Annotated in this window: 44 protein-coding genes, 7 pseudogenes and 1 riboswitch (1 of these 52 running past the window's edge); of the genes and pseudogenes, 29 read left to right on the forward strand and 22 right to left on the reverse strand. The window is 71.3% G+C overall.

Annotated features, from left to right (window positions below; genetic code table 11):
* Positions 1-443 carry the final stretch of a galactokinase gene (gene galK, locus AC4IHM_RS19645; RefSeq protein WP_490868317.1) on the forward strand. 721 nt of this gene lie to the left of the window's left edge, so 443 of the gene's 1164 nt are visible here — the last part of the coding sequence; the start codon falls outside the window, past its left edge; the stop codon is at positions 441-443.
* Positions 444-474: 31 nt separating this feature from the next.
* On the opposite strand, the gene AC4IHM_RS19650 is transcribed toward galK, so the two are convergent.
* Entirely contained in the window at positions 475-930 is a 456-nt protein-coding gene (locus AC4IHM_RS19650) for a GNAT family N-acetyltransferase (protein WP_490868318.1), read from the reverse strand.
* A 302-nt stretch (positions 931-1232) separates the two neighbouring features.
* Here AC4IHM_RS19650 and AC4IHM_RS19655 point away from each other — a divergent pair, with 302 nt between their 5' ends.
* A complete protein-coding gene (locus AC4IHM_RS19655; RefSeq protein ID WP_490868319.1) occupies positions 1233-2006 on the forward strand; it encodes a response regulator transcription factor in 774 nt (257 codons plus the stop codon).
* Here AC4IHM_RS19655 and tamR read toward each other — a convergent pair.
* Positions 1965-2462: a MarR family transcriptional regulator TamR gene (tamR, locus tag AC4IHM_RS19660; protein ID WP_490868320.1), complete on the reverse strand. Its 498-nt coding sequence runs from the start codon at positions 2460-2462 to the stop codon at positions 1965-1967. The genes AC4IHM_RS19655 and tamR overlap by 42 nt on opposite strands.
* Before the next feature lie 119 nt (positions 2463-2581).
* On the opposite strand from tamR, the pseudogene AC4IHM_RS19665 reads away from it, so the two are divergent.
* Positions 2582-3500: pseudogene (locus tag AC4IHM_RS19665) on the forward strand (trans-aconitate 2-methyltransferase).
* Positions 3501-3536: 36 nt separating this feature from the next.
* Here the strand turns inward: AC4IHM_RS19665 and AC4IHM_RS19670 are convergent.
* A complete protein-coding gene (locus AC4IHM_RS19670; RefSeq protein ID WP_490868321.1) occupies positions 3537-4211 on the reverse strand; it encodes a TetR/AcrR family transcriptional regulator in 675 nt (224 codons plus the stop codon).
* Positions 4208-5230 carry an acyl-CoA desaturase gene (locus tag AC4IHM_RS19675; protein WP_490868322.1) on the reverse strand — a complete coding sequence of 341 codons (1023 nt, stop codon included), beginning with the start codon at positions 5228-5230 and terminating at the stop codon, positions 4208-4210. Before AC4IHM_RS19675 ends, AC4IHM_RS19670 begins: the two co-directional genes overlap by 4 nt.
* A gap of 291 nt (positions 5231-5521) precedes the next feature.
* On the opposite strand from AC4IHM_RS19675, the gene ppc reads away from it, so the two are divergent.
* Positions 5522-8263 (forward strand): phosphoenolpyruvate carboxylase, encoded by a 2742-nt coding sequence (gene ppc / locus AC4IHM_RS19680; RefSeq protein WP_490868323.1) that lies wholly within the window; start codon positions 5522-5524, stop codon positions 8261-8263.
* Between the two features lie 73 nt (positions 8264-8336).
* On the opposite strand, the gene AC4IHM_RS19685 is transcribed toward ppc, so the two are convergent.
* The 5 genes from AC4IHM_RS19685 to glmU form a co-directional block, all read right to left on the reverse strand.
* Entirely contained in the window at positions 8337-8846 is a 510-nt protein-coding gene (locus tag AC4IHM_RS19685) for a hypothetical protein (RefSeq protein WP_490868324.1), read from the reverse strand.
* A gap of 52 nt (positions 8847-8898) precedes the next feature.
* Entirely contained in the window at positions 8899-9495 is a 597-nt protein-coding gene (gene pth / locus AC4IHM_RS19690; protein WP_490868325.1) for an aminoacyl-tRNA hydrolase, read from the reverse strand.
* Positions 9496-9598: 103 nt separating this feature from the next.
* A complete protein-coding gene (locus AC4IHM_RS19695) occupies positions 9599-10189 on the reverse strand; it encodes a 50S ribosomal protein L25/general stress protein Ctc (protein ID WP_490868326.1) in 591 nt (196 codons plus the stop codon).
* Positions 10190-10394: 205 nt separating this feature from the next.
* On the reverse strand, positions 10395-11369 hold the full coding sequence (locus tag AC4IHM_RS19700) for a ribose-phosphate diphosphokinase (protein ID WP_490868327.1): 975 nt from the start codon (positions 11367-11369) through the stop codon (positions 10395-10397).
* Positions 11370-11502: 133 nt separating this feature from the next.
* On the reverse strand, positions 11503-12951 hold the full coding sequence (gene glmU / locus AC4IHM_RS19705; protein ID WP_490868328.1) for a bifunctional UDP-N-acetylglucosamine diphosphorylase/glucosamine-1-phosphate N-acetyltransferase GlmU: 1449 nt from the start codon (positions 12949-12951) through the stop codon (positions 11503-11505).
* Between the two features lie 398 nt (positions 12952-13349).
* Here glmU and AC4IHM_RS19710 point away from each other — a divergent pair, with 398 nt between their 5' ends.
* Positions 13350-14657 (forward strand): sensor histidine kinase, encoded by a 1308-nt coding sequence (locus AC4IHM_RS19710; RefSeq protein WP_490868329.1) that lies wholly within the window; start codon positions 13350-13352, stop codon positions 14655-14657.
* On the opposite strand, the gene AC4IHM_RS19715 is transcribed toward AC4IHM_RS19710, so the two are convergent.
* Together AC4IHM_RS19715 and AC4IHM_RS19720 are read right to left on the reverse strand one after the other, a co-directional pair.
* Positions 14658-15152, reverse strand: coding sequence for an SUKH-3 domain-containing protein (locus AC4IHM_RS19715; protein ID WP_490868330.1), 495 nt, complete (start codon positions 15150-15152; stop codon positions 14658-14660). It abuts the gene before it with no gap.
* A gap of 121 nt (positions 15153-15273) precedes the next feature.
* A complete protein-coding gene (locus AC4IHM_RS19720) occupies positions 15274-15804 on the reverse strand; it encodes a YwqJ-related putative deaminase (RefSeq protein WP_490868331.1) in 531 nt (176 codons plus the stop codon).
* A gap of 282 nt (positions 15805-16086) precedes the next feature.
* Between AC4IHM_RS19720 and AC4IHM_RS19725 the strand changes: the two genes are divergently transcribed.
* The 6 genes and pseudogenes from AC4IHM_RS19725 (at position 16087) to mfd (ending at position 28187) form a co-directional block, all read left to right on the forward strand.
* Positions 16087-17112: an SMI1/KNR4 family protein gene (locus tag AC4IHM_RS19725; RefSeq protein WP_490868332.1), complete on the forward strand. Its 1026-nt coding sequence runs from the start codon at positions 16087-16089 to the stop codon at positions 17110-17112.
* Positions 17113-17119: 7 nt separating this feature from the next.
* Positions 17120-19610, forward strand: a pseudogene (locus AC4IHM_RS19730) (SUKH-4 family immunity protein).
* A gap of 179 nt (positions 19611-19789) precedes the next feature.
* Positions 19790-20680, forward strand: a complete 891-nt coding sequence (locus AC4IHM_RS19735; protein WP_490868333.1) for a cellulose-binding protein — start codon at positions 19790-19792, stop codon at positions 20678-20680.
* A 374-nt stretch (positions 20681-21054) separates the two neighbouring features.
* Positions 21055-21843: an ABC transporter ATP-binding protein gene (locus AC4IHM_RS19740; RefSeq protein ID WP_490868334.1), complete on the forward strand. Its 789-nt coding sequence runs from the start codon at positions 21055-21057 to the stop codon at positions 21841-21843.
* Positions 21840-24407 carry an ABC transporter permease gene (locus AC4IHM_RS19745; RefSeq protein WP_490868335.1) on the forward strand — a complete coding sequence of 856 codons (2568 nt, stop codon included), beginning with the start codon at positions 21840-21842 and terminating at the stop codon, positions 24405-24407. The genes AC4IHM_RS19740 and AC4IHM_RS19745 overlap by 4 nt, the downstream gene beginning before the upstream one ends.
* Positions 24408-24653: 246 nt before the next feature.
* The gene (mfd, locus tag AC4IHM_RS19750) at positions 24654-28187 is read left to right on the forward strand and encodes a transcription-repair coupling factor (protein ID WP_490868336.1); all 3534 of its coding nucleotides are present in this window, start codon (positions 24654-24656) and stop codon (positions 28185-28187) included.
* Between the two features lie 71 nt (positions 28188-28258).
* Here mfd and AC4IHM_RS19755 read toward each other — a convergent pair whose 3' ends face one another.
* Complete coding sequence (locus AC4IHM_RS19755; RefSeq protein ID WP_490868337.1) at positions 28259-28456, reverse strand: antitoxin; 198 nt, start codon at positions 28454-28456, stop codon at positions 28259-28261.
* A gap of 133 nt (positions 28457-28589) precedes the next feature.
* Between AC4IHM_RS19755 and AC4IHM_RS19760 the strand changes: the two are divergent.
* Both AC4IHM_RS19760 and AC4IHM_RS19765 read left to right on the forward strand, forming a co-directional pair.
* Positions 28590-28943 (forward strand): annotated as a pseudogene (locus AC4IHM_RS19760) (HNH endonuclease); the annotation flags it as partial.
* Positions 28944-29073: 130 nt separating this feature from the next.
* Positions 29074-29799 carry an HNH endonuclease family protein gene (locus tag AC4IHM_RS19765; protein WP_490868338.1) on the forward strand — a complete coding sequence of 242 codons (726 nt, stop codon included), beginning with the start codon at positions 29074-29076 and terminating at the stop codon, positions 29797-29799.
* A 17-nt stretch (positions 29800-29816) separates the two neighbouring features.
* Here the strand turns inward: AC4IHM_RS19765 and AC4IHM_RS19770 are convergent, their stop codons facing one another.
* Together AC4IHM_RS19770 and AC4IHM_RS19775 are read right to left on the reverse strand one after the other, a co-directional pair.
* Positions 29817-31031, reverse strand: a complete 1215-nt coding sequence (locus tag AC4IHM_RS19770) for an MFS transporter (RefSeq protein ID WP_490868339.1) — start codon at positions 31029-31031, stop codon at positions 29817-29819.
* Between the two features lie 14 nt (positions 31032-31045).
* Entirely contained in the window at positions 31046-31813 is a 768-nt protein-coding gene (locus AC4IHM_RS19775; RefSeq protein WP_490870876.1) for an SDR family NAD(P)-dependent oxidoreductase, read from the reverse strand.
* 56 nt (positions 31814-31869) lie between these two features.
* Between AC4IHM_RS19775 and AC4IHM_RS19780 the strand changes: the two genes are divergently transcribed.
* Positions 31870-32874, forward strand: a complete 1005-nt coding sequence (locus tag AC4IHM_RS19780; protein ID WP_490868340.1) for an ArsR/SmtB family transcription factor — start codon at positions 31870-31872, stop codon at positions 32872-32874.
* Positions 32875-32952: 78 nt separating this feature from the next.
* Here AC4IHM_RS19780 and AC4IHM_RS19785 read toward each other — a convergent pair whose 3' ends face one another.
* From AC4IHM_RS19785 to AC4IHM_RS19800, 4 genes are read right to left on the reverse strand one after another with little or no spacing between them, the layout of a single operon-like run.
* Positions 32953-33552, reverse strand: coding sequence for a DUF6262 family protein (locus AC4IHM_RS19785; RefSeq protein ID WP_490868341.1), 600 nt, complete (start codon positions 33550-33552; stop codon positions 32953-32955).
* On the reverse strand, positions 33549-33806 hold the full coding sequence (locus tag AC4IHM_RS19790; RefSeq protein ID WP_490868342.1) for a hypothetical protein: 258 nt from the start codon (positions 33804-33806) through the stop codon (positions 33549-33551). The genes AC4IHM_RS19785 and AC4IHM_RS19790 overlap by 4 nt, the downstream gene beginning before the upstream one ends.
* A gap of 34 nt (positions 33807-33840) precedes the next feature.
* A complete protein-coding gene (locus AC4IHM_RS19795) occupies positions 33841-35757 on the reverse strand; it encodes a hypothetical protein (RefSeq protein ID WP_490868343.1) in 1917 nt (638 codons plus the stop codon).
* Positions 35754-36875, reverse strand: coding sequence for a tyrosine-type recombinase/integrase (locus AC4IHM_RS19800; RefSeq protein ID WP_490868344.1), 1122 nt, complete (start codon positions 36873-36875; stop codon positions 35754-35756). Before AC4IHM_RS19800 ends, AC4IHM_RS19795 begins: the two co-directional genes overlap by 4 nt.
* A 123-nt stretch (positions 36876-36998) precedes the next feature.
* On the opposite strand from AC4IHM_RS19800, the pseudogene AC4IHM_RS19805 reads away from it, so the two are divergent.
* The 12 genes and pseudogenes from AC4IHM_RS19805 to AC4IHM_RS19860 all read left to right on the forward strand — a co-directional run.
* Positions 36999-37421: pseudogene (locus tag AC4IHM_RS19805) on the forward strand (HNH endonuclease family protein); the annotation flags it as partial.
* A gap of 288 nt (positions 37422-37709) precedes the next feature.
* Positions 37710-38339, forward strand: a complete 630-nt coding sequence (locus AC4IHM_RS19810) for a hypothetical protein (protein WP_490868345.1) — start codon at positions 37710-37712, stop codon at positions 38337-38339.
* Between the two features lie 44 nt (positions 38340-38383).
* Positions 38384-39868, forward strand: coding sequence for a serine/threonine protein kinase PkaE (gene pkaE / locus AC4IHM_RS19815; protein WP_490870877.1), 1485 nt, complete (start codon positions 38384-38386; stop codon positions 39866-39868).
* A gap of 145 nt (positions 39869-40013) precedes the next feature.
* A pseudogene (locus AC4IHM_RS19820) lies at positions 40014-40647 on the forward strand (SurA N-terminal domain-containing protein).
* A 49-nt stretch (positions 40648-40696) separates the two neighbouring features.
* On the forward strand, positions 40697-41713 hold the full coding sequence (locus AC4IHM_RS19825; RefSeq protein WP_490868346.1) for a nucleoside triphosphate pyrophosphohydrolase: 1017 nt from the start codon (positions 40697-40699) through the stop codon (positions 41711-41713).
* 85 nt (positions 41714-41798) lie between these two features.
* The gene (locus tag AC4IHM_RS19830) at positions 41799-43106 is read left to right on the forward strand and encodes a cytochrome P450 family protein (RefSeq protein ID WP_490868347.1); all 1308 of its coding nucleotides are present in this window, start codon (positions 41799-41801) and stop codon (positions 43104-43106) included.
* 142 nt (positions 43107-43248) lie between these two features.
* Positions 43249-44205: a transglycosylase family protein gene (locus AC4IHM_RS19835; RefSeq protein WP_490868348.1), complete on the forward strand. Its 957-nt coding sequence runs from the start codon at positions 43249-43251 to the stop codon at positions 44203-44205.
* Between the two features lie 183 nt (positions 44206-44388).
* A riboswitch (cyclic di-AMP (ydaO/yuaA leader) is annotated at positions 44389-44555 on the forward strand.
* A gap of 3 nt (positions 44556-44558) precedes the next feature.
* A complete protein-coding gene (locus tag AC4IHM_RS19840; RefSeq protein WP_490868349.1) occupies positions 44559-45320 on the forward strand; it encodes a transglycosylase family protein in 762 nt (253 codons plus the stop codon).
* Between the two features lie 267 nt (positions 45321-45587).
* Positions 45588-46869 (forward strand): annotated as a pseudogene (eno, locus tag AC4IHM_RS19845) (phosphopyruvate hydratase).
* Between the two features lie 190 nt (positions 46870-47059).
* On the forward strand, positions 47060-47539 hold the full coding sequence (locus AC4IHM_RS19850; RefSeq protein ID WP_490868350.1) for an FtsB family cell division protein: 480 nt from the start codon (positions 47060-47062) through the stop codon (positions 47537-47539).
* Between the two features lie 47 nt (positions 47540-47586).
* A complete protein-coding gene (locus tag AC4IHM_RS19855) occupies positions 47587-48132 on the forward strand; it encodes a DUF501 domain-containing protein (protein ID WP_490870878.1) in 546 nt (181 codons plus the stop codon).
* A complete protein-coding gene (locus tag AC4IHM_RS19860) occupies positions 48129-49070 on the forward strand; it encodes a Ppx/GppA phosphatase family protein (protein ID WP_490868351.1) in 942 nt (313 codons plus the stop codon). Before AC4IHM_RS19855 ends, AC4IHM_RS19860 begins: the two co-directional genes overlap by 4 nt.
* Positions 49071-49170: 100 nt before the next feature.
* On the opposite strand, the pseudogene AC4IHM_RS19865 reads toward AC4IHM_RS19860, so the two are convergent.
* Positions 49171-50125, reverse strand: a pseudogene (locus tag AC4IHM_RS19865) (radical SAM protein); the annotation flags it as partial.
* Positions 50126-50301: 176 nt separating this feature from the next.
* Positions 50302-50622 carry a divalent-cation tolerance protein CutA gene (gene cutA / locus AC4IHM_RS19870; protein WP_490868352.1) on the reverse strand — a complete coding sequence of 107 codons (321 nt, stop codon included), beginning with the start codon at positions 50620-50622 and terminating at the stop codon, positions 50302-50304.
* 64 nt (positions 50623-50686) lie between these two features.
* Between cutA and AC4IHM_RS19875 the strand changes: the two genes are divergently transcribed.
* The 3 genes from AC4IHM_RS19875 (at position 50687) to AC4IHM_RS19885 (ending at position 54194) form a co-directional block, all read left to right on the forward strand.
* Positions 50687-50836, forward strand: a complete 150-nt coding sequence (locus tag AC4IHM_RS19875) for a hypothetical protein (RefSeq protein ID WP_490868353.1) — start codon at positions 50687-50689, stop codon at positions 50834-50836.
* 378 nt (positions 50837-51214) lie between these two features.
* The gene (locus tag AC4IHM_RS19880) at positions 51215-52636 is read left to right on the forward strand and encodes an NAD(P)/FAD-dependent oxidoreductase (protein WP_490868354.1); all 1422 of its coding nucleotides are present in this window, start codon (positions 51215-51217) and stop codon (positions 52634-52636) included.
* Between the two features lie 256 nt (positions 52637-52892).
* A complete protein-coding gene (locus tag AC4IHM_RS19885) occupies positions 52893-54194 on the forward strand; it encodes a class I SAM-dependent methyltransferase (protein WP_490868355.1) in 1302 nt (433 codons plus the stop codon).
* A 78-nt stretch (positions 54195-54272) separates the two neighbouring features.
* On the opposite strand, the gene AC4IHM_RS19890 is transcribed toward AC4IHM_RS19885, so the two are convergent.
* Together AC4IHM_RS19890 and AC4IHM_RS19895 are read right to left on the reverse strand one after the other, a co-directional pair.
* Positions 54273-56798: an ABC transporter permease gene (locus AC4IHM_RS19890; protein ID WP_490868356.1), complete on the reverse strand. Its 2526-nt coding sequence runs from the start codon at positions 56796-56798 to the stop codon at positions 54273-54275.
* A gap of 79 nt (positions 56799-56877) precedes the next feature.
* Complete coding sequence (locus tag AC4IHM_RS19895; RefSeq protein ID WP_490868357.1) at positions 56878-57648, reverse strand: ABC transporter ATP-binding protein; 771 nt, start codon at positions 57646-57648, stop codon at positions 56878-56880.
* Between the last annotated feature and the right edge of the window lie 23 nt (positions 57649-57671).

Consider the following 57671-nt stretch of genomic DNA (forward strand, 5'->3'; position numbering starts at 1 on the left):
TGGGCGTGGACGCCCTGCGGGACGTGCCCTACGCGGACCTCGACGCGGCGCTGGAACGCCTCGCCGACGACGAGGAGGTGCTGCGCCTCGTCCGGCACGTGGTCACGGAGGACGAGCGGGTCGAGCGGGTGGTGGGGCTCCTGGAGTCCGGCGACACCCGCGCCATCGGGCCGGTCCTGGTCGAGGGCCACGCCTCGCTGCGCGACGACTTCCGCATCTCCTGCCCGGAACTCGACCTGGTCGTCGACACCGCCCTGGCCTCCGGCGCCCTCGGCGCCCGCATGACCGGCGGCGGCTTCGGCGGCTCGGCGATCGTCCTGGCGGAGACCGCCGGCGTGGACGCCGTCACCAAGGCGGTCGAAGAGGCCTTCACGGCAGCGGGCTTCAGGTCCCCGCGCGTCTTCGGGGCGGTGCCCTCGGCGGGGGCGCGGCGGGTGGTCTGACCTGCCGGGGTCCTGCACGCCGGGCCGCGTCTCACCCCAGTCGCTTGGTCAGGGTGTACTCCGTGACGCCCGGCGGGTAGTCGGGGATCACGGACATCACGGTGTAGCCGTGCTTCGTGTAGAAGTGGGGGGCCTGGAAGTCCCAGGTCTCCACGCGGGAGGCCGTGCAGGCGTGTTCGTCGGCGGCGGTTCGCTCCGCCCGGGTCAGCAGGGCCGAGCCCAGGCCCAGGCCTCTGCACCCGTCGTCCACCCACAGGTACGTCACGTGCAGCCAGGTCGCCCAGGTGTGGCCGACCAGGCCGCCGGCCAGGGCGCCGGTCTCGGTCAGGGCCCAGACGTGCAGCGGGAATTCGCGTTCGTGAGGGGTTCCGCGCAGGGAACGCAGGACGGAGGAGGCCGCCGTGTTCGTCTCCCGCAGGCGGGTGCGCAGCAGATTGCGCCGAGCCTTGTCCACTTCTGTCACGAGACGAAACATGCGGCTCACCATAAGCGCGCCGGGCTGTCAGTTCTGCAAATAACCTTCCGCTCCCGGCGCCCGCCCGTACTCTGATGAGCAGCACCGGTGGGGGCCGGTGCCGTTCGGGGGGCGAGCAGCCGGGTACGGCGGCCGGGGCGGGGGTAGCAGTTACTGCACGGCGGCCGTGCGGCTGCGGCGACCCGTCCCCGGAGCAACGAGCACACAGTTGGACACGGGGGCCTCGGGCGTCGTACCTGTGCCGGTGCCGTCTTCCGAGGACGGCCAGACGATGGGTACCCCTGCTCCACCAGGAGCTTGGGGGAGGGGGTTTCGTGGTTCGTATCCGAGTCCTGGTCGTCGACGACCATCGCATCTTCGCCGAGTCGCTCGCCGCCGCCCTGGCGGCCGAGCCCGACGTGAACGTCTCCGCGGCCGGCAGCGGTCCGGCCGCACTGCGCTGCCTGGAGCGGGCCGCGGCCGAGGGGCGGCGCTTCGACGTGCTGCTCGTCGACGCCGACCTGGGCGGCCACGTGCCCGGCACGCGCCCGGCCGTGCCCGTGCGGGACGCCAACGAGGACGGGCTGGTGGACGGGATCTCGCTGGTCGCCGGGGTGCGTTCGGGACAGCCCGGCGTACGGATCGTCGTCCTCGCAGAGAAGGACGACCCCCGGCGGGCGGCCCTCGCGCTGGGCGCCGGCGCCTGCGGCTGGGTGGCCAAGGACTGCTCGCTGTCCCGGCTGCTCAGCGTCATCCGGGGCGTCCTGCGCGACGAGACGCATCTGCCGCCCGCCCTGCTCACCGGCGTCCTGCGCGAACTGACCGCCGCCCGCAAGCACCGCACCGAGAGCGAGCAGCTGGTGGAGTCGCTGACCCCGCGCGAGCGGGAGGTGCTGCGCTGCATGGTCGCCGGGCTCGGGCGCAAGGCGGTCGCCGAGCGGCTGTATCTGTCCCCGCACACCGTGCGGACCCATATGCAGAACGTCCTGGGCAAGCTGGGCGTCCACTCCACCCTCGCCGCCGTCGCACTGGCCCGGCGGGCCGGGGTGGGGCCCGCCGACCTGTCCTCAGCCGGGGACGTTGTCGAACGGGGCGGTCAGCTGGCGTAGCAGCGCCGCCAGTTCGCCGCGCTGGGCGCTGGAGAGTTCGGCCAGGATCGCGCGCTCCTGGGCCAGCAGGCCCGCCAGGGACTGGTCGGCGCGGTCGCGGCCCTCGTTCGTGAGCCGGACCAGCACGCCGCGCCGGTCGCTGGGGTCGGGCAGGCGTTCCACCAGGCCCTTCTTGGTCAGCCGGTCGATCCGGTTGGTCATCGTGCCCGAGGTGACCAGGGTCTGGGTGAGGAGCTGTCCGGGCGAGAGCTGGTACGGGTCGCCCGCGCGGCGCAGTGCCGTCAGCACGTCGAACTCCCAGGGCTCCAGCTGGTGTTCGAAGAAGGCCAGCCGACGTGCGCGGTCCAGGTGCCTGGCCAGCCTGCTGACCCGGCTCAGCACCTCGAGCGGTTCCACGTCGAGGTCCGGGCGCTCCCGGCGCCACGCTGCGACCAGTCGATCGACCTCGTCCTCCATGACGATCAGTGTAGTGGTTGTGTCGACGTGAAGTCTCTTGATGTTGACTGTCTTGACGTCAAGATACCTTGGGGGTGACGCTGGGTACCCGTCCCGCACGGCCGCCCCCTGGAGGTTCCATGCCCGCCACCGCCCCCACCTGGGACCCCGCCCAGTACCTCCGTCACGCCGGCCACCGCGCCCGCCCCTTCACCGACCTCCTCGCCCGGGTCCCGGACCTGCCCTCGCGGCCGCCGCGCATCGCCGACCTCGGCTGCGGCCCCGGCAACGTCACGGTCCTGCTCGCCGAGCGCTGGCCCGCCGCCCGGATCACCGGTTACGACAACTCGCCCCGGATGCTCGAACGGGCCCGGGTGCACGCAGGACCCACCCCCGGCGGCGGCCACCTCGACTTCGTCCCGGCCGACGTTCCGCACCTGGACCCCCGCCGAGCCGTACGACCTCGTCGTCAGCAACGCCACCCTCCAGTGGGTCCCCGGCCACGCCGAGCGCCTCGCCGACTGGATCGCCGGGCTCGCCCCCGGCGGCACCCTCGCCTTCCAGGTGCCCGGCAACTTCGCCGCCCCCAGCCACCGGCTGATGCGCGAACTCGCCCACTCCCGGCGCTGGCGGGACCGCCTCGCCGGCGTCCTGCGCCACGACGACGCCGTCCTCACCCCCGAGGCCTACCTCGCCCGCCTCACGGACGCGGGCTGTGCCGCCGACGTGTGGGAGACGACGTACGTCCATCTGCTGACCGGCGAGGACGCCGTGCTGGACTGGGTGAAGGGGACGGGACTGCGGCCCGTGCTCACCGCGCTCGACGACGACCCCGAGGCCCGCGACGCCTTCGTCGAGGAGTACCGAACCGCCCTGCGCACGGCCTATCCGCCCGGGACGCACGGCACGCCGTTCCCCTTCCGCCGCATCTTCGCCGTGGCCCGGAAGCCCGGGGGCCGGGGAGCCCGGGGTGTCGGGGAAGCCGGAGGAGCCCAGGGAGCCCGGGGAGCCGGAGGAGCCGGGACGGGCGGGGATGCCGGGAAGGCGGGGTGCCGGTGATCACCGCTGTCGATCACGTGCGGCCCGCCGCCCCCGCTAGCTCTTGCGGTGGCCGATCAGCCGCGGCTTCGGCTCCAGGCCGTCCAGGCCGTGCCATGCCAGGTTCACCAGGTGCGCCGCCACCTCCGCCTTCTTCGGGCGGCGTACGTCCAGCCACCACTGGCCGGTCAGCGCCACCATGCCGACCAGCGCCTGCGCGTACAGCGGGGCCAGCTTGGCGTCGAAGCCGCGGTTCTTGAACTCGCGGCCCAGGATGTCCTCCACCTGGGTGGCGATGTCGGAGATGAGCGAGGCGAAGGTGCCCGTCGACTGCGGGATGGGGGAGTCGCGGACCAGGATGCGGAAGCCGTCCGTGTACTCCTCGATGTAGTCGAGGAGCGCGAAGGCGGCCTGCTCGCACAGCTCGCGCGGATGGCCGGCGGTCAGCGAACTGGTCACCATGTCGAGCAGCCGCCGCATCTCGCGGTCCACGACCACCGCGTACAGCCCCTCCTTGCCGCCGAAGTGCTCGTAGACCACCGGCTTGGAGACCCCGGCCTTCGCCGCGATCTCCTCCACCGAGGTGCCCTCGAAGCCCTTCTCCGCGAAGAGGGTGCGACCGATCTCCAGCAGCTGCTGGCGGCGCTCGGCACCGGTCATCCGGGTGCGACGCGCACGGCGCGGCTTTTCATTGCTGGGAGTACTGGAGTCGGTCGCCACAGCGACCATCATGCCGCCTCTGCGGCTTCCTTCCGGCGGCGGGCGCCGCCTTGGTCCGTGTTGCGGCGGGAATCGATACGCGAGCGTGACGGCCAGCGCACGTCGTACGCCCACCCCAACTGCTCGAACCAGCGGATCAGACGGGCCGAGGAATCGAGCTGGCCGCGCTCCACCCCGTGCCGCGCCGAGGTCGGATCGGCGTGGTGGAGGTTGTGCCAGGACTCACCGCAGGACAGGACCGCCAGCCACCACACGTTCCCCGAGCGGTCCCGCGACTTGAAGGGGCGCTTGCCCACCGCGTGGCAGATCGAGTTGATCGACCACGTCACGTGATGCAGCAACGCCACCCGAACGAGTGAACCCCAGAAGAACGCGGTGAACGCTCCCCACCAGGACATCGTGACCAGGCCGCCGATCAGCGCCGGCAGGGCCAGGGACAGCAGCGTCCACAGGACGAACTGCCGGGAGACGGCGCGCAGTGCCGGGTCCTTGATCAGGTCCGGCGCGTACTTGTCCTGCGGGGTCTGCTCCTCGTCGAACATCCATGCGATGTGGGCCCACCACAGGCCCTTCAGCAGGGCCGGCACCGTCTCGCCGTACCGCCACGGCGAGTGCGGGTCGCCCTCGTCGTCGGAGAACTTGTGGTGCCTGCGGTGGTCGGCCACCCAGCGCACCAGCGGCCCCTCGACCGCCATCGAGCCCGCGATCGCCAGCGCGATCTTCAGTGGCCGCTTCGCCTTGAAGGAGCCGTGGGTGAAGTGGCGGTGGAAGCCGATGGTGATGCCGTGGCAGCCCAGGAAGTAGAAGAAGACCAGCAGGCCCAGATCCAGCCAGCTCACACCCCACCCCCACGCCAGCGGAACCGCCGCCGCCAGTGCCAGGAAGGGGACGGTGATGAACAGCAGGAGGGTGATCTGCTCGATCGACCGCTTCTGCTCGCCGCCCAGCGTGGCGGAGGGCGCGGAGATGTCGTCGGAGATGTCGTCGGAGGGCTTCGGAGCGTCTGGAATCACATCGGAACTCGTGGTCATGCGCGTCCCCTGGGGGGTCGAGGGTCGTGTCCGGTGCCGGGCCGCGGGAGCCGTGCACAGTTTCCTACGCTTCCGTAACCTACGGCGACGTAAGTATGGCAGCGCGTTGCCGCGCGGCAGGAGCCCGAAGGCCTGCGCGTCCGGGCCGACACCTATCCTGGAGTCGGTCGGACAGCGCGGTCCGCTCTGATTTCTTCCCGGACGTCCGGCCCGGTAAGCGGCGCCCGCCGCGCGAGACGGCCGTACGGGTTCCCTCCCGGACGAGCTTCAACACTGCAAGGAGCCGCACCTGTGAGCAGTGCCGACGACCAGACTGTGTCCACGGCGACCACGAACACCGATCTGCGGGCCGACATCCGCCGGCTGGGCGATCTCCTCGGGGAGACCCTCGTCCGCCAGGAGGGTCCCGAGCTGCTCGAACTCGTCGAGAAGGTACGCCGACTCACCCGAGAGGACGGCGAGGCGGCCGCGGAACTGCTGCGCGGCACCGAGCTGCCGACCGCGGTCAAGCTGGTCCGCGCCTTCTCCACCTACTTCCATCTCGCCAACGTCACCGAACAGGTCCACCGCGGGCGCGAACTGGGCGCCAGGCGCGCCGCCGAGGGCGGACTGCTCGCCCGTACGGCCGACCGCCTGAAGGACGCCGACCCCGAGCACCTGCGCGAGACGGTCCGCAACCTCAATGTGCGCCCCGTCTTCACCGCGCACCCCACCGAGGCAGCCCGCCGCTCCGTCCTCAACAAGCTGCGCCGCATCGCCGCCCTCCTGGACACCCCGGTCATCGTCTCCGACCGGCGCCGCCTCGACACCCGGCTGGCCGAGAACATCGACCTCGTCTGGCAGACCGACGAACTGCGCGTCGTGCGCCCCGAGCCCGCCGACGAGGCCCGCAACGCCATCTACTACCTGGACGAGCTGCACGCGGGCGCCGTCGGTGACGTCCTGGAGGACCTGACGGCCGAGCTGGAGCGGGCCGGCGTCAAGCTCCCCGACGACACCCGCCCGCTCACCTTCGGCACCTGGATCGGCGGCGACCGCGACGGCAACCCCAATGTCACCCCCCAGGTGACCTGGGACGTCCTCATCCTCCAGCACGAGCACGGCATCAACGACGCCCTGGAGATGATCGACGAGCTGCGCGGCTTCCTCTCCAACTCCATCCGCTACACCGGCGCCACCGAGGAACTGCTCACCTCCCTCCAGGCCGACCTCGACCGGCTCCCGGAGATCAGCCCCCGCTACAAGCGCCTCAACGCCGAGGAGCCCTACCGGCTCAAGGCCACCTGCATCCGGCAGAAGCTGGAGAACACCAAGCAGCGGCTCGCCAGGGGCATCCCCCACGAGGAGGGCCGCGACTACCTCGGCACCGCCGAACTCATCGGCGACCTGCGCATCGTCCAGACCTCCCTGCGCGAGCACCGCGGCGGCCTCTTCGCCGACGGCCGCCTCGCCCGCACCATCCGCACGCTGGCCGCCTTCGGCCTCCAGCTCGCCACCATGGACGTCCGCGAGCACGCCGACGCCCACCACCACGCGCTCGGCCAGCTCTTCGACCGGCTCGGCGAGGAGTCCTGGCGCTACGCCGACATGCCCCGCGAGTACCGCGCCAAGCTGCTCGCCAAGGAGCTGCGCTCGCGCCGCCCCCTCGCACCGTCCCCGGCGCCCGTGGACGCGGCCGGCGAGAAGACCCTCGGCGTGTTCCAGACCGTCAGGCGCGCCCTGGAGGTCTTCGGTCCCGAGGTCATCGAGTCGTACATCATCTCGATGTGCCAGGGCGCGGACAACGTCTTCGCCGCCGCCGTACTCGCCCGCGAGGCCGGCCTGATCGACCTGCACGCCGGCTGGGCGAAGATCGGCATCGTGCCGCTGCTGGAGACGACGGACGAGCTGAAGGCCGCCGACACCATCCTGGAGGACCTGCTCGCCGACCCCTCCTACCGGCGGCTTGTCGCCCTGCGAGGCGACGTCCAGGAGGTCATGCTCGGCTACTCCGACTCGTCCAAGTTCGGCGGCATCACCACGTCGCAGTGGGAGATCCACCGCGCCCAGCGCCGCCTGCGCAACGTCGCCCACCGCTACGGGGTGCGGCTGCGCCTCTTCCACGGCCGCGGCGGCACCGTCGGGCGCGGCGGCGGCCCCACCCACGACGCGATCCTCGCCCAGCCCTGGGGCACCCTGGAGGGCGAGATCAAGGTCACCGAACAGGGCGAGGTCATCTCCGACAAGTATCTGATCCCGTCGCTGGCCAGGGAGAACCTGGAACTGACGGTCGCGGCCACCCTCCAGGCCTCCGCCCTGCACACCGCGCCCCGCCAGTCCGACGAGGCCCTCGCCCGCTGGGACGCCGCCATGGACGTCGTCTCCGACGCGGCCCACACGGCCTACCGGGGGCTCGTCGAGGACCCCGACCTGCCCGCGTACTTCTTCGCGTCCACGCCCGTCGACCAGCTCGGCAACCTGCACCTCGGCTCCCGGCCCTCCCGCCGGCCCGACACCGGCGCGGGACTCGACGGACTGCGCGCCATCCCGTGGGTGTTCGGCTGGACCCAGTCGCGGCAGATCGTCCCCGGCTGGTTCGGCGTCGGCTCCGGCCTCAAGGCCCTGCGCGAGGCCGGTCTTGACACCGTCCTCGACGAGATGCACCAGCAGTGGCACTTCTTCCGCAACTTCGTCTCCAACGTCGAGATGACGCTGGCCAAGACCGATCTGCGCATCGCCCAGCACTACGTCGACACCCTCGTGCCGGACGAACTCAAGCACGTCTTCGACCGGATCAGGGCCGAGCACGAACTCACCGTCGCCGAGGTCCTGCGCGTCACCGGCGAGCGCGAACTGCTCGACGCCGACCCGGTCCTGAAGCAGACGTTCACGATCCGCGACGCCTACCTCGACCCGATCTCCTACCTCCAGGTCGCGCTTCTCGGCCGCCAGCGCGAGGCCGCCGCCGCGGGCGAGGAGGCCGACCCGCTGCTCGCCCGTGCCCTGCTCCTCACGGTGAACGGCGTCGCCGCGGGCCTGCGCAACACCGGCTGACACCCCGCACGAACACCGGTGCCCCCGGGCTCAGCCGGAGCCCGGGGGCACCCGCACGTCGTACGCGGGAGACTCACAGCGCGAAGAAGGCCGCCGTCAGCAGGGCCACACCCGCCCCTGCCATCGCCCAGGCCGGCCGGGTCCGGCGCAGACCGCCGGCCACCACCACCGACGCCAGCAGCAGCGCACCGCCCAGCGGCACCCACGCGTACAGCACCCCGGCCGGGCCCGAGCGCACCACCTCGTCGCTGCCGGGCTTCACCACGACCGTGTACGTCCGCCCCTTCGCCACCGCGACCGAGTCCTCGATGAACACCCGCTCCCGCTCCCGCGACCCCGCCGACACCGGCGTGTACGGCCCGCTGCACACACCGTCGCCGCAGCCCGTCACCTCGATCGTGCCCTGCTCCCGGCCCTTGGTCAGCAGCACGTGCTGCGCGGTGCCCCAGGACGCCCACACGCCCGCGATCAGGATCAGCGCCGTGACCGTGCCCATCGCCGCGATCCGGCCGAACCGCAGCAGGACGTACGAGGCCCGGCGGGGACGAGCGGGGGCGGCGGAGGCGGGCATGGCCGGGATCATTGGCCATATCTGTGCGCTCGGTCAACTCGCCCCTGGGGCATCGACGGACAAGTCAGGAGTTGTACGCGCTCTGCGCCCGCTCCAGCCCCTCGATCACCAGGGCCTCGACCGCGTCCGTCGCCCGGTCCACGAAGTAGTCCAGCTCCTTGCGCTCGGTCGGGGAGAAGTCCCGCAGCACGAAGTCGGCCACCGGCATCCGGCCGGGCGGCCGGCCGATCCCGAACCGCACCCGGTGGTACTCCGGGCCCAGCGCCTTCGTGATCGACTTCAGCCCGTTGTGCCCGTTGTCCCCGCCGCCCAGCTTCAGCCGCAGTACGCCGTAGTCGATGTCCAACTCGTCGTGCACCGCCACGATGTTGCCGACGGGCACCTTGTAGAAGTCCCGCAGCGCCGTCACCGGGCCGCCCGAGACGTTCATGAACGACATCGGCTTCGCCAGGACCACCCGCCGGCTCCCCGGCCCCGGCGGCCCGATCCGCCCCTCGACCACCTGCGCCTGCGCCTTGCCGTGCCGCTTGAACCGGGCCCCCATCCGCCGGGCGAGCAGATCCGCCACCATGAAGCCGACGTTGTGCCGGTTCGAGGCGTACTCGGGGCCCGGGTTGCCGAGGCCGGCCACCAGCCAGGGAGCGCTCGCGTCCGTCGTCACGTCGGTGTCTCCTTCGTATCCTTCATGCCTGTCCACACATACGGGTCGGCCGCTGCCCCGCACGGGAACAGCGGCCGACCCCACGTTGACCGCAGGGGGCGGATCAGGCCTCGGCGGCCTCGTCCTCCGCACCCTCGGCCGGGGCCTCCTCGGCCTGCGCGGACAGCACCTGGAGGACGACGGTGTCGTCCTCGACGCCCAGCTTCACGCCGGACGGCAGCGCGATGTCCTTGGCCAGGATCGAGTCACCGGCCGCGAGGCCGGCCACCGACACGGTGACCTGCTGCGGGATGTGGGTGGCCTCGGCCTCGACCGGCAGCGCGTCCAGGACGTACTCCAGCAGGTAGCCGCCGGGAGCCAGTTCGCCCTCGGCCTGCACCGGGATGTCGACCGAGACCGTCTCGCCGCGCTGCACCAGCTGGAGGTCGACGTGCTCCAGGAAGCCCTTGATCGGGTCGCGCTGGACCGACTTCGGGATCGCCAGCTCGTTGGTCTTGCCGTCGATGTCCAGCGCGATCAGCACGTTGGACGTACGCAGCGCCAGCAGCAGCTCGTGGCCCGGAAGGGTCAGGTGCAGCGGGTCCGAACCGTGGCCGTACAGCACACCGGGGACCTTGTTGTCACGGCGGATACGGCGCGCGGCACCCTTGCCGAACTCGGTGCGCGTCGCGACGGAGAGCTTTACCTCGGACATGATCACTCCTCGTGGAAATCAGGAACGGACGTGGTCACCCGGCCACGAACGGCCTGCTACGAAGAGCGCGTCGATAACGGACCGCCGCACCCGGAAAACGGGCACGGCCTCCCTCGCCGAGCAACTTCGCCAGTCTACTCGGAGAGGGAGGCCGCACCCAAAACGATCAGGGACAACGCTCTGCAGAACGGTTACTGCACAACGCTCACTGCTCGTCGAACAGGCTCGTCACCGAGCCGTCCTCGAACACCTCGCGCACCGCGCGCGCGATCGTCGGCGCGATCGACAGCACGGTGATCTTGTCCAGCTCCAGTTCGTTCGCCGTCGGCAGCGTGTTCGTGAACACGAACTCGCTCACCTTCGAGTTCTTCAGCCGGTCCGCCGCCGGACCCGACAGCACACCGTGCGTCGCCGTCACGATGACGTCCTCCGCACCGTGCGCGAACAGCGCGTCCGCGGCGGCGCAGATCGTGCCGCCCGTGTCGATCATGTCGTCGACCAGCACGCAGATCCGGTCCTGCACATGGCCGACGACCTCGTGCACGGTCACCTGGTTCGCCACGTCCTTGTCGCGCCGCTTGTGCACGATCGCCAGCGGCGCGCCCAGCCGGTCGCACCAGCGGTCCGCCACCCGCACCCGGCCCGCGTCCGGGGACACCACGGTCAGCTTGTCCCGGTCCACCTTCGCGCCCACGTAGTCCGCGAGCAGCGGCAGCGCGAACAGGTGGTCCACCGGGCCGTCGAAGAAGCCCTGGATCTGGTCCGTGTGCAGATCCACGGTCAGGATCCGGTTGGCACCCGCCGTCTTCATCATGTCCGCGATCAGACGCGCCGAGATGGGTTCACGTCCGCGGTGCTTCTTGTCCTGCCGCGCGTAACCGTAGAACGGCACGATGACGGTGATGGAGCGGGCCGAGGCGCGTTTCAACGCGTCGATCATGATCAGCTGCTCCATGATCCACTTGTTGATCGGCGCCGTGTGGCTCTGGATCAGGAAACAGTCCGCACCGCGCGCCGACTCCTGATACCGCACATAGATCTCGCCGTTGGCGAAATCGAAGGCCTTCGTGGGGACGACCCCGACACCCAACTGATGGGCGACTTCCTCGGCAAGCTCGGGGTGTGCGCGGCCGGAGAAGAACATCATCTTCTTCTCGCCGGTCGTCTTGATCCCGGTCACAGCACTTTCTCCTCAGAGGTGTCGCAGCTGAGCGTCACGGCCCTCTCCCGACTGGTTGCGGGAGGCGTCTCAGCTGGTGGGGTGCGGATGTGCAGTTATCACGGTACGCCGTGTTCGGCGCGTCGCTTTCCGGTCAGCCTTCGCCGTCCGCCTCCCGGGACCCCTCCTCGGCCGCCTTCGCCGCCGCGCTCCCCGGACGCTTCCGGGCCACCCAGCCCTCGATATTGCGCTGCTGGCCGCGGGCCACGGCCAGTGAACCGGGCGGCACGTCCTTGGTGATGACCGAGCCGGCGGCGGTGTAGGAACCGTCCCCGATCGTGACAGGAGCCACAAACATGTTGTCCGAACCCGTACGGCAGTGGGAGCCGACGGTGGTGTGGTGCTTGTCCTGCCCGTCGTAGTTCACGAACACGCTCGCGGCACCGATGTTCGTGAACTCGCCGATCGTCGCGTCACCCACGTAGGAGAGGTGCGGGACCTTGGTGCCCTCGCCGATCGAGGCGTTCTTCGTCTCGACGTACGTACCGACCTTGGACTTGAGGCCGAGCCGGGTGCCGGGACGCAGATACGCGTACGGGCCCACCGTCGCCTCCGGGCCGACGAAGGCGCCGAGGGCGACGGTGTTGTCCACGCGCGCGCCCGCGCCGACCCGGGTGTCGGTGAGGCGGGAGTTCGGCCCGACCTCGGACCCCTCGGCGAGGTGGGTGGAGCCGTGCAGTTGCGTGCCCGGGTGGACGACGACGTCCCGCTCGAAGGTCACCGTCACGTCGACCCACGTGGTCGCCGGGTCGACGACGGTCACGCCGGCCAGCATCGCGTGCGTCAGCAGGCGGTCGTTGAGGATGCGGCGGGCCTCGGCGAGCTGCACCCGGTTGTTGATGCCGGCGATCTCCCGGTGGTCGCCCGCCACGCAGGCGCCGACCCGGTGACCGGCCGTGCGCAGGATCCCGAGGACGTCGGTGAGGTACTCCTCGCCCTGACTGTTGTCCGTGCGGACCTTGCCGAGCGCGTCGGCGAGCAGTCGTCCGTCGAAGGCGAAGACACCCGAGTTGATCTCGCGGACGGCCCGCTGTGCCTCGGAGGCGTCCTTGTGCTCGACGATCGCGGTGACGGCGCCGGAGGCCTCGTCCCGCACGATGCGGCCGTAACCGGTCGCGTCCGGCACCTCGGCGGTCAGCACGGTGACGGCGTTCCCGTCGGCGGAGTGCGTGGCGGCGAGCGCCCGGAGCGTCTCGCCGGTGAGGAGGGGGGTGTCGCCGCAGACGACCACGACCGTGCCGTCCACGCCGCCGCCCAGCGTCTCCAGGCCCGTCCGCACGGCGTGCCCGGTGCCGTTCTGCCGCTCCTGCACGGCGGTGCGTACGTCGGGGGCGACCTCGCGCAGATGCGCGGTGACCTGCTCGCGGGCGTGCCCGACGACGACGACCAGGTTCTCGGGGTCCAGCTCACCGGCGGCGGCGAGCACGTGTCCGACGAGGGACCGGCCGCACAGTTCGTGCAGGACCTTGGGCGTGGCCGACTTCATACGGGTGCCCTCACCCGCTGCGAGAACGACGACGGCTGCCGGGCGAATGGCGCTCACGGGATGCCCTTCGGCTTTGAGGGGGTGGGGGTGGACATCCGCAGGATACCGGGGCGGTTCAGGGCGGACATGAGTGCGGGCCCCGACAGTGATGTCAGGGCCCGGGTGCGCCGGCTCCCCCATCAGGATTTGAACCTGAACTTAAGGGACCAAAACCCTCAGTGCTGCCTGATTACACCATGGGGGATGGAACTCGACGGATCCGGACATCGCGTCAGGTCGCCGAGGCGGCACCCAACACTATGCCGTACCGGGCGCCTTCCGTGCGACGGTCGGGACCCGGCGGCGGGCGGGCGTTCGGCAGGGGCGGCGACCGCGCGAGGTCGAGGGGTATCGCGTCCTATCGTTTGCCGAAAGTCACCGGAAAACGGCCGCCCACCGCCCGTAGGCTGGGAGGCATGACCACGACGGGGGAAGAACACGCACCGGCCCGGGGTGGGCCTTGGTGGTGGGACAGGCGGCGCGGTGCGGTGCTCGATGTGGGCCTCGCCGCCGTGTCCGCGCTGGAGTGCGCGGCCGAGGGCGTTCCGTTCGCGCGTGACGCCGGGATTCCGTGGGCGGCGGGGGTCGTCTTCGGGGTGCTGGCCGGTTCGGTGCTGGTGGTGCGGCGGAAGTGGCCGATCGCGGTCGTGCTGGTGACCATCGCCGTCACGCCGGCCGAGATGGGCGTCCTGATGGGCATCGTCGGCCTGTACACGCTGGCGGCCTCGGAGTTGCCGCGGCGGATCATCGGCGCGCTGGCCGGAATGTCGCTGGTGGGCATGCTGATCGTGACGTTCGTGCGGTTGCGGCAGGACATGGCGCACGACGACCTGGACATCGGGGACTGGTTCATCCCCTTCGCGTCGATCGCGACCTCCCTGGGGGTGACCGCCCCGCCGGTGCTGTTGGGCATGTATGTCGGGGCGCGGCGGCGGCTGATGGAGAGTCTGCGGGAGCGGGCGGACAGCCTGGAGCGGGAGTTGCAGCTGCTCGCGGAGCGGGCCGAGGAACGCGCGCAGTGGGCGCGGGGCGAGGAACGGACGCGGATCGCCCGGGAGATGCACGACGTGGTCGCGCACCGGGTGAGCCTGATGGTGGTGCACGCCGCCGCGTTGCAGGCCGTGGCCCGCAAGGACCCCGAGAAGGCGGTGAAGAACGCGGCCCTCGTGGGGGACATGGGACGGCAGGCGTTGACGGAGCTGCGGGAGATGCTCGGGGTGCTGCGCAGCGGCGGAGGCGGCGGGCGCGCCGAGCGGGCGTCGGTGCCGCTGGCCGCGGTGGGGGTGGCCGCCGCGGCGGCGGCCTCGCGGGCGGCGGAGGACGGCGAGGGGCCGTGCCTGTCGGAGCTGGACGAGCTGATCGGGCAGTCGGCGGCGGCCGGGATGGTCGTGGACCTCTCCGTGGAGGGGGAGGAGAGGCCGTATGCCTCGGAGGTGGAGTCGACCGCGTTCCGCGTGGTGCAGGAGGCGCTGACGAACGTGCACAAGCACGCGGCCGGCGCCAAGACGTATGTGCGGCTGGCGCACCGGGTCTCCGAGATCGCGATGCAGGTGGAGAACGAACCGCCGCCGGAGGTCTCGTCGGCGTCCTCGGCGCGGCTGCCCTCGGGCGGCAACGGTCTGGTCGGGATGAAGGAGCGGGTGGCCGCGCTGGGAGGCGTGTTCGTGTCGGGGCCGACCGACGCGGGGGGTTTCCGGGTGTCCGCGGTGATCCCGGCGTCGTAGTCAGCCCGTGGTGAGGCGGGTCGGGCGGGTGCCGGTGACGAGGGCGGCGAGGGCCTGGTCGATGTCGGGGCCGAGATACCAGTCGCCGGTGTGGTCGAGGGCGTAGACACGGCCCTCGTTGTCGATGGCGAGGAGGGACTCGCTGTCGGTCTCGGTGCCCACGGGGCAGATCCGGGTGTCGAGGGCGCGGCCGAGGTCGCCCAGGGTGCGGGCCATGTGGAGGCCGTGCAGCGGGTCCAGGTGCAGGGCGGCGGGGGCGAGCTGGCGGCCCGGTCCCGTGGGCCTGACGTGGAGGCCGCCGAACTCGGCCCAGGCCTCCACCGCGGCGGGGAAGACGGTGTGCCGGTGCCCCGCGGGCGAGATGTGTTCGCGCAGGGTGTCGGCCCAGATCTCGGCCTGCTTGATGTCCCAGCGGCCCGGCTGCCAGCCGGCGTCGCGCAGCGCGGCGTCGACGGGGACGGGGAAGCGGGTGGTGGAGGTGCGGTCGGCTTGCATCGTCCCTTGGTTCGTTTCGGTCGGCTCGGTCGGCTCTGTCGTGCGGCTTTGTCGTGCGGCGCGGCGCGGTCGGCTCTTTCGCGTCGCGCGGCCCGGTCGTCGGCGGCGGGCCGCCGCGGGGTCAGTCCTCGTTCGCCGTGGGGTCGACGACGCGGACCCCGAAGTGGGCGCTGAGGGCGGCGCAGGCGCGGCACGGCGGGGCGAAGCTGCCGTGCAGGGGGTCGCCGTCCTCGCGGATGCGGCGGGTGGTGAGTTTGGCGTGCTTGAGTGCTTTGCGGGCTTCGCCGTTGGTCATGGGTTTTCGGGCCGCGCGTTTGCTGCGGGCGGTGTCGGCGGTGGCCAGATGGCGGGAGATGAGGATGGTCTCGGCGCAGCGGCCCGTGTAACGGTCTCGTTGCCCGCTGGTGAGGGTGTCGAGGAAGTCCTGGACGAGGTGGTGCAGGGCCGGGTGCGCGTCGGCGCGGGTGGCGGTGCCGGTGAGGGTGGTGCCGCGCACGGAGAGGGCGGCGGCGACGGTGGGGAGTATGCCGTCGCGACGGTGCTGGAGGGCGGGGGCGTGGCGGGCGTCGGCGGCGCTCCAGCCGATGCGCGGGTCGCCGCCGCGGGGGTCCTCGGACCGCCCGGTGTGCGGCCCCGTCTGTGTCGCACTCATGATCGTCTTCCCCTCCTGGGCATCCCCCCGAAGGTCACAGACTGCCAAATCCCGAGGCCGCTGTGGAAGCTGGGGCGTGGCGACACGCCCGGTTATGGGCGGTGTGTCACGAGAGGGTGACGGCAGGTCACGGAAGCGGAGGCCCGCGCGTCGGGTGCGGGGTCCGGCGCCGGTGACCCCTCCGGTAGTACCGCATAGGCTGTCGGCACCGCGAAGGATGCGGTGACCAGACAGTGCAGACAGTGCAGACAGAACAGACAGACGCCGCAGGGGGCAACCGCCATGACGACAGGTCGGCTCGGGCTGGGGGCACCTCCCGGCCGCCAGGCCGGGGGACACGCCGCGCCGCCGAACGCGGCCTATGCCGGGCAGGTCGTACATTTCCCGGATCCGGTGCGGGCGGCACGTCACCCGAGAGGAGTACGGGTGGACGAGGGCGGCTACCCCGTCTTCTCGCCGTACGCCCGCGCGGTGGCGGAGATCGCGGACCCGCCGGAGGGGTTCGGCGTCGACGAGCTGCGGCTGACGGACTACGTCTCGGCGAACGCGGCCCTGTCGGCCTCGGGACACGAACTGTGGGACACCGTGCCCGCGGTGGCGACCCCGCACGGCTGGACCTGGCACCACGTGGCCGGGACCCGGCGGATGGAGCTGGTCCCGGTCGAGGTGAAGGCGCTGCTGCGGCACCACGGCGGGATCGCCACGGCGGCGGTGGACCAGGACAAGCGCGGGACGCGCCCGTTGCAGGAGACGCGCCCCGCCCACTTCGGACTGCCGAAGTCGGGTGTCGCCGTCTCGGAGCAGCAGGTGCAGGGCGTCGAGGAGGACCTCGGATACCGGCTGCCGGGCGCGTACCGCTCGTTCCTGAAGGCGGCGGGCGGCTGCGCGCCGGTGGGCACGGCGCTCGACGCCGAGCTGGGCCTGCTGGTCGACCAGCCGTTCTTCACGGTGCGTGAGGAGGCGGCGGTCAACGACCTCGTCTATGTCAACAAGTGCCTGCGGGACCACCTGACGAAGGACTACCTGGGCGTCACGTTCGTCCAGGGCGGCCTGCTCGCCGTGAAGGTGAAGGGCGAGCGGACCGGTTCGGTGTGGTTCTGCGCCTACGACGACGTACGGGACGTGGATCCCTCGCTGCCGGCGCCGGATCGCGTGGAGCGGCTGCTGCTGCCCTGCGGCGAGGACTTCGACGCGTTTCTGTCGCGGCTGGCGGGGTCCCCGCCCGAGCTGGAGACGGTGGCGAACCTGATGGTGGACGGCGGCTTTGCGCGGGCGGTGCCCGTGACACCGGCGTCCGTAGGGGAGTGAGCTGACGATGGTGACGTACGCGCAGGCGCAGGAGCGCGCGGAGGAGTGGGTCAACGGCGAGCTGCCGGCGTACCAGCACCGTGAGGTGCGGGTGCGGGAGTTCGAACTCGGGTTCGTGGTGTGGGCCGAGGACCGTGCCGACGGGCCGCGTTCGGACGGGGGAGCGCAGCGGCTGGTGATCGCCCGGGACAGCGGCGAGGCCACGCTGTGGCCCTCGCTGCCGGTGGGCGAGGTGATCCGCCGGTACGAGGAGGAGTACGGCCGTCCCGACGAGGCCGCGCAGCCGGCACCGGCGCCCGCGGCCCGGGTGGACCTGAACCAGAACGTCGTTCCTGCTGAGTCCGCCGGAGTGGTTGCAGGAGGCGGCGGACAAGCTGGGCATCCCGGACCGCAGGCGCGATGCCGACAGCGGTGCCGGGGCCGCGCTTCCCGAGACGCAGGCGGGGGTGCCGACGGCGCCGGCCGCGGCCGGGGAGCGGGACGGCGGTGCGGCGTGGCCCGCCGCCGGGACGAGTGGCGGCGGCTCCGGGACGGGCCCGGCTGCGCCCGGCGCGCCCGCCGGGGCGACGCCCTGGGCGGGGACGGACACCAACGCGGACGCCGGCGAGGACCGTTCCGTACCGCTGCCCCAGACCGTGTTCGCGCCGCCGCTCAGCGCCGACGACGACACGCCGCCGCCCTCCGCGACGCCGGACGCCAAGACGGCGCTGATGTCGGGCGGCAGCGGGCTTCCGCCGACGGCGCTCACACCGGCGCTCGACGAGCCGAACACGCCGGGTGCGCCCGCCGGAGCGGGCACGCCGCCGCCCGTGCCGCCGCCCGCCGGTCCGGGCGCGCCTCCCACGCCGTCCCGGCCGCTCGCGCCGAACGCCGGGGACATCGCCGACGCCGCGACCAGCAAGGCGGCGCCTCCGCCGCGCCGTGGCACGGGCCCGACCACACCGCCCCCGCCGGGCGTGCCGGGTGCGCCGGGCGCACGCTGGGGGAGTACGCCCCCGCCGCAGGCGCCCCCCGCGCCGGGCGCACCGGCGGGCGGTTACGTGCCGACGCAGCTGGTGTCCCCGCTCGAACCCGAGGGTCCGGGCGGCCCGACCACGCCGCCCCCGCCGAGCGCCCCCGGCGGGACGACACCGCCGGGCGGGATGCACCACGCCGCCACGATGCTGGCCGACCCGGGCCGCACGGGCGGCGGTGCGCCCCAGCCCCCCGGACCGCCCCAGCCTCCCGGGCCCCCCGCACCTCCCGGGGCGCCCGGCGCTCCCGCCGGTCCGGGGACGCCGCCTGCGCCCGCCGCTCCCGGCGCGCCGGGAACGCCCGGTCCGCAGGGCTCCTCGGGCGGTGCCGTGCACCACGCGCAGACGATGCTGGCCGGGCCCCCGGTGGGCGGCCCCGGCACGCCTCCGCCGCCCCCGGGCGCTCCCGGCACCCCCGGTGGCGCGCCGCCCGTGCCGCCCGGTGCCGTGCCGCCGCCCGGCGGTCCCGTGCCCGGCCGGGCGTACGGCTATCCGCAGCAGCCCGTCGGCCTGCCGACCGTCGGCCCCGGCTACCAGGCCGTGCTGCGCTACCGCGCACAGGACGGCTCCGAGCAGCAGCTGATCCGGCGTTCCGCGCCGGGTACGCCGCACCCGGAGTGGCAGATGTTCCACGAGCTGCGGGCCATGAACGTGCCGCCCGACCAGGTGCTTGAGCTGCACACCGAGCTGGAGTCGTGCGAGCTGCCGGGCGCGTACTGCGCGCGGATGATCCGGGAGCAGTGGCCGCAGGCGCGGATCACCTCGATCGCGCCGTACGGCACCGACCACGCGAGCCGGCAGCAGGGCATGCAGCAACTACTGGCGCATCAGGGCGAGTTGCACCAGGTGGCCGACGGTCCGGCGCGTCCGGCGCCGGTGCGTGCTCCGCTGCCGCAGGTGCCGCCGGCCCCGCCGGTGCCGCCGGAGGTCGTCGGCCAGGAGCTGGGCGGCGCGTTCGGCCCGGGTGTCTTCCGGTTCGAGCAGGCCGCGGTGTCCCGGCAGGGGGTGCCGCCGATCGTGGCGCACACGCTGGTGGCCGCGGGGCTGCCGGTGGACATGGGCCCGTTCTTCTGGGCGCAGGCCCAGCCGGGGCGCCCGGTGCCGACGCTGGCGGAGCTGGCGGCCGAGCGCGGGGTGCAGCCGGCCCCGGACGCGGGTTCGTACCTCGTCGTGGGCAGTGACTTCGGCCGGGCGGTCTGCGTGCAGTACGGCACGGCGGCCATCGTGGCGGTGCCGGTGGAGGCGGGGCCGGGCGGTGCGCCCGTACCGCCGCAGTTCGTGAACACGGGGCTGCCGGAGTTCGCGCGCTGCCTGGCGCTGCTGGGCCGGATGTGGCGGCTCAGGTTCGGTCTGAACCAGGAGCAGGCGGGCCGCTGGACGGTGGACTTCCAGGCGCAGTTGGCCGCGCTGGACCCGGCGGCGCTCGGGTCGCCGGAGAGCTGGTGGTCGGTGCTCCTTGAGCAGATGTGGGACGGGCTGCTGTGAGGCGGCGCCGCTGACGCACCCGACGGGCGGGGCCCGGTCGACCTGACGGTCGGCCGGGCCCCGCCCTTTGTGTGCGGTGTGTCGCATTACGGGGGCTTACGTCCGGTCCATAAGGTCGGTCGAGTCCATTCAGTGCGGCAGGTTCACCACATCGGGTTCACCACACAGGGGTGAAGAGCATGAGCGGCGCATCGGCGTCTCCCCACGGCTTCGTGACCGTACCCGGGCGCGGGCGCGGCTACCGTCCCGAGCAGGCCGAGGCCTGTGCCACGGCCCTGTCCCGGGAGCGGGACGCGGCCTGGGAGCGGGCCGCCCGGCTCACCGTGCTGGCCCGGGAGATGCAGGAGGAGCTGGCGGACCTGCGGGACGCGGTCGCCGGGCTCACCGCACAGGACTACGAGGTGCTCGGGGAGCGCGCGCGGCACCTGTTCCGGCTCGGCGAGCAGGAGGCCGAGGCCGTACGGGAGCGGGCGTGCGGCGCGGCGGAGCGCCTGGTGGAGGATGCGCGGGCGCACGCGGCCGAGGTGCGCGCTGAGGCGCGGGAGTACGCGGGCGCCGTACGCGCCGAGGCCGACGAACGGGCCCGGCAACGGCTGCTCGCGGCGCGCGCGGAGGCCGACGAGGCGCGGATCGAGGCACGGCGCGAGGTCAAGGCGGGGCGTGCGGAGGCGCTCTCCGCGCTGCGCGAGACGCGCCGGCGCACCGAGGGGATGCTCGCCGAGCAGAGCCGCGAGCACGCCGAACGGTGGGCCGACGCCGAGCGGACCGAGGCCGGGCGGACGCGGGCCCTGGACGCCCGCCACGCGGAACTGGAGGCGCGCGCCGAGCAGGAGGCGTGCGCGGCGCGACGGGCCCTGGCCGACGCCGGGGAGGAGGCCGCGCGCCGGCAGGAGGAGGCCGGGACCCGGGCGGCCGAGCTGGTCGCCGGGGCCCGGGTGCGCCGGGAACGGATCGCCCGTGAGACCGAGCGGGTGCTGCGGGAGCACGGGGAGCGGTGGGACGAACTCCAGGCCCACATGGCCTCCGTACGCAGCAGCCTCAGTTCGCTGACGGGCCGCACGGTGGAGTGACACCGCGTCGGGGTGGACGCCCGCTGCGCCCGCGGGTGGAGGGCTACCCCGAGATCCACTCCACCGAAGGGTGGACTCCCCCTAGGGGTATCTCCGTACTACGGCTCGGGGAGGGTTCGTACCGACGGAGGACGAGACGGGCCGTGCGGCGTCCTTAATCTGGCTTTACGCCGCTGGGGGGGCGGCGGGCCGGACCCGCGGGGGTGGGGTTTGCCCCCGTACAGGAGTGCGCTGAGCACCAGCGCGGTCGACCCGCGGTTCCGGCCAGACTTCTTCGAGACCGCAGCACGGCACGGCACACACCCCGCGGTGGGGACACCGCGACGTGTCGCGGTACCGGCGGCCCACTCGATGACCGACATAGGAGACTTGACATGACATCGGCCGTAAGTATCTCCACGCAGGGGAGCACGGGAGGGCGTACGGCCGTTGCCGCGCGGGCACGGCAGGTCGTGAAGGCCTACGGATCGGGCGAGACCCGGGTGGTCGCCCTCGACCACGTGGACGTGGACATCGCCCGCGGCCGGTTCACCGCGATCATGGGGCCGTCGGGATCCGGCAAGTCCACGCTGATGCACTGCCTGGCCGGCCTGGACACCGTCACCAGCGGGCAGATCCACCTCGACGACACCGAGATCACCGGTCTGAAGGACAAGAGGCTCACGCAACTGCGCCGGGACCGGATCGGCTTCATCTTCCAGGCGTACAACCTGCTCCCGACGCTCAACGCGATCGAGAACATCACGCTGCCCATGGACATGGCCGGGCGCAAGTACGACCGCGCCTGGCTGGACCGGGTCGTGGAGACCGTGGGCCTCGCCGGGCGGCTCAAGCACCGCCCGAGCCAGCTCTCCGGCGGCCAGCAGCAGCGGGTCGCGGTGGCGCGGGCGCTGGCCTCCCGGCCCGAGATCATCTTCGGTGACGAGCCGACCGGAAACCTCGACTCGCGGGCCGGCGCCGAGGTGCTGGGCTTCCTGCGCCGCTCCGTCACCGAACTGGGCCAGACCATCGTGATGGTCACCCACGACCCGGTGGCCGCCGGCTACGCGGACCGGGTGCTGTACCTCGCCGACGGCCGGATCGTGGACGAGATGGACAAGCCGACCGCGGAGGCCGTCCTCGACCGCATGAAGGACTTCGACGCCCGGGGGCGCACGTCATGACCGTCGTGAAGACCTCGCTGCGCAACTTCCTCGCGCACAAGGGCCGGATGGCGCTCTCGGCGGTGGCGGTGCTGCTGTCGGTGGCGTTCGTGTGCGGCACCCTGGTGTTCACCGACACGATGAACACCACCTTCGACAAGCTCTTCGCGGTCACCTCGTCGGACGTGACGGTCGCCCCGAAGAACGCCGGGGCCGAGGACACACCGCAGAGCGGAGTGCCCGAGTCGCTGCCGGCGTCCACGCTGGAGAAGATCCGCTCGGTGCAGGGCGTCGAGTCGGTCGAGGGCGCGGTCGTCTCGATGAACGTGACCGTCGTCGACGCCGACAACGACAACGTGGGCGCCACCACCGGCGCCCCGACCATCGCGGGGAACTGGACCGAGAACGAGCTGCGGTCCATGAAGATCACCTCGGGGCACGCGCCGCGCGGCCCGACCGAGACGATGGTCGACTCCGACACCGCCGACAAGCACGGCCTGAAGGTGGGCGACGAGCTGCGCACCATCGCGCAGACCGGCGACTTCAAGGCGCGGATCGTCGGCATCGCCACCTTCACCGTCACCAACCCCGGCGCCGCGGTCGTCTACTTCGACACGCCCACCGCCCAGCGCCAACTGCTCGGCGGCGCCGACCGGTTCAGCCAGTTCAACGTCACCGCCGCGTCCGGGGTCAGCGACGCGCAGCTGAAGCGGAACGTCTCCGGGGCACTGGGCGCCGGCACGTACAAGGTCCAGACGGCGAAGGAGGCGTCGGACGAGAGCCGCGCGGACATCGGCGAGTTCCTGGACGTCATCAAGTACGCCATGCTCGGCTTCGCCGGAATCGCCTTCCTCGTCGGCATCTTCCTGATCATCAACACCTTCTCCATGCTGGTCGCCCAGCGCACCCGGGAGATCGGCCTGATGCGGGCCATCGGCTCCTCGCGCCGGCAGGTCAACCGCTCGGTGCTGGTCGAGGCGCTGCTCCTCGGCGTCGTCGGCTCCGTCCTCGGTGTCGCGGCCGGCGTCGGAATCGCCGTCGGCCTGATGAAGCTGATGTCGGCGGCGGGGATGAACCTGTCCACCGACGACCTGACCATCAAGGCGGCGACGCCCGTGGTCGGCCTGGTCCTCGGTGTCGTGGTCACCGTCATGGCCGCCTATCTGCCGGCCCGCCGCGCGGGCAGGATCTCCCCGATGGCCGCCCTGCGCGACGCCGGCACGCCCGCCGACGGCAGGGCCGGCCGGATACGCGGCCTGATCGGCCTGGTGCTCACCGGCGCCGGGGCCGCGGCCCTGTTCACGGCCGCCGCCGCCGACAAGGCGAGCGAGGGTTCGCTGATGCTCGGCGCGGGCGTCGTGCTGTCCCTCGTCGGCTTCGTCGTCGTCGGCCCGCTGCTGGCGGGCGTCGTGGTGCGGGCGATCAGCGCGGTGCTGCTGCGGGCCTTCGGTCCGGTGGGCCGGCTGGCCGAGCGCAACGCCCTGCGCAACCCGCGCCGCACCGGTGCCACGGGCGCCGCCCTGATGATCGGCCTCGCGCTGGTGGCCTGTCTGTCGGTGGTCGGCTCCTCCATGGTCGCCTCGGCCACGAGCGAGCTGGACAAGACGGTCGGCGCGGACTTCATCGTCCAGGGCAACCAGCGGATCGTGCCGCAGGCCGAGAAGGCCATGCAGGACACGCCCGGCCTGGAGTACGTCACCCGCTACAAGGTGCTCGACGCCACACTGACCTCGCCCGACGGCAGGACGGACGACGACGGCCTCACGGCCGCGGACCCGACCTACGCCCGGGACGTGCGCCGCGCCACGACGGAGGGCGAGCTGAGCGCCGCCTACCGCACCGACGCCATGTCGGTCGGCTCGGACTACGCCGAGAAGCACGGCGTGCACGTCGGCGACACTCTCACCGTCGCCTTCAAGGGCGGCGAGACCGCGAAGCTCAAGGTGGCCGCGATCACGAGCGACGACGTGGCCATCGACCAGGGCGCCCGCTACATCAGCATCGAGACGATGCGGAAGTACCTGCCGGCCGACGCCGTCCCGCCGAACACGATCATGTTCGCCAAGGCGCGGGACGGCCGGGCCGACCAGGCGTACGCGGCGCTGAAGAAGTCGCTGGCCCCCTACCCGCAGTACCAGGTCTCCGACCAGACCGACTACAAGCAGGAGCTGAAGGACCAGGTCGGCCAGTTGTTGAACATGGTCTACGGCCTGCTCGCCCTGGCGATCGTCGTCGCGGTCCTCGGTGTGGTGAACACACTGGCGCTGTCGGTGGTCGAGCGGACCCGGGAGATCGGCCTGATGCGGGCGATCGGCCTCTCCCGCCGCCAGCTGCGCCGCATGATCCGCCTGGAGTCCGTGGTCATCGCCCTCTTCGGTGCCCTGCTGGGCCTCGGACTCGGCCTCGGCTGGGGCGCCACGGCGCAGAAGCTGCTCGCCCTGGAGGGACTCGACGTCCTCGACATCCCCTGGCCGACGATCATCGGCGTCTTCATCGGCTCGGCCTTCGTGGGCCTGTTCGCCGCGCTGGTCCCGGCCTTCCGGGCGGGCCGCATGAACGTCCTGAACGCCATCGCGACGGAGTAGCACCGGACGGCCACCGCACACGGGGGTTGCGGGGGAGGGCCCGGCGGCCGAGTCCTGGAGGACTCGGCCGCCGGGCCTTTTCGTGGTCCACCGTCCAGCCCGGCCGCACCCCGCCGCCCACCACGCACCCGGCGCGATCCACAGCCCCCGACGCCGTCGCGCGGACCGACGTACGCTGGATTGCCCCGGCCCGCACCGCGTCGGGTTATTCGTGTTGCCCCACCCCAGGACGGAAGCACCCCCTCCATGAGCCTGCACGGTCTGCTCGACGCCGTAGTCAAGGACACCGCCCTCGCGGAAGCGATCTCGGCCGCCGCGGACGGCAACCGCATGCACGTCGACCTGGTCGGCCCGCCCGCAGCCCGTTCCTTCGCGGTCGCCGCCCTGGCCCGCGAGACGACCCGCCCCGTACTGGCGGTGACGGCGACGGGCCGTGAGGCGGAGGACCTGGCCGCGGCCCTGCGCTCGCTGCTGCCGCCGGAGGGCGTCGTGGAGTACCCCTCCTGGGAAACCCTCCCGCACGAGCGGCTCAGCCCCCGCAGCGACACCGTCGGCCGCCGCCTGGCCGTCCTGCGCCGCCTGGCCCACCCCCGCCCCGACGACCCCGAGACCGGCCCGGTCTCCGTCGTCGTCGCGCCCGTGCGCTCCGTGCTCCAGCCGCAGGTCAAGGGCCTGGGCGACCTGGAGCCCGTGGCACTGCGGACCGGGCAGAGCGCCGACCTGGAGGAGATCGTCAAGGCACTGGCCGCCGCCGCGTACGCGCGCGTGGAGCTGGTGGAGAAGCGCGGCGAGTTCGCCGTGCGCGGCGGCATCCTGGACGTCTTCCCGCCGACCGAGGAACACCCCCTGCGCGTCGAGTTCTGGGGCGACGACGTGGAGGAGATCCGCTACTTCAAGGTCGCCGACCAGCGCTCCCTGGAGATCGCCGGCCACGGACTGTGGGCCCCGCCCTGCCGCGAGCTGCTGCTCACCGAGGACGTACGGGAGCGCGCGCGGGTGCTCGCCGAGGACCACCCCGAGCTGGGCGAACTGCTCGGCAGGATCGCCGAGGGCATCGCGGTCGAGGGCATGGAGTCCCTGGCCCCCGTGCTCGTCGACGACATGGAGCTGCTCCTCGACGTGCTGCCCAAGGGCGCCATGGCCGTCGTCTGCGACCCCGAGCGGGTGCGGACCCGGGCCGCCGACCTGGTGGCGACCTCGCAGGAGTTCCTCCAGGCGTCCTGGGCGGCCACCGCGGGCGGGGGCGAGGCACCCATCGACGTGGACGCGGCCTCCCTGTGGTCCATCGCGGACGTCCGGGAGCGGGCCCGCGAGCTGGACATGATGTGGTGGTCGGTGTCGCCGTTCGCCGCCGACGACGTGCTCGACGAGGCCGACACCCTCAAGCTCGGCATGCACGCCCCCGACACCTACCGCGGCGACACCGCCAAGGCACTCGCCGACACCAAGGGCTGGCTCGCCGACGGCTGGCGCGCGGTCTACCTCACCGAGGGCCACGGCCCGGCGGCCCGCACCGTCGAGGTCCTCGGCGGCGAGGGCATCGCGGCCCGCCTGGACAGCGACCTCGGCACGCTCAGCCCCTCCGTCGTGCACGTCTCCTGCGGCTCGATCGAGCACGGCTTCGTCGACCGGGCGCTGAGGCTCGCCGTGCTCACCGAGACCGACCTGACCGGTCAGAAGGCGGCCGGCCGCGAGGGCGCCCGGATGCCCGCCCGGCGCCGCAAGACCATCGACCCGCTCACCCTGGAGGCGGGCGACTACATCGTCCACGAGCAGCACGGCGTGGGCCGCTACATCGAGATGGTGCAGCGCACCGTGCAGGGCGCCACCCGCGAGTACCTGGTCGTGGAGTACGCCCCCGCCAAGCGCGGCCAGCCGGGCGACCGGCTCTACATCCCCACCGACCAGCTGGAGCAGATCACCAAGTACGTCGGCGGCGAGTCCCCCACCCTGCACCGCCTCGGCGGCGCCGACTGGACCAAGACCAAGGCACGCGCGAAGAAGGCGGTCAAGGAGATCGCCGCCGACCTGATCAGGCTGTACAGCGCGCGGATGGCGGCGCCGGGGCACGCGTTCGGCGCGGACACCCCCTGGCAGCGCGAGCTGGAGGACGCCTTCCCCTACGTGGAGACCCCGGACCAGCTCACCACCATCGCCGAGGTCAAGGAGGACATGGAGAAGACGGTCCCGATGGACCGCCTGATCTGCGGCGACGTTGGCTACGGCAAGACCGAGATCGCGGTGCGCGCCGCCTTCAAGGCGGTCCAGGACGGCAAGCAGGTGGCCGTGCTCGTCCCGACGACCCTGCTCGTGCAGCAGCACTTCGGGACGTTCGGCGAGCGGTACGCCCAGTTCCCGGTGAACGTGCGGGCGCTGTCCCGCTTCCAGACCGACACCGAGGCGAAGGCCACCCTGGAGGGCCTGCGCGAGGGCACGGTGGACATCGTCATCGGCACCCACCGTCTGTTCTCCTCCGAGACCAGATTCAAGGACCTCGGCCTGGTCGTCGTCGACGAGGAGCAGCGCTTCGGCGTCGAGCACAAGGAGCAGCTGAAGAAGCTGCGCGCCAACGTCGACGTGCTGACCATGTCGGCCACCCCCATCCCGCGCACCCTGGAGATGGCGGTCACGGGCATCCGCGAGATGTCCACGATCACCACCCCGCCGGAGGAGCGCCACCCGGTGCTGACCTTCGTCGGCCCCTACGAGCACAAGCAGATCGGCGCCGCGATCCGCCGCGAGCTGCTGCGCGAGGGCCAGGTCTTCTACATCCACAACCGCGTCGAGTCCATCGACCGCGCGGCGGCCAAGCTGCGCGAGATCGTCCCCGAGGCGCGCATCGCCACCGCCCACGGCCAGATGTCGGAGCAGGCGCTGGAGCAGGTCGTCGTCGACTTCTGGGAGAAGAAGTTCGACGTGCTGGTCTCCACGACCATCGTCGAGTCCGGCATCGACATCTCCAACGCCAACACCCTCATCGTCGAGCGCGGCGACAACTTCGGCCTCAGCCAGCTGCACCAGCTGCGCGGCCGGGTCGGCCGGGGCCGCGAGCGCGGCTACGCGTACTTCCTCTACCCGCCGGAGAAGCCGCTGACCGAGACCGCCCACGAGCGGCTCGCCACCATCGCCCAGCACACCGAGATGGGCGCGGGCATGTACGTGGCGATGAAGGACCTGGAGATCCGCGGCGCGGGCAATCTGCTCGGCGGCGAGCAGTCCGGCCACATCGCGGGCGTCGGCTTCGACCTGTACGTACGCATGGTCGGCGAGGCCGTCGCCGACTACCGGGCCTCGCTGGAGGGCGGTGTCGAGGAGCAGCCGCCGCTCGAGGTCAAGATCGAGCTGCCCGTCGACGCGCACGTCCCGCACGACTACGCCCCGGGCGAGCGGCTGCGGCTCCAGGCGTACCGGTCCATCGCCTCCGCCAACAGCGAGGAGGACGTCAAGGCCGTACGCGAGGAACTTATCGACCGCTACGGCAAGTTGCCGGAACCGGTGGAGAACCTGCTGCTGGTCGCGGGGCTGCGGATGCTCGCGCGGGCGTGCGCCGTCGGCGATATCGTGCTCCAAGGCAACAACATCCGGTTCGCCCCGGTCGAGTTGCGCGAATCCCAGGAGCTGAGGCTCAGGCGGCTCTACCCCGGGACCGTCGTCAAGGCGGGCGCCCACCAGGTGCTCGTACCGCGTCCCAAGACCGCGAAGGTGGGCGGCAGGCCGCTGGTCGGACGGGAACTGCTCGGCTGGGTGGGAGAGTTCCTGACCTCGATCCTGGGGTCGTAGCCACCCGACGCCGAAGCCGTCCGCGGGGCCTGCCGCGGACGGCTTCGACGGGGTCGGCCTGCGCGAACGCGCTAGTGCCGGTCCTTGCGGTCGTCGCCCTCGCGCCCGAAGCCGAGCTTGTTCTCGGCCTGCTGCTGCGCGGCGTCGACCTGCTTCTCGTGCTTGTTGCCGGTCCGCTCGTTTACCTGGCGCTCGGCGGCGTCGGACAGCTTCCTTGACCTGTCCTTGTCCATGCCGGCCATGCTCTTGACCTTGTCGAGGATGCCCATGCGCAGCTCCTTCCGAGACGTGACTCACTCTCGAAGGTACGTCACATATGTCTCGCATGCCCATTAAGGTCCACTATGGTCTGGACCTCTCCGTCGCTACGGTGTACCGGTGAACGGCAAGGGGAGGGCGCGCATGAGGCGGCACGGCAGGATTCGTACCGGATGGGCCGCGGGCGCGGTCCTCGTTCTGGCTCTGGGCACCGGGTGCGAGAGCCTTGAGGAGGGCGGGGCCTCGGACTCGGGCAGCGGCGCCGCCGCCCCGGCCGCCGGACAGGCCGTCAGCCCGCTGGGCAACCCGGACGGAACCGAACCGGGCCTCGCCCCGGTCACCGGCGACACCCACCGGGCGTCGGCCCGCAAGCTCATCGACGGCCTGAAGACCAAGGGACGCGGCCCCAAGACGGGTTACGACCGCGGCGAGTTCGGCTACGCCTGGATGGACTCGGCCGACGGCGTGCCGCTGGCCCGCAACGGCTGCGACACGCGCATTATCTCTATGGCTCACCGTGCGGTCGAGGCGTTTATACAGCTCACGCAGGGAGTGGTGGGCTGTGCTTACTGAGAGGGACATGAGGCACAGGGGGATCGGGAACACACGCCTCCTTCGCATCGCAGTGATGGCAGTCGCCGCCGTGCTCGTCGTCTCGGGATGCGAAGGTCTCGACGAAGGCACCTCCTCGACCGGATCAGGGCCCGCTGCACCGGACGGACGGGCGGTCAGTCCGCTCAAGAATCCAGACGGTACGAAACCGGGACTCGCACCCGTGACGACGGACGCGGACAAGGCTGCGGCCCGCAAGATCATCGAGGAGGTTTCCACCAAGGGGCGGGGGCCCAAGACGGGCTACGCGCGGGACAAGTTCGGCTATGCCTGGATGGACACGGCCGACGGTGTGCCGCTCGCGAGGAACGGATGTGACACGCGAAACGATCTCATCCACCGTGATGGCCAGAACCTCCGCCTCCGAGCCGGCTCCGACTGTGTGGTCATCGCGATGACGCTGCACGATCCGTACACCGGGACGACCATCGAATGGCGCAAGGCGAAGGCGTCCGAGGTACAGATAGACCATGTGGTGCCGTTGTCGTACAGCTGGCAGATGGGTTCTTCGCGCTGGCCGGTGAGCAAGCGCAAGCAGCTCGCGAACGACGTGCTCAATCTGATCCCGGTCGAGGGGCGCGCCAACAGCGCCAAGGGCGATTCCGGACCCGCGTCCTGGCTGCCGCCGAACAAGCAGATCAGGTGCGCGTACGCGGTCAGGTTCGCCCAGGTCGCCGTCAAGTACGAGATGCCGGTGACGGCCCCGGACAAGCAGATCATGCTGCGCCAGTGCGGCGGTTGACGAGCAGTACGGGTACCTCATCGAGGGCGGATCGGCTGATCCTCGACGGCGACCTGTGACTGGCTTCTCGTAGCTCCGGGCCTCCGGCTGCGTAGCTCCACCACGTGGCAGGCGAGGGCGAGCACCGTGAGTAATGCCACGAGCGCGCACACGCCCCACCACCCGACTCGGCCGTAGGCGCGTACCCCGAGCCATGATCCTGCGCTGCCGCCCAGGTAGGCGCAGGTCATGTAGGCGGTGTTGAGCCTGCTGTGGGCGTCGGGGCGCAGGGCATAGACCCGGGCCTGGTTGGCGACCATGCCGGACTGCATGGCGACGTTGAGCAGCAGCGTGCCGACGACCAGAGCGGTCAGCCCCGGTACGTCGCCCCACGCGCCGGCAGTCAGGACCGCGGCTGAGACGAGGACCGCGAGCATGCAGACGAGGTTCACCGGGTCCGGGCCGTGGCGGTCCACCAGGCGTCCGGCGAGCGGGGTGCAGAGCATGGTTGCGCCGCCGATCAGGGCGAGCAGTCCCACGGCTTGGGCGCCCATGCCGTAGACCGGACCGGTGAGGAGGAGCGTCAGGCAGGTCCACGCGGCCGAGAACCCCGCGAAGACCGTCGCCTGGTAGAAGCAGGAGCGACGCAGGTCCGGCTCGGTGCGCAGCAGACGCAGTGACTCGGTCAGGAGCGCTGGGTGCGGCTGACGCGAGCGCGGGGTCACGACGGGCACCGTGCGAGCCAGAATGCTTGCGAGCAGCAGGGTCAGGGCCGCGGCCGCCAGATAGGGGGCCCGCCATCCCAGCCATTCGCCCAGCGAACCGCTGAAAGCCCGGGCAAGCAGCATGCCGCCGATCGACCCGCTCAGCAGGGTGCCGATCACCGCGCCACGGCGGTCGGCGGGCACGAGTCCGGCCGCCAGCGGACCGACGACCTGAGCGGCCACGGTGGTGAGGCCGGTGAGGGCGCTGGCGGTGATGAGGAGCGGCAGGGTTGGAGCGCAGCCTGCGGTGAGCAGGCCCAGACCGGTAAGGGCGAGCAGGACGACGAGGAACGAGCGGGACGGGAGCCGGTCACCGAGCGGCACCAGCAGGAACATTCCGGCCGTGTAGCCGACTTGGGTGGCGGTCACGGCCAGGGAGGCCGCATCAGGCGAGGTGTGCAGTCCTGTGGCGACGAGCGGAATGATCGCCTGCGGGAAGTAGATGTTGCCCACGGCCACCGCGCAGGTCACGGCCAGGAGCAGGGCCATCCGACGACTCATCCTCAGTCCACCGGTCCGCCGGCGACGTAAATGACCTGGCCGGAGACGAATCCCGCCTCGCGGCTCACCAGGAAGGACACCGTGTGAGCGATGTCTTCCGGCTCGCCGACTCGTCCGACCGGGATGGCCTTCGCCGCGCTGCGCCGGAATTCCTCGAAGTCGCGGCCGAGTCGCCGGGCGGATGCCCTGGTCATATCGCTCACGACGAAGCCCGGGGCGACGGCGTTGGCGGTGATGCCGTGGCGTCCGAGTTGAAGGGCGAGCGACTTGGTGAAGCCGATCAGACCGGCCTTCGCGCTGCCGTAGTCGACGCGGGCGGCATCGCCGACCGCAGAGATGCTCGACATGTTCACGATCCGTCCCCAGCCGGCCGCGATCATGTGTGGGCAAACGGCACGGGTGGCGAGGAACGGGCCGCGCAGATTGGTCCCGGTGACTGTGTCCCACTGCTCCGTGGTCATCTCGACGAGCTCGGCACGGGGGCCGATGCCGGCGTTGTTGACCAGTACTGTCGGCGGCCCCAGTTCGGCGGCGATCCGGGCCATGGCGGTCGTCACCGCAGTTTCGTCGGAAACATCGGCGGCGACTGCTGTCGCTGATCCGCCGTTGCTGGTGATGGCTTCGACGGTGGCGACGCAGGCCGCCTCGTCCAGGTCGATCACGCCCACCGCCACTCCGTCGTGCGCCAGCCGTCTGGCCACCGCGGCGCCGATTCCGCGTGCCGCACCAGTGACAATTGCCGTGTGCTGTCCCTGAGTTGGGTGTGTCATGCGCGGAAGTCCACTGCATCGACGTTCCTGGGCCAATCGATGTAGCGTATGGCTTAATGATCAGTTTTGTGCTCGGCGTCGAGGACCTTGCGGATACGCGCTTCGCCGTGTCACCACTGCACGAGACTCTGCTCAGCCTGCGGGTGCTGCAAGACCCGGGGCTGTCCGCGTTGCACATCCCCTGGCGCAGGTCCGTGGTCGGCAGGATCGGCCCGCTCGATACCGAGCTGCTGATGGCGCTGGTCGCCCGCAGGCGCACCATCCCCGACTTCCTTACCCCGCAGCCCACGAGCTTCGCGCCGACCTTCGACGAGCAGTTGGCCGTCGTCCGTCAGGCGTCACCTGCGCGGGTTCGCCATGACCTGCTGACCGCGCACGCTCCTGACCCGCTTCCAGTAGCCCTGCATGATGCCACTGTCGCCGACGCCGTATCCGTCGTCAGACTTCGCGATGCTGTGTGCGAGCTTCTGCGGCAGTTCTGGGAGGTGGCCATCGAGCCGGAGTGGCGGCGGATGCGGCTGCTCCTTGAAGCCGATATGACCTACCGAGCACGGCAACTGGCAGTGGGAGGCGCCCGCTTGTTGTTCGCCGACATGCACCCAAACCTGCGCTGGCACAACGGCGTACTGCACATCGACAAGATGATCAGCAGGCACCGTGTCGCTGCGTCCGGTCGGGGCCTCCTGCTCCTGCCGTCCGTGTTCGCGCACAAGCCGGCGCCTCCGGTCGGTCCGGAAGAGCCGCCCCGGCTCGTCTATCCGGTCCGCGGGGTGGCCACGCTGTGGGCCACCCCGCCAACCGTCGATGCGACGGCTCTTGCGTCGCTGCTTGGTGCACCACGGGCAAGGCTGCTCACCCTGCTCGAAGAGCCGCTCGCCACAGTTGAGATCGCCCGACGCTTCCGTGTGACCCCGAGCGCCGTGTCCCAGCACCTGCGCGTGCTCCATGCCACGGGTCTGGTCACCCGGGCTCGCGACGGACGGCAGGTTCTGTACCGCCGAAGCTCCCTCGGTGACCAACTGACCGGCCGCCACCAGCGCCACCAGATCGCGCCCTCTTGAGCTGGACGCCGTCGGCATGTCTGTGCGGCCGGATCCGAGAGACCGGCCGGATACACAGTGCGACTGCTTGGCACGAGATCACTTGGAGGGCACGGCCCGCATCGCCCGGCGGAGGCCGGCCCTGGCGGCGATGAGGTCGTCCTCTGATTCCCGCAGTCGGCACTCCAGAGAGGCCAGCTGGTCTCGGGCGTCTGACAGGTCACGGTTCAGGTCGGTGTTCTGCTGCTCCAACTCCTGGATACGTCGCACGAACTGGCCTCGGTCGACTTCGTCGAGCTCTGCACCCAGGGAGAGTTGGACACGCTCCCGGAGCCGGTCACGCTCCTTCCTCAAATCCTTCATCTCGTCCCTGGCGAGGGCGAGTTCGGTGCGCAGACCGGCGGGAGTGACCTGCTGTCCGTGGGTCGCCGGAGAGGTCTGGCGGCCGTGCTCCCGCTGCTCGTGAATGGCGGCCTGGACGGTGTCCCGCACCCGGGGTTGGTTGTAGACGAACCAGGTGGACACCGAGGCGTCACGGGCCACCCGGGCAACGGTGACGCGCTGACCCGAACTGAGGAGGCCGCGTACTGCTTCCATCGCGCGTGCCGTCTTGGCCTCGCTGTCCCGGGCGCGGGCGGCTCGCAAGCGTTCGACCCGAGCGGCCCGGCCGTCGGAGCCGGAGATGGCGAGGTGTTTCATTCGGAGCTCCGCGTCGTCAGCGCCTGCACCGGGAAGAAGGCTGCGGCCGAGCGAGCTTTACGCAGCTCACGCGAGGCCGATTCGACTGTGGCCCGTTCCTCCGGTGGCATTTCGTCCAGCTTGTGCCGCATCTCGTCGGCCGACTTCGAGTAGGCACGGATCTGGTCGTCGAAGTTGCGCACGACCCAGTCGGCGGCGTCCATAGCCACGGCCGCCTCCTTGTCGGCCCGAAGATCTGCCACCTGCTGCTCCAAGGCCGGGAGGTAGGAAGGGTCGGGCCGGTAGAAGTCACAACCGGCGCACTGGAAGCGGATTCGGCAGTGGCCGCCGCCCGCCTTCACGTTGCTGGGCTCGGTACAGCCGCCGTATGGCACCGCAACGCTCTCGACTTCGTAGGCCAGCGCGTCGCCGAAGCCTTGAGGGGTACCGTGCCGGTCGACCGCGAGCCTCGCCACCGTCTTGACGGCATCCTGCTTTCTGCTGAGCGAGACTTTGTAATAGCCCATGGTGACGTCGAGAGAGCGATGGTCCATGAGCTCCCGGAGGACGTTCCGGGCGGGTCCCGGCGTCCGCATGACGCTGGGCGTAGGCGTGCCGGAAGCCGTACGGGACGATCTGCGTGCGGTCGTAGGCACATGGTTTGCCGTCGTCGTCCAGCCGGTCGTCGACAAGATCCGGAATCAGTTCGTCGACCCAGGCCCGGAAGATCCTGTTGCAGAAGTTCGGTGTGGTCATGTGGCCACGCCGAGGACGGTTGCGCTGGCCCGGGGCAGGGAAGAGCCACTGTTCACAACTGGGTACGGGAGGCAGCCGGTCCAGTTCCCTTTGCCAGGACTCGATCTCTTTGGCAGTTACCTCGCTGATGGGCAGACGGCGGCCGTGACGACGCCGTTTGTGGTTGTCGTAGAGGAGAGTCGGTTTGCCGTCGACCCACTCCAGGCAGCTTCGGTGCAAGCTGGTGACTTCGCCGGGGCGGCGGCCGGTGTCGCGGAGGATTGTGTACGCCACCTGGTACATCCGCGCGAAGTCGGCCGCTCTCCAGCCACCGCTTTCGTAGGCGGTGGAAGTGCCGAGGCGAGGGAGGTGAGCATCGAGCTGGGCGATGACATGCTCTGGGATCGCACGGCCGATGTCGTCCTCGGACGCTTCGACGGCGGCAATGGCGTGGAACTTGGGGTTCAGGGCGAACCCGCCGGGCACATGGTCCATCAGTCCTGCCTGCCGTGCGTACTCGAGAAACGCCCGCCAGGCGCGGAGTAGTGCCCGGCGGTGGCTGGTTGAGTAGTCGTGGCCGTCCTCGGGGCGCTTTGCGATGCGGAGTGTGTCCACCACGGCGCTCATGTCCGCCATGGACAATTCTTCCGGCGTATTGCCGCACGGCCGGTTGGCCAGGGCCTTGGAGGCGATTGACGCGGCGTACACGGCCTGTCTCAGATCGAGCACGGAGGGACGGACCGCGCGTCCGTACTCCTTGACCAGCTCTCGCAACCAGCCCTGTCGAATCGGCCGGAAGTCGATGACGCCATGTACGGCGATGTACTCGCGCCCGTGTCCACGTCCCGCTGTGAGTCCCACAAGGGAGCACTCCCAAACGTCGCCTGACGTCGGATCGGCACCCTCGAACTCGAGCCGTGCGCGGCGGACGTGAGTGAGCATGCCGTTCAGAACCCCGGAGGCAGCTGGGGGAAGGCCACGTACGAAACTCTCGTCGAGGTCCAGGAGTGAGAGCAGCCCTGTGGGGAGTCCGGCGACGATGCGACGGATGCGCTGCGGGACCAGACTGATCCCGGCCGCGTCGCGTTGCTGAATGCCGTACAGCAGCTCATGGCATACGGCCGAAGAGAGCCCGCACAGAGAGAACTGGGAGACCCCAGGACGGGCACCACTCCTGACATTGGGTCTGCGGCGAGCCTGGACCGGAACGTAGGTCGTCTCGAAATCCTCAGGAGTGCCCTGGAGCCAGCGGGCCTTCCGGCAGGCGTCACAACGACTCCCGTTGCTGGCGACGTGGGTGGTGCAGGCGACCACGATGCAGGTGAAAACACTGGTGGCCGGGTTGCCGGGATCCGCTGTGAAGAGCAGCTCGGCCTCGTCCCACTCGGCGGCCCGCCAGCCGGAGAGGAGATGATCCGACAGCCAGTCAGCCCAGCCGGGTGCGTCCTGGAGTGGTAGCGAGCCTGAGGCCAGGCGCGCGGACGGAGTCATCGGCCGGCCTCCGCGGAGACACGGTCGACAGCGGCGCGCAGGTCATCGTCCTGCGCGTGCAGGTATACAGCCGTGCTCGCCGACGAAGCGTGACCCAGCAGCGTCTGCACAACGTCCGGTGCCACTCCGTTGCGGATCCAGCGGGTTGCCGCCGTGTGCCGCATCATGTGTGGCCGTGCGCGAAAGCCGCAGCGGTCCCCGATCCGCTCGACGATCTGTTTGGCGTTGGAGTACGTCATGGGCCTGCCCACGTGCATGCCGGTGAGGTTCACGAACACGTAGTCGCAGGCGTCGGCTTCGGCTGTTTTCTCCCGTTCGGAGAGGTGGTCCCGGTACCGATACACCGTGCCCTCCGCCAACGGCACCACCCGGTGGCGGCCTGACTTGGCCCGCGCACCGTTCGCGTTGTCCTGGCGGGGCCGGATGTGCAGGTGAGCACCACGAGTCCGGCACCCGAGGTGCGTGGAGTCAGGCAGCAAGTGCATATCCTCCCGACGCAGCCCCAGAGCCTCGCCGATCCGCAGTCCTCCTTCCACAAGCACGGTCAGGAGAAGCCGGTCCCGAGCTGTCCGGGCCGCGCTCAGGACCTCCGCGACCTGGGGCGAGGTGAGAATCGAGGGAGCCCTCTCGATCTCGGGTGCCTTCAGCACGCGTGCCTTGACCATGAGGTGCTGGCCGCCCTCGCCCGGGGCGAAGCCGATCGGCGTTGATGTCAGTAGACGTGGCTCGCTGAGCCGTGCGGCGACCTCGTGGGCAACGTGGCCATGGATGGCGCAGAACCGGAGGAACTCGCACACGGCGGTGAGGACGGCGTTGACTGTCTTGCCCGACGGTGGCTGCCCGCGCCGCGTCGCTGTCCGCTCGACGTGGAACTTGAACCGGGTCATGTCGCCCAGCGCCGCGGCCTTCCAGTCGGTGCCCCGCCCCTGGCACCAGTTGAGGAAGCGCCCGATCCGGGGGATGTAGGCACGCTGTGTCTGCGGCGAGCGCCCCGCACCGCGTAGATACAGCGCGAACTCCCGTGCCTCCGGATGGGGGCGGTACGTCTCCTCGTCGACGAGTAGCCAGGTGACCTCTCCCGTGGTGGGCGAGACGGCCTTCTCGGTACGCAATCCCACTGAGTCATCCTCTGTTAAGTAATGTCACTCATGTGCCTCTTGGTATGACTGATAACGGCGAGGCACAGGGAGAGGACACGGCTGTCGCTCACGTCAATCACGAGGAAGAAGAGGATGCAGATAACGCGCAACGACGTACTGAAGCGCGACGGCGAGGACGTGCGCTTCCGCTCCGGCTCCAACTGCGTGGTCGTCGCCATGACGCTGGACGACCCGTACACCGGCACGGTCATCGACTTCCGCAAGGAGAAGGCGAGCGAGGTCCAGATCGACCACGTCGTGCCGCTGTCGTACAGCTGGCAGATGGGCTCCTCGCGATGGGCGGAGGGCAAGCGCAAGCAACTGGCGAACGACCCGCTCAACCTGCTCCCCGTCCAGGGCCGCGCCAACTCGGCCAAGGGCGACTCCGGCCCCGCGGCCTGGCTCCCGCCCGACAAGTCGATCCGGTGCGCGTACGCCGTCCGGTTCGCGCAGGTCGCCGTCAAGTACGAGATGGCGGTGACCGAGCCGGACCGGCAGGCGATGCTGCGGCAGTGCGGCGGCTGAGCGGACCGACGGCAAGGGGCAAAGGGGCAAAGCGGCAAAGGGGCGGTCCTGCCGCCCACGGCTTCCGCGAGGGCTGCGGCACGCGCCGCGGGACCGCTCCGCCCGCCCTGCCCGCGGATCCCGGCGGTGATCGGTGATGATCGGGCGGTGATCGCGCGGTGATCGGTACGACAACGGTTCGGTACAACCGGTGACCCGTTGTCCGCCCCGGCCTATACGCTCGACCCCACACCGGTACGGCGCCACATCCGGTGTGCGTCCGGTCTCATCAGGTCTCCGGGAGAAGCCATGCACGGCCAGGGCTATGTGCCGCCACCGCCGCCGCGACGACGCTCGACGGCGGTACTGGTCGTGCTGCGCGTCCTCTTCGTGGCCCTTCCGCTGCTGAGCATCGGGTTCCTGGCCTGGGTCTCGACGCTGTGGGCGGCCATCGAGACCCGCCGGGCGCGCGACTGGTGCGTCTTCGCGGCGTCCGTCGTCGTCATGGCGGTCAGTTTCGGCTTCCTCGCCCAGGACGACACCGACGACCTCAGCAGCTCCGAGGGCAACGCCGGCATGGTCATCCTGCTGCTCAACGCCTGTGCCTGCGCGGGCTACTTCCTGTACAGGGACGTACGCCACCACCAGCCGCCGCACCACGTGGGCCCCCTGCCCCACCAGCCCCCGGCCGCCGGATACGGCTACCCGCAGGCCCCCTACCCGCACCTCCCCGCGCACGCGCAGCCGACGGTCGTCGCGCACCCGACCCCGCCGGGCCCCGCGCCTGACGTCCCGCGGCCGCAGACCCCCGTGCCGCCGCCCCCGCCCCGGCAGACACCCCAGCCCGCCCGCATCGACCAGGTCCGCGCCGAACTCGACGAGCTGAGCGACTACCTGCGCAAGCACGACGGCAACAGCGGCCACGAGGGCGGAAGATGACCCCGTCGGCAGGGCGCGTGGTCGCCGGCCGGTATGAGCTGTCCATGCTCATCGGGCAGGGCGGCATGGGACAGGTCTGGACGGCGTACGACCGGCGGCTCGACCGGCGCGTGGCGGTGAAGCTGCTGCGCCCCGACAAGGTGGCCGGCCAGGAGGCCGACGAACTGCGCCGCCGGTTCGTGCGCGAGTGCCGGGTCACCGCACAGGTCGACCACCCCGGCCTGGTCACGGTGCACGACGCGGGCAGCGAGGGCGAGGAGCTGTTCCTCGTCATGCAGTACGTCGACGGCGCCGACCTCTCCGACCACCTCGCCGAGCGCGATCCCTACCCCTGGCAGTGGGCGGTCGCCGTCGCGGCCCAGCTGTGCGCCGTGCTCAGCGCCGTGCACGCCGTGCCGATCGTCCACCGCGACCTCAAGCCGCGCAATGTGATGGTCAAGCAGGACGGCACCGTCACCGTCCTCGACCTCGGCGTCGCCTCCGTCATGGACGCCGACACCACCCGCCTCACCCACACCGGCACCCCCATCGGCTCGCCCGCCTACATGGCACCGGAACAGGCGATGGGCGGCGCGGTCGGCCCGTACACCGACCTGTACGCACTCGGCGTGCTCCTGCACGAACTGCTCAGCGGCAACGTCCCGTTCGCCGGATCCACGGCCCTCGGCGTGCTCCACCGGCACCTGTACGAGGCGCCGCTGCCCGTGCGCCGCGTCCGCCCCGAGGTCCCCGAAGCGCTCGAAGCCCTGGTCCTGAGCCTGCTCGCCAAGGACCCGCAGCACCGCCCCGCCTCCGCCCAGGAGGTCTACGAGCACCTGGCGCTGCTGCTGCCCGCGCGCGGCATGCCCACCGGCGGCTCCCTGGACCCCACCCGGCCCTTCGTGCGCCCGCACGCCCCGTGGCCGGACCGGGCCCGCACGCCCGCGCCCCAGCCGGCCCCGGTCCCGCCCGTCGCCGAGGCCGAGAAGCCGGACATCGCCCGCGCCGTCGACGACGTCAAGCGCCTCCTCGGCGAGGGCCGCATCACCCAGGCCGTCGACATCCTCGGCGCGATCCTGCCCGTGGCCGCCGACCAGCACGGTGAGCGCTCCCCGGTCGTGCGCACCCTGCGCAAGCAGTACGCGGCCACCCTCATGGACGACGGCCAGTACCGGCGCGCCCTGCCCGAGCTGCGCCGCCTCGCCGACGAACGCGCCGCCGAGGCAGGCCGGGCCGACCCGCAGTCCCTTCGCCACCGCTACGACGCCGCCCAGTGCCTGGAACAGCTCGGCGAACCGGCCGCCGCCCTCGCCGAGTACCGCGCGCTGCTGCCGTACTACGAGAACCAGTACGTCGCGGGCGACCCCGACCTCGCCCACGACGTCCGCCGCCGCATCGGCCACCTCCTGCTCGCCCTCGGCGACCGTCCCGCCGCCCACGAGACGCTGGCCCGGCTGCTGCACGACGTGGAGCGCCTGCACGGACCAGGACACCCCTTCGCGGCCGAGGTCCGGCGCACCCTGCAGTGGCTCGGCCAGATGCGCGGCTGACCCCGCCACCCGGGCCGGGGCGAGGCGGTGCCCGAAGTCCTGGTGAATCGTTGGTCCAATGGGTTGGCCAGAGCCCGGCCACTGCCTAACATCGATCACTGCAAGACTTTGTGCACCGCCGCACAATCTCCAACGGGAGGTTTCCTTGCACCGCCGCCGTCGCACCGCGCTCCTGCTCGCCGCCGCGCCACTGCTCACCGCCTGCGGCAACGACGCGCATCCGGGTGCGGCGGCCGTCGTGGGCGACCAGCGGATCACCGTCTCCCAGCTGGAGAACCGCGTCGACGAGGTGCGCGAGGCGCAGCGGGCCGCCGTCCCGGACGAGGACCAGTACCGGCAGGTCGTCGCCCGCACCGGCACCCTCACCCGCGACACCCTGCACAGCATGATCCTGGACCGGGTCCTGCACCGCGCCGCCGAGGACGCGGGCGTGAGCGTCACCCGCAGGGAGGTCCAGCAGATGCGCGGCGGTCTTGAGGAGCAGGCAGGCGGCGCCAAGGAGCTGGAGACCGCCTGGCTGCAGCAGTACGGCGTCGCACCCGACCGCCTCGACGAGAACCTCCACCTCCAGCTGGAGGCCCAGAAGCTCGCCGAGAGCCTCGGCACCGACACCAGCCGGCCCGAGTTCTGGCAGGCCCTTTCCAAGGCCTCCGACCAGCTCCACGTCGACCTCAACCCGCGCTACGGCGCCTGGGACGTTCCAGCAGAGCAGCCGCGTCGACACCAAGCTGCCCTGGCTGCGCGAGGTCTCGGCGGCGCAGCCGGACCAGCCGGCCTGACGGGTCCGCGTCCGGCCCCCTGTGGACAACTCGGGGGGCCGCACGCGGCATGCGTTACGTTCGGAGCGTGAACGCAACCGCCGCCGACACCATCCCCGGCACCGTCCCGGCCCAGGGCCGCGTCGTCCTGCTCACCACCAGCCATCGCGTCGCCCCCGGCCTGCTGTCCTGGCCCGCCTGGCGGGCCCTGCGCACCGCCGACCGCGTGCTGTGCGCCGACGGCACGCACCCGCAGCTGCCGTATCTGCGCGAGGCGGGCATACGGGTCGACGAGGCGGCGCCGACCGCCGAGGAACTGGTCGCCGCCTGCGCCGGCGGGCACACCGCGGTGGTCGTGACGGCCGGCGAGGGCGACCCGGCCCTCACCGACGGACTGGCCCGCCTCGCCGGCACCGGCCGGGTGCCGATGCCGGAGCTGGAGCTGCTCCCCGCCTCCTACGACCTCCCGGGCGCCCGCCTGCTCGACCTCGTCCAGGTGATGGACCGCATCCGCGTCCAGTGCCCGTGGTCGTCCGAGCGCACCCACGAGGGGCTCGCCAAGTACGCCATCGAGGAGGCGTACGAACTCGTCGAGGCGATCGAGGACGGCGACCGCGAGGAACTCCGCGAGGAGCTGGGGGACGTGCTCCTCCAGGTCGTCTTCCACGCCCGGATCGCCGAGGAGGACCCCGACGCCCCGTTCTCCGTCGACGACGTGGCCGGCACCATCGTCGACAAGCTGATCCGCCGCCACCCGCACGTCTTCGGCGAGGAGACGGCGACCACCCCCGAGGAGGTGCGCGCGCACTGGCTGCGCACCAAGGCGGCCGAGAAGCGGCGCACCTCGGTCACCGAGGGCGTCCCCCTCGCCCAGCCCGGCCTCGCCCTCGCCGCCAAGCTCGCCTCCCGCGTCCGCACGGCGGGCCTTCCGGTCCCGCTGCCTTCCGGTGAGGGCGTCGGCTATGAACTCCTGGCCCTGGCGGTCCGGGCCGAGGCCGAGGGCACGGACCCGGAGGCGGCCCTGAGAGCGGCGGCCCGGACCTACCGGGACGCGATCAGGGAGACGGAGCAGCCCACCGGCCACTGAGCGGCCACTGAGCGGCCACTGAGAGGGGGCCGGAGCCCTCCGGGGGCCTCCCGGGCGCCCGCGGCCGCCCGGATACGGTCGGGGGGTGACCGACCACCCCACGCCCGACCGGCCCGCCCCCGAGCTGTTCACCCGGGAGTTCGCGAGCGACCCCTACCCCGCCTACGCCTGGCTGCGCGAGCACGCCCCCGTGCACCGGACGCGGCTGCCCAGCGGGGTGGAGGCCTGGCTGGTCACCCGGTACGCCGATGCCAGGCAGGCCCTCGCCGACCCGCGGCTGTCCAAGAACCCGGCGCACCACCACGAGCCCGCCCACGCCCGGGGCAAGACCGGCATTCCCGGGGAGCGGCAGGCCGAGTTGACGACCCACCTGCTGAACATCGACCCGCCGGACCACACGAGGCTGCGGCGGCTGGTCAGCAAGGCGTTCACACCCCGCCGGGTCGCCGAGTTCGCGCCCCGGGTGCGGGAACTCGCCGACGACCTCATCGACGGGTTCGCGGGCACCGGCTCCGCCGACCTGATCCACGAGTTCGCCTTCCCGCTGCCCATCTACGCCATCTGCGACCTGCTCGGCGTGCCCCGCGAGGACCAGGACGACTTCCGGGACTGGGCGGGCATGATGATCCGTCACGGCAAGGGCCCGCGGGGCGGAGTCGCGCGGTCGGTGAAGAAGATGCGCGCCTACCTCGCCGATCTCATCCACCGCAAGCGCGCGGCGCTGCCGCCCGAGCCGGGCCCCGGCGAGGACCTCATCTCCGGCCTGATCCGCGCCTCCGACCACGGTGAGCACCTCAGCGAGAACGAGGCCGCGGCGATGGCCTTCATCCTGCTGTTCGCGGGTTTCGAGACCACGGTCAACCTCATCGGCAACGGCACGTACGCCCTGCTCACCCAACCCGAGCAGCGGGCCCGCCTCCAGACCTCCCTCGCGGCCGGCGAGCGCGGCCTGCTGGAGACCGGGGTGGAGGAACTCCTGCGCTACGACGGACCGGTGGAGCTGGCCACCTGGCGCTTCGCCACCCGGCCGCTCACCATCGGCGGCGAGGCCATCGAGACCGGCGATCCCGTCCTCGTCGTCCTCGCCGCCGCCGACCGGGACCCGGAGCGGTTCACGGACCCCGACACCCTGGACCTCTCCCGCCGGGACACCCAGCACCTCGGGTACGGCCACGGCATCCACTACTGCCTCGGCGCCCCGCTCGCCCGGCTGGAGGGGCAGACCGCGCTGGCCACGCTCCTCACCCGGCTGCCGGATCTGCGCCTGGCCGGTGAACCGGCCGAACTGCGCCGCCGCGGCGGGCTCATCATGCGAGGTCTGCGAAGCTTGCCCGTCTCGTTCACACCGTCCGCGTCATCGTCCGGCAACGGTCCGTCGCCGACGGAAAAGTGACACACGCTCACCTCTGTGATCTTCACGTGATCTGTGCGGGATGAACTTGTGACAAGCGATCATCTGCCTATACCTTCACGGATCAGCGCGGTGTCGAGCGTCATCCACCGCGCGTCCCCGTCGTCTTGTGAAAGGTCGTCGCATGCTCTCCGGGAACGGTCGTCACCGCCGCCCCCGCCAGGCTCCCGCCCTGGTCGTCGCCGCCGGAGTGACCGGCTCCGCCATCGCGATCCCGCTCCTCGGCGCCACCGGCGCCCACGCGGCCGACGCGGCGACCTGGGACCGGGTCGCCGAGTGCGAGACCGGCGGAGCCTGGAGCGAGAACAGCGGCAACGGGTACTACGGCGGCCTCCAGCTGTCCCAGGACCTCTGGGAGCGCTACGGCGGACTCGACTACGCCCCGAGCGCCGACGAGGCCAGCCGCTCCCAGCAGATAAGAATCGCCGAGAAGATACACGCGGAGCGGGGCATCGCCGCCTGGCCGACCTGCGGCCTGGTCGCGGGTCTGGGCAGCGACCCGGCGGGCACGGGCGCGGCGGGTGACGACTCGTCGGCGGGAGCGGAGGGCTCGGGGGAGTCGGACGCCCCCGATGCGTCCGACTCGCCCGAGTCGTCGGGTTCGTCAGGTTCATCGGGCTCGTCGGGCTCGGCTTCCGAAGCGCCCTCTTCGTCCCCCTCGCCCTCTTCCTCGTCCGCTTCGTCCCCTTCTGATTCCTCGTCCGACGATGAGGATGAATCCACCAAGTCGGACACATCCCCTGAATCCGGCCTGTCCGCGAGCAGTGAACCCCGGGGCGCCGGCGGCTCGTCCAGCCCCGGCCGGCACCGCGGCGACAGCGCCGACGAGGGCTCGGCGGACGGACGTACGCCCGACTCGGGGCGGCACGCCTCGCGCGGCGAGAGTGACCCGCGGGAGGTCGCGGACGGCACCTACACCGTCCGCTCCGGCGACAGTCTCTGGGACATCGCCGACTCCCTCGGCCTCGACGGCGGATGGCGTGCGCTCTACACCGGCAACGAGAAGGTCGTCGGGGTCGACCCGGACCACATCCTGCCCGGTCAGACGCTCACGGTCCCGGGCGAATCAGACGAAAAGTAGAGGGAGTTCACGTCACGGTTCGGGATCGTATGTCCGTTTTGGATCTCGTGAGAGATAGGTCTCAGAAGCCGTGATCGTCTTTGAAAATCCGCGGAGGGCGTGGCTACGGTCAGGACCGCTCGCCATCGCGGGCTCCGGCTGCCGCAACGCCGAATCCTGCCAGCGGCCGTCCGGGAACAGTCGTCGCGTCAAGCGCCGCAGGCAGGAGCGGGGGACCCAAGGTAGGTGCCGCACCGGGCAGTTCGGCCGGTGCGGCTAGGGGTGAAGCCGAGTTCCGCGAGGAACCCGGCCGGGCAACTCAACCGGCCCGAACCCGACAGCTCACCTCGTAGGCGTCGGTGAGGGGATCAACCATGCTGTTTTCCGGCAAGGGCAAGCACCGCCGCCCGTCCAAGGCCACCCGCGTCATCGCCGTCGCCGGCGTCACCGGTGCCGCCGTCGCCGCCCCGCTGATGGCGGTCGGCAGCGCCTCCGCCGCCACCGGCTCCGAGTGGGACACCGTCGCCCAGTGCGAGTCCGGCGGCAACTGGTCCATAAACACCGGCAACGGTTACTACGGCGGCCTGCAGTTCTCCGCCTCCACCTGGGCCGCCTACGGCGGTACGCAGTACGCCTCCAGCGCCGACCGGGCGAGCAAGGCGCAGCAGATCGAGATCGCCGAGAAGGTCCTCGCGGGCCAGGGCAAGGGTGCCTGGCCGGTCTGCGGCACCGGCCTGTCGGGCGCCGCGTACACCGGCGGCGGCTCCACCAGCAGCCAGGGCGGCTCCTCGCAGAACTCCGGCAGCTCCTCCAGCGGTTCCAGCAGCTCCGGCGGCTCCAGCAGCTCCGAGAGCGCGCAGGGCCAGAGCAGCGGCTCCACCACCGAGCGCTCCACCGGGCAGAAGGCCTCCCGCTCCTCCGAGCGCCCGGCCGTCAAGAAGACCGTCACCACCCCGACCGGCAAGAAGGTCGAGAAGGGCGACGGCGAGTACAAGGTCGTCAAGGGCGACACCCTCAGCTCGATCGCCGAGGGCCACCACGTCAAGGGCGGCTGGGCGAAGCTGTTCAAGCTGAACGACGACATCGTCGACGACGCCGACCTGATCTACCCGGGCCAGCAGCTGCACCTCAAGTAGACCGCGGCGCCCCTGTCTCCCGCTCCGGTGCGTGTTCCCCCGTACGCACCGGGGCGGGATTTTCGCGCCTGTCCCGCCTCCGGGTCCGGCCCGGGTTGGGGGAGCGGATTTGTTTCGTTCGGAAACAATTTACTCTCGGTTCGGTCCGGCGGGCGGGCGATGGGCTGGCCGATCGCCCGGAGCCGGTTAGGCTCGTCCCGCAGAGCCGCTGCGGTCCTGCGGACCCGCGCGTCACACCGAAGCGTCACATTGAAGAAGGAGATGCTCGTGCCGTCCATCGACGTCGTCGTAGCCCGGGAAATCCTGGACTCCCGAGGCAACCCCACGGTCGAGGTCGAGGTCGGCCTCGACGACGGCAGCACGGGTCGTGCCGCCGTTCCCTCCGGCGCCTCCACGGGCGCCTTCGAGGCCATCGAGCTGCGGGACGGCGACCCCAACCGCTACCAGGGCAAGGGCGTCGAGAAGGCCGTCCTCGCCGTCATCGAGCAGATCGGCCCGGAGCTGGTCGGCTACGACGCCACCGAGCAGCGCCTGATCGACCAGGCCATGTTCGACCTGGACGCCACCGACAACAAGGGCTCGCTCGGCGCCAACGCCATCCTCGGCGTCTCCCTCGCCGTCGCCCACGCCGCCTCCGAGGCCAGCGACCTGCCGCTCTTCCGCTACCTGGGCGGCCCCAACGCGCACCTGCTGCCGGTGCCGATGATGAACATCCTGAACGGCGGCTCGCACGCCGACTCCAATGTGGACATCCAGGAGTTCATGATCGCTCCGATCGGCGCCGAGTCCTTCTCCGAGGCGCTGCGCTGGGGCGCCGAGGTCTACCACACGCTGAAGAAGGTCCTGAAGTCCAAGGGCCTGGCCACCGGCCTCGGCGACGAGGGCGGCTTCGCCCCGAACCTGGAGTCCAACCGCGCCGCGCTCGACCTCATCCTCGAGGCGATCAAGGAGGCCGGCTACATCCCCGGCGAGCAGATCGCCCTGGCGCTCGAACGTCGCCGCCTCCGAGTTCTACAAGGAGGGCAAGTACCTCTTCGAGGGCAAGGAGCGCTCCGCCGCCGAGCTGACCGAGTACTACGAGGAGCTGGTGGCGGCCTACCCGCTGGTCTCCATCGAGGACCCGCTGTTCGAGGACGACTGGGCCGGCTGGAAGGTCCTCACCGACCGCCTCGGCGACAAGGTGCAGATCGTCGGCGACGACCTGTTCGTCACCAACCCGGAGCGCCTGGCCCGCGGCATCGAGGAGGGAAGCGCCAACGCCCTGCTCGTCAAGGTCAACCAGATCGGCTCCCTGACCGAGACCCTGGACGCCGTGGAGCTGGCCCAGCGCAACGGCTTCAAGTGCATGATGTCCCACCGCTCCGGCGAGACCGAGGACGTCACCATCGCCGACCTGGCCGTCGCCACCAACTGCGGCCAGATCAAGACCGGCGCCCCGGCCCGCTCCGAGCGCGTCGCCAAGTACAACCAGCTGCTGCGCATCGAGGAGATCCTCGACGACGCCGCGGTGTACGCCGGCCGCAGCGCGTTCCCGCGCTTCAAGGGCTGAGTGCCACCGCCGCAGGAAGCGTCGTACGTACGTCCCCGTACTCGGTCCCGTACCGTGTGCGGGGACGTACGCACGTATGAAGGTGGACGGGAGACGGGGACATGGCGGTGCTGTGCTGTCCCGGGGGACGACCCCCGGACCCCCGGCCGGGCTGTGAGGCGGCCGACGCGGGCACGCGGGGCGGGACTCCGTGACCGGCCGGGACCGTTTCTCCACCACGACCAGGATCCGGATCATCGGGGAGCAGACCGCGGCCCGGGTCTACCGCTCGCAGACCAGGCGCCAGGCCCGCCGCTCCCGGCTGACCGGCCGGGCCGCGCTGCTCGCGATGGTGCTCTGCTCGCTCGTCGTGGCACTCGCCTACCCGATACGGCAGTACGTCGCCCAGCGCGCCGAGATCGCCGATCTGCGGCGCGCGCAGCACGAGACCCGGCAGCGGGTCGAGGATCTGCGCGACCTCAAGGCGCGCTGGCAGGACGATGCGTACGCCGAGCAGCAGATCCGGCTGCGGCTGCATTACGTGATGCCGGGCGAGACGGGGTTCGTCGTCGTCGATCCGAAAACGGCCGAGCAGGCGCGCGCCGGTCTCGGCGCCGCCGACCGCCCCTGGTACCGGAACATCTGGGACGGGGTCGACAAGGCCGACGCCGCAGCAGCCCGCCGGCGGTGACGTACGCGCCGGCAGTGACCCAACAGGAAGACCAGCAGAAGACAGTCATGCAGACTCCCCCGCCCACCACCGCGCGCACCGAGCCCACCGACGCGGACGTGGAGGCCTTCAAGCAGCAGTTGGGCCGCCCGCCGCGCGGCCTGCGTGCCATCGCGCACCGCTGCCCGTGCGGACAGCCCGACGTCGTGGAGACGGCGCCGCGGCTGCCCGACGGCACCCCTTTCCCCACGCTGTACTACCTGACGTGCCCGAGGGCGGCCTCCGCGATCGGCACGCTGGAGGCGAACGGCGTGATGAAGGAGATGACCGAGCGGCTGGCCACCGACCCGGAGCTGGCCGCCGCCCACCGCGCCGCGCACGAGGACTACATCCGGCGGCGCGACGAGATCGAGGAGCTGACCGGCTTCCCGAGCGCGGGCGGCATGCCGGACCGCGTGAAGTGCCTGCACGTGTTGGTCGCCCACTCGCTGGCGGCCGGTCCCGGCGTCAATCCGCTGGGCGACGAGGCGATCGCGATGCTGCCCGAGTGGTGGCGCAAGGGGCCGTGCGTGTCGCCGAAGGACGGACCCCTGGACGAGGAGGACGGCAAGTGACCCGAGTCGCCGCCATCGACTGCGGTACGAACTCCATCCGGCTGCTGGTCGCGGACGCCGACCCCGCCACCGGCGAGCTGACCGACCTGGACCGCCGCATGACCATCGTGCGGCTCGGCCAGGGCGTCGACCGCACCGGGCGGCTGGCCCCGGAGGCGCTGGAGCGCACCTTCGCCGCCTGCCGCGAGTACGCCGGGGTCGTCGAGGAGCACGGCGTCGGGCGGCTGCGCTTCGTGGCGACCTCCGCCTCCCGGGACGCGGAGAACCGGGACGACTTCGTGCGCGGGGTGCTGGACATCCTCGGCGTGGAGCCGGAGGTCATCTCCGGCGACCAGGAGGCCGAGTTCTCCTTCACCGGTGCCACCAGGGAACTGAGGGGGCGGGACGACCTGGACAAGCCCTACCTGGTCGTGGACATCGGCGGCGGCTCGACCGAGTTCGTCGTCGGCGAGGACCGCGTGCGCGCGGCCCGCTCGGTGGACGTGGGCTGCGTGCGGATGACCGAGCGGCATCTGGTGCGGGACGGCGCGGTCACCGATCCGCCCACCGGGGAGCAGGTCGCGGCGATGCGGGCCGACATCGGGGCGGCCCTGGACCTGGCGGAGGAGACGGTGCCGCTGGGCGAGGCGCGCACGCTGGTCGGGCTGGCCGGTTCGGTGACGACGGTGTCCGCGATCGCGCAGAACCTGCCGGAGTACGACTCGGCGGCCATCCACCACTCCCGGGTCTCCCGCGACCGGGTCCGGGAGATCACCGACTGGCTGCTGCGCTCCACCCACGCCGAGCGCGCGGCGATTCCCTCGATGCACCCGGGCCGGGTGGACGTGATCGGGGCGGGCGCGCTCGTGCTGCTGTCGATCATGGAACGGACGGGCGCCGAGGAGGTCGTCGTGAGCGAGCACGACATCCTCGACGGGATCGCGTGGTCGATCGCGTAGGCGGCGGGAAACAGGAGAAGGACGGGGACTGACCCGCGGCATCGCGCGGGCGCCCCGGCGGAGGAGATTGCGGTGGGCGCGCCGCTCGTCCAGGAGGGGCTCAGCCGGCTGCGACCCTCCCGGCGTGCAGTCGGGCAAGGCGCGCGACCTCGTCGTCGCGGAAGGCGGAGACCTCGCGGCAGCGCTGGCTCATGACGAACTCGCCGAGGGTCATACACAGGTCCATGCGCTGAATGCACACGCCGACCATGAACGGCCCATCGGTGGCGCGGTACATCCGGACCCCGTAGTACCCCTCTTGGCAGTCCCGGTCGTTGTTGAACCGACACCCGGTGCACGTCTCGGGCAGACGTACAGGGCGGATGCTCTTCGCGTACAGCGTGCGTCCGTCCGGCAGGCGGTACCGCACCCGCTGATCGGACGCGCCGGCTGTGACGATGCGGCGGACGGGTACGGCGCCGAGGTGGTCGACGACGGCCTGCATGGCGTCGAGAGAGGCGCCCCCGTCCTCCAAGTGACACGAGCATGCGTACGACGGCGGAGCGGCTGTGACGCTCGATGACGCGCAGTACGCGCTCGACGTGGCTGCGGTGGGGAATCACGATGTTCGCGGACACCTTGACCCCGTGCGCTGTCGCGGCCTCGACCGTGGAGTCGAGGGCGGCAAGCTTGCGTTCGGCGAGCTTCGGGGAGGCGAGGCGCGGGCCTTGTACGGCGGCGAGTTCTTCGGGGGTGGTGCCGAACACGGAAAGATTGATGCGGTCGAGGCCGGCCTTCGCGGCGGCGGGCAGGACGGCGGCGCCGTTCTCGCCGTTCGGGGTGAGTCCCACGGTGAGCCCCAGCCGGCGGGCAACCGTGATCAGGCCGGGCAGGTCGGGGTGAAGGGTGGGTTCCCCACCGGTGAAGTGGACTTCGTTCGTCGGCAGGCTGCCGCGTATCGCGGCGAGGGCGAAATCGGTGTCGGCGGGGATGCGTGCCGGCAGGAAGCCGGCGCTGTTGGTGCGGAGGTAGATGGAGACACGACCGGAGCGTCCCGGGGTGCCGGCGCGACGGCCTACGTGGTGCAGGGCGAGTTCGAGCGGGGGGCCGAAGTGGCGCGCGAGGCGCTTGCCGTCACCCAGCAGGCCGAGGCGACACTCGGGCGGCAACGCCTCGGCGCGCTCGCCGCGCGGCTGCCCACGACCAACACGGTTGCGGGGCAGCTGCGCGGCGAGTTGGTCGCGGCTCTCGGCTAGCCGCTTGTCTCCGAGTCCAGCCATGCGAGGTACTCGTCGCTGCCCTTCGTGATGGGCGTTGCGATGACCTCGGGTGTGTCGTAGTCGTGCACGGCCTGAATGTGCGCGACAAGTTCGTCGTACCGGGCGGCGGTCGTCTTGTAGAGCACCCGCCACTCGGTGTCGGTCTCGATCTTCCCCTCCCACCGATAGACGCTCGTCACGGGTCCGTCGATCTGTGCGCAGGCGGCGAGGCGTTTGTCGACCGCTGTCGCGGCGAGGTTCCGCGCCTTGTCCTCGGCGTCGGTCGTGGTGAGAACGGCGAGGTGATCGGCCACGGTCCCCCCTCTCGGCTCGGGTGTGGCGCGACCGTACCGCAGAACGCAAAACGGCGGCCCGCCGATGGAGACGGCGCCGCGGCTGCCCGACGGCACCCCTTTCCCCACGCTGTGTGTGCGGATGACCGAGCGGTATCCGGCGCGGGACGGCATCGCGTGGTCGATCGCGCAGGCGGCGGGGAACAGCCGTCTGAGCAGGGGTGACAACGATTGAGCGGGTGCCGGGGGGCCTTTCGGGGGTCCTCGGCGGCGCGCTGCCGAGAACCTTCGTGAAGTTCTTCACAAGGAATTGCGCCCTGTCGGACGAGGAAAGCGCGCTCCTTGACCCTTTTGGGGGTTCAACTGCCCTTTGAACATGTTCAGTACGGTGCCCCGAAGGGGCCGCGGAGAGCCCGCGCGAAGGGGTGGTCCACCGCCCCGGGAAGGGCGGATGGGCAGCTCACGCGGCATTGACAACGGGGTCTCCCGGGCGCCGGTTCCGCCGCCCGCCATGATCTCCGTCACGTGGGCGGCGGATAGTAGCACAGCTGCCGCCGAACCTTGTGAAGGGGCGCACGATCGACCCCCCTCGACCGGGTGGATACTCGATGGCATGAGCACCACGGAGCGTCCCAGGATCCTCGTAGTAGGCGGTGGGTACGTAGGCCTGTACGCAGCTCGACGCATCCAGAAGAAGATGCGTTACGGCGAGGCGACCGTCACCGTCGTCGACCCGCGGTCGTACATGACCTACCAGCCCTTCCTCCCCGAAGCCGCCGCCGGCAACATCTCCCCGCGGCACGTCGTCGTCCCCCTGCGGCGCGTGCTTCCGAAGGCGGAGGTCCTCACCGGCCGGGTCACCACCATCGACCAGGAGCGCAAGGTCGCCACGATCGCCCCCCTGGTGGGCGAGGCGTACGAGCTGCCCTTCGACTACCTGGTCATCGCGATGGGCGCGGTCTCCCGTACCTTCCCGATCCCCGGCCTCGCCGAGCAGGGCATCGGCATGAAGGGCATCGAGGAGTCCATCGGGCTGCGCAACCACGTCCTGGAACAGCTCGACAAGGCCGACTCCACCACCGACGAGGAGATCCGCCGCAAGGCGCTCACCTTCGTCTTCATCGGCGGCGGCTTCGCCGGCGCGGAGACCATCGGTGAGGTCGAGGACATGGCCCGCGACGCGGCCAAGTACTACAAGAACGTCTCCCGCGAGGACATGCGCTTCGTCCTCGTGGACGCCGCCGACAAGATCCTCCCCGAGGTCGGCCCCAAGCTCGGCCAGTACGGCAGGGAGCACCTTGAAGGCCGCGGCGTCGAGGTCTACCTGTCCACCTCCATGGACTCCTGCGTCGACGGCCACGTGGTGCTGAAGAACGGCCTGGAGGTCGACTCCAACACCATCGTGTGGACGGCCGGCGTCAAGCCGAACCCGGCGCTGTCCCGCTTCGGCCTGCCGCTCGGCCCGCGCGGCCACGTCGACACCGAGGCGACGCTCCAGGTCAAGGGCACCGACTACATCTGGGCCGCGGGCGACAACGCCCAGGTGCCGGACCTGGTCGGCCGCAAGGCGGGCAACGAGAACGCCTGGTGCCCGCCGAACGCCCAGCACGCGCTGCGCCAGGCCAAGGCCCTCGGCGACAACGTGATCTCGGGCATGCGGGGCTTCCCGCAGAAGGAGTACAGCCACGCCAACAAGGGCGCGGTGGCGGGCCTCGGCCTGCACAAGGGCGTCGCGATGATCGTCGTCGGCAAGATGAAGATCAAGGTCAAGGGACGCCTCGCCTGGTACATGCACCGTGGCTACCACGGTCTCGCGATGCCGACCTGGAACCGAAAGATCCGCATCTTCGCGGACTGGACGCTCGGCATGTTCCTCAAGCGCGAGGTCGTCTCCCTCGGTGCGATGGAGACCCCGCGCGAGGAGTTCTACGAGGCCGCCAAGCCGGCGCCGGCCGTGCCGAAGGCCGCCACCGCCGACCAGAGCGAGAAGGCCGCCAGGTCGGAGAAGTCCGAGGAGAAGGCCAAGGCCTCCTGACCTCCGGTCACCGGCCCGCCCGGCACCCGTAGTACCCCGGGGGCGCCGGCCGTGCCTCCGCCGTACTCGCAGGGCCTCGAAGGGGCCGCCCGCCATCCGTGGTGCGGGCGGCCCCTTCGCGCTGCGCGGGCGGCGACTCCGGTGGTGTGTACAGGTATTTTGCCGAGTTGTAACGCGTGCCGGGGAGTGTACGCCGGGCTTCCAGGTGTTTACGTGGTGTCGGACATTCCGGGATCGCTTGTCACGGAGGTATGCCATGGCTGACGCCGCGCTGCGGCTGCAGAACCTCTTCGAACAGTTGCTGGGAGCGCCCCTGCCGGTGCGCATCCGCGCCTGGGACGGTTCGCAGGCGGGTCCGCCCGGCGCACCGACCCTTGTCGTCCGCAACCGCAGGGCTCTGCGCCGCCTGCTGTTCAAACCGGGCGAACTGGGCCTGGCCCGCGCCTGGGTGGCCGGGGACCTCGACATCGACGGCGACCTCTACACCGCCCTCGGCCTGATGGCGGGTCTCGTCTGGGAGCGCGGCGAGGACGCCCGCGGCCTCGTCGAGGCGCTCCGCGACCCCGAGGTCCGGGCCGCCGTACGCGGCCTCGTCAAGCTCGCCGGGCCGCCGCTGCCGCCCGCCCCGCCGCCGGAGGAGGTCCGCCGGGTCCGCGGCCACCTGCACACCAAGCGCAGCGACAGACGGGCCATCAGCCACCACTACAACGTCGGCAACGACTTCTACGAACTCGTCCTCGGCCCGTCCATGGTGTACTCCTGCGCCTACTGGCCCGCCCTCCCGGCCGACGGCGGCACCCTGGAGGACGCCCAGCGCGACAAGCTCGAACTCGTCAGCCGCAAGCTGGGCCTGAGCCCCGGTCAGCGCCTCCTCGACGTCGGCTGCGGCTGGGGTTCCATGGCGATCCACGCGGCCCGCGAGCACGGCGTGAGCGTCGTCGGCGTCACGCTCTCCCAGGAGCAGGCCGCGTACGCCCGCAAGCGCGTCGCGGGCGAGGGCCTCACCGAGCGGGTGGAGATCCGCGTCCAGGACTACCGGGACGTCACCGACGGGCCGTACGACGCCATCTCCTCCATCGGCATGGCCGAGCACGTCGGCGCCGAACGCTACCTGGACTACACCACCGACCTGTACGGGCTCCTCAAGCTCGGCGGACGGCTGCTGAACCACCAGATCGCCCGCCGCCCCCAGCGGGACGAGTCCGCCTACAACGTCGACGAGTTCATCGACGCCTATGTCTTCCCCGACGGCGAACTGGCCCCCGTCGGGACCACCGTCACCCAGTTGGAGCGCGCCGGGTTCGAGGTGCGCGACGTGGAGTCGATCCGCGAGCACTACGCGCTCACCCTGCGCCGCTGGGTCGCCAACCTGGAGTCCGAGTGGGCGACCGCCATCCGGCTCGTCACCCCGGGCCGCGCCCGCGTCTGGCGCCTGTACATGGCGGCCTCCGCGCTCGCCTTCGAGCGCAACCGCATCGGCGTCAACCAGATCCTCGCCGTGAAGACCCCCGACTCGGGCGGCTCCGGTCTGCCGCTGCGCCCCCGCACCTGGCACTGAGCACGCCGTACGCCCCCTCCGGGTACGCGAAGGGCCCCGCTCCCACCCGGGAAACGGGGCCCTTCGCGTACCCGCCGGCTACTCCGCCTTGATGGCCTGGAGCACGTTCAGCCGCGCCGCCCGGCGGGCCGGCCACAGTGCCGCCAGGACACCCACGACGGCGGCCAGCAGCAGGAAGACGCCCATCCGGCCCCAGGGCAGGACCAGTTCGTACGTCGCCATCGACGCGCCCAGCAGCTCACCGGCCGCCCAGCCGAAGAACACCCCGAGGCCGATGCCGAGCACGCCGCCGAACAGGGAGATCACCAGGGACTCCAGGCGCACCATCCGCTTGATGCCCTTGCGCTCCAGACCGATCGCCCGCAGCATGCCGATCTCCTGGGAGCGCTCGAAGACCGACATGGCCAGGGTGTTGACGACCCCGAGGACGGCCACGATCACCGCCATCGCCAGCAGGCCGTAGAGCATGTTCAGCATCAGCGTGAAGAGCTGCGCGATCTCGTTGGAGAGGTCCTTCTTGTCCTGGATCTTGATCGCCGGGTTGGTGTCGAGCGCCTTGACCAGGCTGTCCTTCGCGGCCGACGAGGCCCCGCCGGACATCTTCACCATCACCTGCATGTCGACCGGTTCCGACTGGTGCGGGGCGACGGTGGGGAGGTCGACCATGATGCCGCTGATCATCTCGTTGCCCTCGTAGACCCCGGCGACCTTCAACCGCTGCTTCGCGCCGTCCTCGTAGGAGGCGGTGAAGGCGGAGCCGGCCTTCCAGCCGTGCTCCTTGGCGGTCTCCTCGTCCACGACGACATCGGTGCCGCCGATCTCGAAGGCCCCCTGCACGACCTTCAGGTCGGTCAGCTCGCCGATCGTGGAGCCGGTGACTCCGATGAGGTACTCGGTCTCCCCGCCGATGCGGGACTCCGCGTCGCGCAGCGGGCTGAGGGCGGTGACGCCGTCGGCCTTCGCCAGCTTCCCCGCGACATCCGGGGCGAGCCAGTTGCCGTTGGCCATGGAGACCACGTAGTCGGCCTTGATCGACGCCGACGCCATCTTGTCGATCGCCTTCTGCAGGCTGCCCGCCATCACGGTCATGCCGGTGATCAGGGTGAGGCCGATCATCAGCGCGGAGGCGGTGGCGGCGGTGCGGCGCGGATTGCGCACCGAGTTCTGCCGGGCGAGCTTGCCCGAGACGCCGAACACGCGCAGCAGCGGCGCGGCGGCGGCGATCAGCGGGCGGGACAGCAGCGGCGTCAGGATGAACACGCCGATGATCAGCAGCACCGCGCCCATGCCCATCGGGGCCTGCCCGTCCCTGCCGTCCATCGTCGTCGCCACGAGGACGACCGCGACACCGGCGGCCGAGAACAGCGCGCCCAGCGTGTTGCGCAGGACCAGCGACTTGGTCGTCGCCTTGGCGTGCACGCTGCTCATCGCCGCGACCGGCGGGATCTTCGCCGCCCGGCGGCCCGGCAGCCACGCCGCCACCATGGTGACCAGGACGCCGACCGCGAGGGCCGCGAGGACCGTGCCGGAGGAGACCACCAGCGGCCCGTCGGGCACCTCGCCCAGCGAGCCCATCAGGGCGCGCAGCCCGGCCCCGATGCCGATGCCCGCGAGCAGGCCGGTCACCGCGGCGACGACGCCGACCAGGAACGCCTCCAGCAGCACCGACCGCGTGACCTGCCGGCGGGAGGCGCCGACCGCCCGCATCAGGGCCAGCTCCTTGGTGCGCTGGGCCACCAGCATCGTGAAGGTGTTGGCGATGATGAACGTACCGACGAACAGCGCGATGCCGGCGAAGACCAGCAGCCCCTGCTTCAAGCCCTCCATCGACGCGGCGATCGCCTTCGCCTGCCGGTCGGCCAGCTCCTTGCCGGTGGTGGTCTCGACGAGGTCCTTCGGCAGGGCCTCGTCGAGCTGCGCCTTCAGCGCGGCCTGCGAGACACCGTCCTTCGCCCTGACGTCGATCTCGTCGTACGTGCCCGCCTTGCCGAAGAGCTTCTGCGCGGTCGCCGTGTCGAACAGGGTGAGGCTGCCGCCGGCCGCGACGTTGCCGTCGTCGGTGGTGAAGACGCCGGTGACCTTCGGGGTGAGCACCGGGCCGTCGACCGACATCCGCACGGTGTCGCCGACGCCGTAGCCGGTGCGCTCGGCGGTCCTGGAGTCGATGAGGATCTCGCCCTCGCCCTTCGGGGCGCGCCCGTCGACCAGCGGGTACCGGGCGTCCTCGGCTCCCCAGTAGTTGCCGCCCTTCGTGCTCCAGCCGTCGCCGATCAGGCCGCCGTCCTTGTCGGCGACGGCGGTGAAGCCGGACACCACGCCGACGGCGGAGGCCGCGCCGGGCACCTTCGCGCTGTCGTCGAGCAGGGCGTCGGTCAGCTCGGGGTCCTCGCCGACCTTGTCGCCCTCGGCGTGCTGGTACTCGGTCGTCACGGCGACGTCGACGTGGTCGAAGCCCTTGGCGGAGCTGTTCTGCTGGGCGTCGGAGATGGTGTTGGTGAAGACCAGGGTGCCCGACACGAACGCCACGCCGAGCATCACGGCGAGCACGGTCATCAACAGCCTGGCCTTGTGCGCGAACACGTTGCGCAAGGCGGTACGGAACATGGGCCTTCTCTGTCCGGACGTACGGGGCGGGGGAGGGGAGAGGAGGGGAGGGGAGAGGAGGGGACCGCGAGGACGGGCGTCAGCTGGTGCGGCCCTTGGCGTCGAACCGCTTCATGCGGTCCAGCACCGAGTCGGCCGTCGGCCCGTGCAGCTCGTCGACGATGCGTCCGTCCGCGAGGAAGACCACCCGGTCCGCGTAGGCCGCGGCCACCGGGTCGTGGGTCACCATCACGACCGTCTGCCCCATCTCCCGCACCGAGTTGCGCAGGAAGCCCAGCACCTCGGCGCCGGAACGGGAGTCGAGGTTTCCGGTCGGCTCGTCACCGAAGATGATCTCCGGCCGGGAGGCCAGCGCCCGAGCCACGGCCACGCGCTGCTGCTGGCCGCCGGAGAGCTGGGAGGGGCGGTGGCCGAGCCGGTCCGCCAGTCCGACCATCCGGATCACGGAGTCGAGCCACTGCTTGTCCGGCTTGCGGCCCGCGATGTCCATCGGGAGGGTGATGTTCTCCAGCGCGGTGAGCGTCGGCAGCAGGTTGAACGCCTGGAAGATGAAGCCGATCTTGTCCCGGCGCAGCTTGGTCAGCTGCTTGTCCTTGAGCGAGCCGAGTTCGGTCTCGCCGATGCGCACGGAGCCGGAGGAGAAGGTGTCCAGCCCGGCGACGCAGTGCATCAGCGTGGACTTGCCGGAGCCGGAGGGGCCCATGATCGCGGTGAACTCGGCCTGCCGGAAGTCGACGGAGACCCGGTCGAGGGCGACCACCTGGGTCTCGCCCTGGCCGTAGATCTTGGAAAGCTCCGTGGCGCGTGCGGCCACGGTGGTGGACCGGTCGGCGATGGGTGCGGTGGTCATGGAAGGGCGCTCCTGTCGGTACG

This window comes from Streptomyces sp. SL06 (assembly GCF_058244745.1).

Bases quoted from the DNA above. Each gene is read 5' to 3' on its own strand.
- AC4IHM_RS19735 (WP_490868333.1), top strand. From the start codon at position 19,790: ATGAGCGGCGCATCGGCGTCTCCCCACGGCTTCGTGACCGTACCCGGG.
- AC4IHM_RS19695 (WP_490868326.1), bottom strand. From the start codon at position 10,189: ATGTCCGAGGTAAAGCTCTCCGTCGCGACGCGCACCGAGTTCGGCAAG.
- AC4IHM_RS19785 (WP_490868341.1), bottom strand. From the start codon at position 33,552: ATGAAACACCTCGCCATCTCCGGCTCCGACGGCCGGGCCGCTCGGGTC.
- AC4IHM_RS19715 (WP_490868330.1), bottom strand. From the start codon at position 15,152: ATGCAAGCCGACCGCACCTCCACCACCCGCTTCCCCGTCCCCGTCGAC.
- AC4IHM_RS19650 (WP_490868318.1), bottom strand. From the start codon at position 930: ATGGTGAGCCGCATGTTTCGTCTCGTGACAGAAGTGGACAAGGCTCGG.
- AC4IHM_RS19740 (WP_490868334.1), top strand. From the start codon at position 21,055: ATGACATCGGCCGTAAGTATCTCCACGCAGGGGAGCACGGGAGGGCGT.
- AC4IHM_RS19725 (WP_490868332.1), top strand. From the start codon at position 16,087: ATGACGACAGGTCGGCTCGGGCTGGGGGCACCTCCCGGCCGCCAGGCC.
- AC4IHM_RS19890 (WP_490868356.1), bottom strand. From the start codon at position 56,798: ATGTTCCGTACCGCCTTGCGCAACGTGTTCGCGCACAAGGCCAGGCTG.
- AC4IHM_RS19835 (WP_490868348.1), top strand. From the start codon at position 43,249: ATGCTCTCCGGGAACGGTCGTCACCGCCGCCCCCGCCAGGCTCCCGCC.
- AC4IHM_RS19765 (WP_490868338.1), top strand. From the start codon at position 29,074: ATGGCAGTCGCCGCCGTGCTCGTCGTCTCGGGATGCGAAGGTCTCGAC.
- AC4IHM_RS19795 (WP_490868343.1), bottom strand. From the start codon at position 35,757: ATGACTCCGTCCGCGCGCCTGGCCTCAGGCTCGCTACCACTCCAGGAC.
- AC4IHM_RS19745 (WP_490868335.1), top strand. From the start codon at position 21,840: ATGACCGTCGTGAAGACCTCGCTGCGCAACTTCCTCGCGCACAAGGGC.
- AC4IHM_RS19810 (WP_490868345.1), top strand. From the start codon at position 37,710: ATGCACGGCCAGGGCTATGTGCCGCCACCGCCGCCGCGACGACGCTCG.
- AC4IHM_RS19775 (WP_490870876.1), bottom strand. From the start codon at position 31,813: ATGACACACCCAACTCAGGGACAGCACACGGCAATTGTCACTGGTGCG.
- tamR (WP_490868320.1), bottom strand. From the start codon at position 2,462: ATGGAGGACGAGGTCGATCGACTGGTCGCAGCGTGGCGCCGGGAGCGC.
- pkaE (WP_490870877.1), top strand. From the start codon at position 38,384: ATGCTCATCGGGCAGGGCGGCATGGGACAGGTCTGGACGGCGTACGAC.
- AC4IHM_RS19720 (WP_490868331.1), bottom strand. From the start codon at position 15,804: ATGAGTGCGACACAGACGGGGCCGCACACCGGGCGGTCCGAGGACCCC.
- AC4IHM_RS19755 (WP_490868337.1), bottom strand. From the start codon at position 28,456: ATGGGCATCCTCGACAAGGTCAAGAGCATGGCCGGCATGGACAAGGAC.
- mfd (WP_490868336.1), top strand. From the start codon at position 24,654: ATGAGCCTGCACGGTCTGCTCGACGCCGTAGTCAAGGACACCGCCCTC.
- AC4IHM_RS19885 (WP_490868355.1), top strand. From the start codon at position 52,893: ATGGCTGACGCCGCGCTGCGGCTGCAGAACCTCTTCGAACAGTTGCTG.
- AC4IHM_RS19710 (WP_490868329.1), top strand. From the start codon at position 13,350: ATGACCACGACGGGGGAAGAACACGCACCGGCCCGGGGTGGGCCTTGG.
- AC4IHM_RS19880 (WP_490868354.1), top strand. From the start codon at position 51,215: ATGAGCACCACGGAGCGTCCCAGGATCCTCGTAGTAGGCGGTGGGTAC.
- AC4IHM_RS19770 (WP_490868339.1), bottom strand. From the start codon at position 31,031: ATGGCCCTGCTCCTGGCCGTGACCTGCGCGGTGGCCGTGGGCAACATC.
- AC4IHM_RS19825 (WP_490868346.1), top strand. From the start codon at position 40,697: ATGCGTTACGTTCGGAGCGTGAACGCAACCGCCGCCGACACCATCCCC.
- AC4IHM_RS19685 (WP_490868324.1), bottom strand. From the start codon at position 8,846: ATGATCCCGGCCATGCCCGCCTCCGCCGCCCCCGCTCGTCCCCGCCGG.
- AC4IHM_RS19780 (WP_490868340.1), top strand. From the start codon at position 31,870: ATGATCAGTTTTGTGCTCGGCGTCGAGGACCTTGCGGATACGCGCTTC.
- AC4IHM_RS19840 (WP_490868349.1), top strand. From the start codon at position 44,559: ATGCTGTTTTCCGGCAAGGGCAAGCACCGCCGCCCGTCCAAGGCCACC.
- AC4IHM_RS19670 (WP_490868321.1), bottom strand. From the start codon at position 4,211: ATGATGGTCGCTGTGGCGACCGACTCCAGTACTCCCAGCAATGAAAAG.
- AC4IHM_RS19875 (WP_490868353.1), top strand. From the start codon at position 50,687: ATGGAGACGGCGCCGCGGCTGCCCGACGGCACCCCTTTCCCCACGCTG.
- AC4IHM_RS19855 (WP_490870878.1), top strand. From the start codon at position 47,587: ATGCAGACTCCCCCGCCCACCACCGCGCGCACCGAGCCCACCGACGCG.
- AC4IHM_RS19895 (WP_490868357.1), bottom strand. From the start codon at position 57,648: ATGACCACCGCACCCATCGCCGACCGGTCCACCACCGTGGCCGCACGC.
- AC4IHM_RS19675 (WP_490868322.1), bottom strand. From the start codon at position 5,230: ATGACCACGAGTTCCGATGTGATTCCAGACGCTCCGAAGCCCTCCGAC.